Below are 56727 nucleotides of genomic sequence, written 5' to 3'. Positions count from 1 at the left end.
GTCGGTGTCATGGTCCCATTCGCGTACCCAAACGCAGGCCCGCTATCCGCTGCTGAACCTGATCCCGTCCGACTACCGGCAGCGCGCCAGCGAACTGACGGAGCAGGGCAGCAGCAGCCAGGGATTCGGTTACACCGCCAGAGCGCTGGTGGAGCGGCGGGTGACCAGCAACTGGTTCGTTGGCGCCGCGGTCGATATTCAGCAGGCGAAGGATTATACCCCAAGCCATGCGCTGCTTTACGTCCGCTACTCGGCGGCAGGCTGGCAGGGGGATCTGGATATGCCGCCCCAGCCGCTGGTGCCTTACGCCGACTGGTAGCAGAATAGGCTGAATTACGTCACAGAGCGCCACTCCACGGCGCGCTTCGCGTATACTCGTGAGGCGTTGCCCACCGTCGGCCGCCGGGGAGGTCTCTCCGGCGTCTGCGTCACCGCGCGGAAATATCCCGTCACTTCATCCCTCGCGGGCGTGGGCGAAGGATTTGAGTATATAATCAGCCTGAAACGACCGGGATTGAAGGATTGATACCGGGTATGCATTCAGTATCAGTGGAGAACACCGTTGCGCGTCAGCCGTTCACTTACAATCAAACAGATGGCGATGGTCGCGAGCGTGTCCATGGCCTTTGTATTGGTTTTTTGCACTATTTTGCTGTTTCACTTTGTGCAACAGAGTCGCTTTACCACGGCCACGCAGTTAGAAAGTATCGCGCGATCCGTTCGCGAACCGCTGTCGGCGGCTATTCTGAAAGCCGATATTCCGGAAGCGGAAGCTATTTTAAGCCGTATCCAGCCTGCTGGCATCGTCAGCCGGGCGGATGTGGTCTTGCCCAACCAGTTCCAGGCGTTACGGATGCGGTTTATCCCCGAGCGGTCGGTGCCGGTGACCATCACCCGGCTGTTTGAGCTGCCGGTGCAGATTTCGCTGCCCATTTATTCGCTGGAGCGGCCGGCCAACCCGCAGCCGCTGGCCTATCTGGTGCTGCAGGCCGATTCCTATCGCATGTATAAATTCGTCATGAGCGCCCTTGCCACGTTAGTGACTGCTTACTTACTTCTGGTGCTGATGTTGACGGTGGCGCTCACCTGGTGCATCAACCGGCTGATGGTTCGCCCTCTGCGGCGTATCGCCCGCGAGCTGAACGATCTCTCCCAGCAGGAGCGTCTTGGGCATCAGCTGACCCTCCCGCGCCTGCACCATGACGACGAGATCGGCATGCTGGTGCGCAGCTATAACCGCAACCAGCAGAGCCTGGTGCGCCAGCATGATGAGCTGTCCATCCAGTCGACCCGCTTCCCGGTCTCCGAGCTGCCGAATAAAGCCTTTTTGCTGGCGATGCTGGAGCAGACGGTGGCCCGCCCGCAGAGCGCCGCGCTGATCGTCGTCGCCTGTGAAACCCTGCAGGACGCCGCCGGCGTGCTCAAGGAGAGCCAGCGCGAAATGCTGCTCCTGACGCTGGTGGAGAAGCTGCGCGCCGCGATCCCGCCGCAGATGGTGCTGGCTCAGGTGAGCGGCTATGACTTCGCCATTCTCGCCGATGGCCTCGCCGAATCCTGGCAGGCGGTGACGTTAAGTAAGCAAGTGCTCACTATTATTAATGAACGTTTGCCGCTGCATGGTCTGCAGCTGCGACCCTACGCCAGCGTCGGGATCGCTATGTTCCACCCCGGCCTCAGCGCCGAACAGTTTTACCGGCGCGCGGTGTCAGCCGCCGTCACCGCAAGACGCAAAGGTAAAAACCAGATTGAGTTCTTCGATCCCGAGCAGATGGAAAAGGCTCAGCGTCGCTTGATGGAAGAGCACGATATAATGACCGCCCTCGACAACCAGCAGTTCGCTATCTGGCTGCAGCCGCAGGTGGCCTGCGCCAGCGGCGAGATCTGCGGCGCCGAGGTGCTGCTGCGTCAGCGGCAGGCGGATGGCAGCTGGTCGCTACCGCCGGCGCTGATTGAGCGCATTGAGTCCTGCGGGCTGATTATCCCGGTCGGCTACTGGGTGATGGAAGAGGCCTGCCGCCAGCTGGCGGCCTGGCAAAGCCAGGGGATTATGCTGCCGCTGTCGGTCAATGTTTCGCTGCTTCAGCTGCTGGAGCACGATCGCGGCGAGGAGATGCTGAAGCTGATCGCCCGCTACCGCATCGCGCCGGGTACCTTAATCCTCGAGGTGACGGAGAGCTGCCGGATGGACGATCCGCAGGACGTGATGGCGCGGTTGCGGCCTCTGCGCGAGGCCGGGGTACGTATTGCGCTGGATGATTTTGGCATGGGTTACGCCGGGTTGCACCAGCTGCAGCAGATGAAGGCCCTGCCGGTGGATATCCTGAAAATCGATAAGGTATTCATCGATATGCTGCCGGAGGATGTCAGCATGGTGCCGGCGATGATCCAGCTCGCGCGCGGCCTGTCGCTACGTATCGTGGCGGAAGGGGTGGAGAACGAGGCCCAGTACCGCTGGTTGCAAGCCGCCGGCGTCGAGGTGCTCCAGGGCCATCTGTTCGGTTGCGCTTTACCGCAGGAGGCGTTCAGCGCGCGCTATCTCTCCCCGGTCCGGGAGGATGCAAATTTGTAAATGTTTTGTTGACTTGTGCGAGTCAGCTCAAAGATTTTAACAATTGCGTTGCACTTTCGGCGTTAGTTATTTCTGAAATGTTTCCAGGGTGTTATTTTTAAGCCACAGACGTCAAATATCCCTTCTTGCTCTGTGGTTATTCCCAAAGGACACCCTATGAAAACCTCTATCTTTAAAAGCCTCTATGTCCAGGTTCTGACGGCCATAGCGATCGGTATTCTGCTGGGCCATTTTTACCCGGAACTGGGCGCGCAAATGAAACCCTTCGGCGACGCCTTCGTTAAGCTGATTAAAATGGTGATTGCTCCGGTTATCTTCTGTACCGTCGTGACGGGGATCGCCGGGATGGAGAGCATGAAAGCCGTTGGCCGTACCGGGGCGGTAGCGCTACTCTATTTCGAAGTGGTCAGCACCATCGCGCTGATTATCGGTCTGATTATCGTCAACGTGGTGCAGCCGGGGGCCGGGATGAACGTCGACCCGTCGACGCTCGATGCGAAAGCGGTGGCGGTGTACGCTGAGCAGGCGAAAGACCAGGGGGTGGTGGCCTTTTTACTGGATGTGATCCCGGGCAGCGTCATTGGCGCCTTCGCCAGCGGCAACATCCTGCAGGTTCTGCTGTTCGCCGTTCTGTTTGGCTTTGCCCTGCATCGTCTGGGCAGCAAGGGCCAGCTGATTTTCAACGTCATTGAAAGTTTCTCGCAGGTCATCTTCGGCATCATCAATATGATCATGCGCCTGGCGCCGATCGGCGCCTTCGGGGCCATGGCCTTCACCATCGGTAAATATGGCGTCGGCACCCTGGTGCAGCTGGGGCAGCTGATCATCTGCTTCTATATCACCTGTATCCTGTTCGTGGTGCTGGTGCTGGGGAGCATCGCCCGGGCCACCGGCTTCAGCATCTTTAAATTTATCCGCTATATCCGTGAAGAGCTGCTGATCGTGCTGGGGACCTCCTCATCCGAATCGGCGCTGCCGCGCATGCTCGACAAGATGGAGAAGCTCGGCTGTCGTAAGTCGGTGGTGGGCCTGGTGATCCCGACCGGCTATTCGTTTAACCTCGACGGCACCTCTATCTATCTGACGATGGCGGCGGTGTTTATCGCCCAGGCGACCAACAGCCATATGGATATTTTCCATCAAATCACCCTGCTGGTGGTGCTGCTGCTCTCCTCGAAAGGGGCGGCGGGAGTGACCGGGAGCGGCTTCATCGTGCTGGCGGCGACCATCTCGGCGGTTGGGCATTTACCGGTCGCTGGCCTGGCGCTGATCCTCGGTATCGACCGCTTTATGTCCGAAGCCCGCGCTTTGACTAACCTGGTCGGTAACGGCGTCGCCACGGTGGTGGTGGCAAAATGGGTGAAAGAACTCGATGCCAAACAGATGGATGATGTGCTGAATAACCGTGTTCCCGCGAACAAAACGCACGAATTATCCTCTTAAATCCTCCTCTTAGGCCCGTACTCCCTTGCTGGAGTACGGGCTCCTGCGCATAATTAGAGGTCATTTCCGCCCTGCGGGAATGACACGAAATGATTATTTTACGTTGTCATGCGACATTTTCGTCTCCGTGTGGTCTAACCGACGTATTTCACTCTCACTTTTTTCGGCAGCCCGTCAGTGGGATGCTGTTGTAACCAGGAATGTTCATCAGGGGTTCACATGCAGGGCACAACAATTAAACTCTTAACGGGCGGTTTGCTGATGGTAGCGGCGGCCGGTTATGTGCAGGCAGAAGCGCTCCAGCCTGATCCGGCCTGGCAACAAGGGACCTTAGCGAATGGGTTGTCGTGGCAGGTGCTGGCCACGCCGCAGCGTCCCAGCGACCGTATCGAAGTCCGTCTGTCCGTGAATATTGGCTCGCTGAGCGAAAGCACTCAGCAGAGCGGTTTCAGCCGTTTTATTCCCCGTCTGGCGTTGACGCAAAGCGGCAGCCTGCCGACGATGCAGGCGCGCTCGCTGTGGCAGCAGAGTATTGACCCGAAGCGTCCTCTGCCGCCGGCCATCGTCTCCTACGATTACACGATGTTTAATCTCAGCCTGCCGAATAACCGCAACGATCTGCTGAAAGAGGCGCTGAGCTGGCTGGCGGACGCCAGCGGTAAACTGACCATTACGCCTGAATCGATCAATCACGCGCTGCAGGGCAGCGACATGGTGGCGACCTGGCCGCTGGATACCAAAGAGGGCTGGTGGCGCTATCGCCTGAAGGGCTCCACCATGCTGGGCCACGATCCCGCCGCGCCGCTGAAGCAGCCGATCGACGTGGCGCAGCTGAAAGACTTTTATCAAAAATGGTACACCCCCGACGCCATGACGCTGATCGTGGTGGGTAACGTCGACAGCCGCAGCGTCGCTGAGCAAATCAGCAAGACCTTTGGCGATCTGAAGGGTAAGCGGGAAACGCCGGCGGCGGTGCCGACCTTATCGCCGCTGCCCACCGTGCCGGTCAGCATCATGACCAGCGCCGTGCGCCAGGACAAACTGTCCATCATGTGGGACGCCCCCTGGCAGCCGATCCGCGACTCCGCAGCGCTGCAGCGCTACTGGCGCGACGACCTCGCCCGCGAAGCGCTGTTCTGGCACGTGCAGCAGAGCCTGAGCAAAAATAACGTCAAGGATATTGGGCTTGGTTTCGACTGCCGGGTGCTCTATCAGCGCGCGCAGTGCGCCATCAACATCGAATCGCCGGGCGAGCGCCTGAATAACAACCTGAGCGTGGTTTCGCGCGAATTGGCGAAAGTGCGCGACAACGGCCTGCCGCAGGAGGAGTTTGACGCGCTTATCGCCCAGAAAAGCCTCGAGCTGCAGAAGCTGTTTGCCACCTATGCGCGCACCGATACCGACATTCTGATGAGCCAGCGCATGCGCTCCCTGCAAAATCAGGTGGTGGATATCGCGCCGGAGCAGTACCAGAAGCTGCGTCAGGAGTTCCTCAACTCCCTGACGGTGGACATGCTGAACCAGTACCTGCGTCAGCAACTCTCTCAGGATATGGCGCTGGTGTTACAGCAGCCGAAAGGCGAACCGGAATACAACATGAAGGAGCTGCAGGCCACGTGGGAAAAACTGATGGCGCCGAGTCCGGCGAGTCCGGCGGCCGCAGCGACCAGCGGCAGCGCCGATACGGTTGACGCCCACAGCGAGGCCAGCGACATCCCGTCGGGGCAGTAACCTGACGCCTCTCCGGCGCGCCAGCGGCGGCCGGAGAGCGCTTACAGGTGAGGATTATTGCGGCATCGCTTCCCGCGGGATGATCGCCCCGCGATACTGGATCACCGTGCTGGCGGTCAGATGTCCGCGTCTGGCGGCGGATTCAGCATCGCCGCCGGTCAGGCGAACGGCCAGATAGCCGGCGCTGAAGGAGTCGCCGGCGGCGGTGGTATCCACCACCTTCTCTTTGGCCAGCTTGACGGCCGGCACTTCCCGCAGCGGTTGCCCGCTAACCGAGACCAGGCAGGCATCCGCTCCGCGCTTCACCACCACCTCTTCCACGCCGGCGGCGTGGGTGCGGGCGATCACCTCGGCGACCGGTTTTTCCCCCCACAGCGCGTCTTCATCGTCGAGGGTCAGAAACGCGATATCGGTGCAGGCGAGCATCTCCTGATAAACCTGCTGCGTCTCCGCCTGGCTGGCCCACAGGCGCGGGCGATAGTTGTTGTCGAAGATCACCTTGCCGCCGTTGGCGCGGCACTCACGCAGCAGCGTGAACAACGTTGCACGACTGACCGGGCTGAGAATGGCGAGGCTGATACCGCTCAGATAGAGATAGTCGAAAGTGGCCAGCTCTTCGCAAATCGCCGCTGCGCGATCGCTCTCCAGCCAGAATTTTGCCGCCGCCTCGTTGCGCCAGTAGTAGAAGGTGCGCTCGCCGGCGTCATCGGTTTCAATGTAATACAGCCCCGGCAGGCGGTCGGCCATCCGCTGGATAAGATCGATGTTGACGTTTTCCTGCTGCCAGCTGTCGAGCATCTGCTGGCTGAACGCATCGGTTCCCAGCGCGGTGACGTAGTGGACGCTCAGCGCGCTGGCATCTGTCTGCCGCGCGATATAGACCGAAGTGTTTAAGGTATCGCCGCCAAAGCCGCGGTTAACGGCCCCGTTCTTCTCTGACAGCTCAATCATGCATTCGCCAATGACGGCAATTTTTTTAGACATAGCCAGAACCTGCAATGGAATCGATATAAGCGCTAGTGTGCGCTGCGCTGTTTTGCTGGTCAATCATATTAAAACATCGTTCCATTATTTTTTTGACCTGACGCGCGTAATGTGACGAAAAGCGCATTTCCAGGAGAAACGCCGCTTTTTGACTATATTCAGGACTGACGTGATGCAAAAGGAGCGGAGTAGGGATGAGCAGAACCCGTAAAACGTTGGTAATCATCACAGGAACGATACTGTTGCTGATCGTTCTCTTCTTTATCGTGCTGGCCACCTTTGACTGGAACCGGCTGAAGCCGACGATCAATCAGAAAGTGTCTGCCGAGCTGAACCGCCCGTTCGCCATCCGCGGCGATCTCGGCGTGGTCTGGGAGCGTCAGCCGGAGGAGCGCGGCTGGCGCAGCTGGATCCCGTGGCCCCATGTGCACGCGGAGGATATCGTGCTGGGCAATCCGCCGGCCATTCCCCAGGTGACCATGATCCACCTGCCGCGGGTGGAGGCGACCCTCGCCCCGCTGGCGCTGCTGAGCAAAACGGTGTATCTGCCGTGGATCAAGCTGGAACGGCCCGACGTGCGGCTGATCCGCCTGGCGGAAGACAACAATAACTGGACCTTTCAGCTGGCTGGCGATCGGCGTGCCGCGGGGGACAGCGCCCCCTCCAGCTGGTCTTTCCGCCTTGATAATATTCTTTTCGACCGCGGGACTATCGCCATCGATGACAAGGTTACCCGCAGCGATATCACCATCCTCATCGATCCTCTCGGCAAACCGCTGCCGTTCAGCGAAGTCACCGGCACGCAGGATCGGCAGAGCGCGGCGAAACCAGGCGACTATGTCTTTGGTCTTTCGCTGAAGGGCCGCTACAAGGGCCAGCCGGTCACCGGCAACGGTAAAATCGGCGGCATGCTGGCCCTGCGCAGCGCAAGCACGCCTTTCCCGCTGCAGGGCGACTTCCGCTCCGGCAATACGCGGGTGGCGTTTAGCGGCACGGTCAGCGACCCGCTCAACGTCGGTGGCATTGACCTGCGGCTGAAATTCGCCGGCGATTCGCTGCGCGACCTCTACGACCTGACCGGCGTGCTGCTGCCGGAGACGCCGTCGTTCTCCACCGACGGCCACCTGCGCGCCGACTTTAAGCAGAAAAACCGCATGCGCTTTGACTATCAGGATTTTAACGGCCGGATCGGCGATAGCGACATTCATGGCTCCCTGACCTATACCACTGGCAAACCGCGACCGAAGCTCAGCGGCGACATGGAGTCGAAGCAGCTGCGGCTGGCGGATCTCGGGCCGTTAATCGGCGTCGACTCCGGCAAAGGGACGAAGAAAGGCGCTGCGCGCCAGGCGGGCGACCGACCGCAGCCGGCGGGTAAAGTGTTGCCGGCGGACCGCTTTGAAACCGATAAATGGCAGGTGATGGATGCCGATGTGCGCTTTAAGGGCCGGAGAATCGAGCACGGCGGCACGCTGCCGATCAGCGATCTGGCGACCCACGTGATCCTGGAGGATGGCGACCTGCGCCTGCAGCCGGTGCGTTTTGGCCTGGCCAACGGGTCGATTGCCGGTAGCGTGCACCTGCAGGGCGATAAAAAGCCGCTGCAGGGTGAGGCCAATCTGCAGGCGCGGCGCCTGAAGCTGAAGGCGCTGATGCCGAACGTCGAGATGATGCAGAAAACCCTCGGCGAGATGAATGGCGACGTTCAGCTGCGCGGCAGCGGCAACTCGGTGGCGGCCCTGCTCGGCAACAGCAACGGCAACCTGAAGCTGCTGATGAACGACGGCCTGATCAGTCGCAACCTGATGGAAATTCTCGGCCTTAACGTTGGCAACTACCTGATCGGCCAGATTTTTGGCGATGAGGAGGTTCGGGTGAACTGCGCGGCGGCCAATATCGACGTGACCAACGGCGTCGCCCGGCCGCAGATTTTTGCCTTCGATACGGAAAACGCGCTGATCAATGTAACCGGGACCGCCAGCTTCGCCTCCGAGCAGCTGGACCTGACCATCGATCCGGAAAGCAAAGGCTTCCGGGTGATCACCCTGCGTTCCCCGCTGTATGTTCGCGGCACCTTTAAATCGCCGCAGGCGGGGGTGAAGGCCGGGCCGCTGATTGTCCGCGGCGCGGTAGCGGCGGCGCTGGCCACCCTGGTGACCCCGGCTGCCGCGCTGCTGGCGCTGGTTTCTCCGGCGGAGGGCGATAGCAACCAGTGCCGGACCATTTTGTCGCAGATGAAAAAGTAGGAGAGCGCCCTGACGCCAGCGGCGTCAGGGCGAAGGATCATAACGACTGGTGGCGGGTCTCGTGGGTCAGCAGCAGGGCGATCAGCGTCAGCGCCGCCATCGCCGCCAGATAGGTGCCGACCGCCGCGAGGCCATAGTTGCCCTGCAGCCAGGCGGCAATGTACGGCGCCACCGAGGCGCCGAGGATCGACGACACGTTATAGGAGAACGATGCCCCGGTGTAACGCACTTCCGTCGGGAACAGCTCCGGCAGCAGCGCGCCCATCGGGCCAAAGGTCAGTCCCATCAGGCTTAAGCCCAGCAGCAGGAAGGCGAAGACCAGCAGCGGATTGCCGGAGCCCAGCAGCGGTTTAAAGGCGAACAGGGCGAACAAAATAATCATCGTGGTGATGATAATCATGCTCTTACGACGACCAAAGGCATCCGCCAGCAGGCCGGCGATCGGCACCATCACGCCAAAGCCAATCACTGCCATCATCAGCATCCACAGCACTTCGTTACGCGGCAGGCCCAGGCCATTCGGCGCCGCGCCGGTGCTGAAGGTCATCGAGTAGACGGTCATGATGTAGAACAGGGTATAGGTTGCCAGCATGATGAAGGTGCCCAGCACCGTCACGCGAACGTGTTTGGTCAACAGGGTACCCAGCGGGATTTTGACCTGTTTTTTTGCCGCCGCCACTTTGGCGAAGACCGGGGTCTCATGCAGCGAAACGCGAACATAAAGACCGATGATCACCAGCACCGCGGAGAAGATAAACGGCACACGCCAGCCCCACTCCATAAACTGCTGATCGGTTAACAGCCAGGAGAGCAGCAGGAAGGTGCCGTTGGCGAAGAAGAAGCCGATCGGCGCGCCCAGCTGCGGGAAGGAGCCGTACAGGGCGCGCTTGCGCGCCGGGGCGTTTTCCGTAGCCAGCAGCGCCGCGCCGCCCCATTCCCCTCCGAGGCCAAGTCCCTGACCGAAGCGCGCCAGCGCCAGCAGCATCGGCGCGACAATGCCAATGCTTTCATAGCCGGGCAGCAGGCCGATCACCACGGTGGAGATCCCCATGGTTAACAGCGAAGCCACCAGGGTAACCTTGCGGCCGACGCGATCGCCGAAGTGGCCAAACAGCGCGGAGCCGATTGGCCGGGCGACGAAGGCGATGGCGAAGGTGGCCAGCGATTGCAGGGTGGCCGCGGCGGCATCGCCCTGCGGGAAGAAGATATGCGGGAAGACGATGACCGCGGCAGTGGCATAAATGTAGAAGTCGAAAAACTCAATGGCGGTGCCAATGAGCGAGGCGACAACGACTTTATTGCGTGAGTTGACCGGGGCGGTTTCCTGCGTGTTTTCGAGTGTGGTGGCTGTGGCTTGCATAGATCTTTCTTATTTTTGCGCGAACGAAAAGCCATATAGCCACAGCCACAGGGACATTTCAATCTGTAACAAACGAAGAGAATGAGCAAAAAAGCGGCAAAAAGCGGATAATTTTTACGCCAGAAAAAATAGTTCTATGAAATGCTTCACACAATTAAAAGGATAGAGAATAAAACCAGTTTTTCGTTAAATAAAAGTTACGCGCTGGATTTATCTGCTGAAATCAAGCGCGAGGATGAATTTTGCCTCTTTTATTCATCCTCGCAATACGTCAGCGGTGGGTTTTGCCCGGCATCCGTCGGTCGTCTTTATACTCCGCGGTGGCGATCCACGCGGCGCAGAACAGCGTCAGGCGGGCAAAGAAATAGAAAAAGGCCATCAGCCCGAGCACCGATCCGAACGCCGCCCCGGAGGGGGATTTCACCAGCGCCGGCAGCGTCCAGGTCATGACGATTTTGATGATTTCAAAGCCAATCGCCGCGATAAGCGTGCCGCGAAACAGGGCCTTGCGCCGCGGACGATGGCGCGGCAGCCGCCAGAAGATCCAGAAAAAGAGCAGATAGTTGGCAAAAATAGAGATGGCGAGACCGATCAGCCGCCAGGCGGGTTTCAGCCATTCAATATTGTCCAGATACAGCGCGGAGATAATCAACTGCTGGGCGGAACCGGCGACAGAGGTGATCGACAGCGTAATAATCAGCGCCACCAGCAGACCGATCAGCGAGATAAGATCGCGGAAGTATTTTATCCAGATTTTCTCCTCGTCCTGCGGCCGGCGCTCCCAGACGTCGCGTGACTGAGCGCGGATCGCTTCGCGCAGGTTGCCCATCCAGTTAATACCGGAATAGAGCGCCACCAGCAGGCCGACCACACCGACGGCGGTGCGCTGCTGCACCGCGGTGTTGATGGTGTTTTTCAGCGTCGCCGCCAGCGTCGGGTCGCTGACGTTTTGCAGAATTTTGTCGAAAATGTCCTGCAGCAGGGTCGGATGCCAGGCCAGCACGAAGCCGGCGGCGGCAAATGAGACCATCAGGATCGGGATCATCGACAGGAACGAGAAATAGGTGATGGCCGCGCCGAACTGATTGCCCAGCCGGTCGTTGAAGCGCTCTGCGGCGCGTAGCAGGTGGGCGATCACCGGGTTGCGCTGCACTTTAGCCGCCGTTCCGGTGACGGTCTTCAGCGCCTGGCTGGCTTTTTGGCCGACGGCCGTGTCATTGAGGGCGTCGAGGGGGCTTTTGCTTTTCTCCGGCTGCGTGTCCGGTTCCTGTGGTGGGCGTCGATCGTCGTTTTCCGGCGTCATACGTAATTTCTTCCTTTTTTACCGCGAGATTCAGCAAAAAGTATACCTTAAATGCCGTATCCTGCAGGAACGCATCTGCCCGCCCCCCGTTCACCCTCCGCGCGGATCAATCGACGTAATCTTTCATCAGCCCGCCCAGCCACTCCATAAACAGATGCACGCGGCGGGAGAGATTGCGCCGGTGCGGGTAGATAAGCGAGACCGGCAGCGGCTCAGCGCGGTACTGGGGCAGGATCTCGATCAGTTCGCCGGCGCGTAACGCCTCGCGCACGCCGGTGCGCGGCACCTGAATAATTCCCAGCCCGGCGATACAGGCCGCCTGATAGGTTTCCGTGCTGTTGACCGTCAATATGCCGCCGCTTTTTACCCAGCGCATGGCGCCGTCGATCACCACCTCGAAGCCGGAAGGACGGACCCCGAGAGTGCTGGCGTAGTGGATCAGGGCATGATCCGCCAGATCCTCCAGGGATTGCGGGTAGCCAAAACGGGCCAGGTAGTCCGGACTGGCGCAGTTAATTTGCGTCAGCTTGCCCAGCGGGCGGGCGATAAGCCCGGAGTCTTTGAGCGCGCCGACGCGCACCACGCAGTCAAACCCCTCGCGGATCACGTCCACCAGCCGGTCGCTGCTGCTCAGCTCCAGTTCGATGCCCGGATACTGCTGCAAAAAAGTCGGCAGATGCGGGATAACCAGCTTTTTGGCAAAACCGACCGGCATATCCACCCGCAGCCGGCCGCTGATGCTCGCCGGATCGTGCTGGAACATCCCGTCCAGTTCGTCGAGGTTGCTCAGCAGATCCTTTGCCCGCTCGTAGTAGACCATCCCATCCTGGGTGAGTTGAACCCGACGGGTGGTACGGTGCAGGAGCCGCACGCCAAGATGGCTTTCCAGGGCCTGAATCTGCCGCGAGACGCTGCCTTTCGGCAGCGCCAGGGTCTCGGCGGCGCGGGAGAAGCTCTCCAGATCCGCTACGCGAATGAATAACTGCATTGCATGAATTTTATCCATGCTCATGGCCTATTGTTGTTGTGAATGAAACAGTAAAACGTAATGTAGCGTATTTATTGTTTTACTGGCAGTTAATAAGCTAGAACACAATCACAACGCAACCTGAAAGGGGTCTTCTGATGACACAACGTATCGCTTTAGTGACCGGCGGCAGCCGTGGCCTGGGTAAAAACGCCGCGTTGAAGCTGGCGGCAAAGGGAACCGACATTCTTCTGACCTATCACAGCAACCGCCAGGCGGCTCTCGATGTGGTGGCGGAGATTGAGCAAAAAGGGGGTAAGGCGGCAGCATTGGCGCTGAACGTCGGCGATTCCTCAACATTCGACGCCTTTGCCAGCGAGGTGGCGCAGGTGCTGGCGCAGAAGTGGGGACGCACTACCTTTGATTATTTACTGAACAACGCTGGGATCGGCCTCAACGTCCCCTTCGCCGAGACCAGTGAAGCGCAGTTTGACGAGCTGATGAACATCCAGTTCAAAGGGCCGTTTTTTCTGACCCAGCGGCTGCTGCCCCTCCTGCAGGACGGGGGGCGGATCCTTAATGTCTCCAGCGGCCTGGCGCGCTTTGCCCTGCCGGGCTATGCGGCCTACGCCGCGATGAAGGGGGCGATGGAGGTCCTGACCCGCTATCAGGCGAAAGAGCTGGGCGGACGGGGGATATCGGTGAACATCATCGCGCCGGGGGCCATTGAGACCGATTTTGGCGGCGGGGAGGTGCGTGATAACGCCGAGGTGAATCGGCATATCGCCGCCCAGACCGCGCTGGGGCGCGTCGGGCTACCGGATGATATCGGCGACGCCATCGCCGCCCTGCTCAGCGATGAGCTGGCGTGGATGAACGCGCAGCGTGTGGAAGTCTCGGGAGGGATGTTCCTCTGAACCCCGCTGTCGTCAGACCGTGAGCGGCGGCGCGCTAGGGCGCATCGCCCTCCGCGCGCAGCCGACCGAACAGCCAGTCGTTGTGCCAGCGTCCGTTGAGCCAGTAGTTCTCCCGCAGCTCCCCCTCCAGCCGGAACCCGGCTTTGAGCAGTAACTGCTTAGACGCCTCGTTGCCGGCGGTGACGGTGGCGGTCAGGCGGCGGACGCCGCCGGTGGTGAAGGCGTAGTCGCACAGCGCGCGCAGCGATTCGTAGCCGTAGCCCCGGCCCTGCGCCGTCGGGGCGAAGAGAAAGCCGACCTCGGCTATGTCGCGCTGATGATGTAGGTAACCGGTGAGGCCGAGCGGGGTATGGGTCAGCCTGTCGCGCACCACCAGGCACAGCCAGTGTGCATCCCCGGGCGTCCACGGCGGCAGCCGCGAATCGAACGCCTCGCGGATGGCCGCCTGCGGCCGGGGGTCGGCCACATAGAGCATGACCTGCGGATCCTGCTGCAGGGAAAGAAAAAACGACCAGTCGTCCAGCTGCAGCGGTGAGCAGCGCAGGCGCGGCGTCAGAAGTTCAGGCATAAGCGTCATTCCGGGCAGGGCGAATCCCCTGAACATAGCAGGAGAAGGCCGCCGGGAACAGCCCGACTAGGTTGGCTCACCGTACAGGCCAATCAGCCGGCGCACCACGCCGTTGGTCCAGCCGAAGCCATCCTGCAGGGGATACTCCCCGCCGCCGCCCTCATGCGGCACGCCGGTGGCGATGTGGTATTTCTCAATCAGCTTGTGGTGCTGCTTGTAGAAGTGGTTGACCGTCTGCAGCCAGCTCCAGGCGATCTCATCTCCCAACGGATCCTGACCGTAGCGTTTAAATCCCTGCACCGCCATCCACTGCAGCGGCGCCCAGCCGTTGGGTTTATCCCACTGCTCGCCGCTTTCGTATTCGGTGGCCATGATCCCTCCGGGGGTGAGCAGGCGGGCCCGCACCGCATCGGCAAGGCGTTCCGCCTGTTCGTGGGTCGCCAGGCCGACGTAAAGGGTGACAATGCTGGCGGCGGAAAACAGCGCCAGCTGTTCGCGGCGCCAGTCATAATCGCGAAAACAGCCGTTCTCATCGTCCCACAGGTAGCGGTTAACCGCCGCCCGCCGATCCTGAGCCTTCTGGCGGAAGGCTGCTTCCGTCTCGCGATCGCCCTTCAGCCCGGAGAGGTTGGCGATGGTCGTCTCCAGCTTGAACAGGAAGGCGTTCAGGTCGATGGGGATAAACTGCGTGGTACGGATACTGGCCAGCCGCGTGATATCCCGCAGCCAGCGGCTGGAGTAGTCCCAGCCGGACGCGGCGCCCGCCCGCAGATCGCGGTAGACTTCATTAGCCGGCCGTCCCGAGTGGCGGGCGGTCTCCACGTCCTCGCGCCACGATTCATCCCGCGGCGTGTCCCGATCGTCCCAGTAGCGATTGAGCAGGGAGCCATCCGGCATGCGCACCACGTGCCGATACGCCTGATGCGGGATCAGCGACTCGGCGCCGTCCATCCAGAAGGCGTGCTCCATCTTCAGATGATCCAGATAGCGCTTCGCGCCGCGCACGCCGTCCTCTTCAAAAAGTTCGACCATCAGGGCGAACACCGGTGGCTGCGAGCGGCTGAGGTAGTAGGTGCGGTTGCCGTTCGGAATATGACCGTAGGTTTCAATCAGCCAGGCGAAGTTATCGGCCATGCATTTCAGCAGATCTTCCCGGCCGCTCTCCGCCAGCCCCAGCATGGTGAAATAAGAGTCCCAGTAATAGGTTTCGCTAAAGCGGCCGCCGGGGACGATATAGGCCTGCGGCAGCGCCAGCAGCGACGACCAGGGGATATGATCCTGAGGCTCGCGGGTCAGCACCGGCCACAGCTTATCGATGTGCTCTTTCAGCGTCAGGTTGGGGTCGGAGGTGTAAACGTCGGTCTGGCTCTCCGGCAGCCAGAAGTTGTCCTCAACGAACTGCCGTAGATCGAAATCGGGCTGACGTTTGACCTTCCGGTAGTTCCGCAGGATGTCCAGCGGGTCGTGCTTCGGCGCGCAGTCGGGAAACGTTTTGCTGTCGGCAAAAATGCGTGATTTCTGCACGTTGGTAAACAGCTCAAGATAGCGATCCGCCGGGGTGAGGGCGTCAGACGCCGGAAGCCCCTCGATCACCTCAGGCTCCGGTTCAGCGTCAATCATCTCATCCAGCTTTAATTCGTACGGATCGGCTTCGTAGCAGGGATCGATGTCGATCCTTAACTCGTCGTCTTCAACGTGGCGTAATTTCTGGCTGAACATAGCGATACGGACCTCCGGATAGCGTGAGTTCGCGGCCGGGCGTACCCGGCCTTGTCTTTTAAGCGTAGACAGTCGCTTCGGTGAGTGTGAAGCAAACTGTGCGTTAGATCACGCTTTTTCGCCTGCAGGGGACGCCGTGATTTTTAAGTAACGCCTTGATAAATCATTAATAAGTCCGCGCTTGGGCGAAGATAAAATTCGGAGCATTCATTATGCAACAAAATTTTATCCCGGGGCGCTCACTCCCACGCCGCCTCCAGCATCTCCAGCAGCTGTTCGCTGCTCAGGCTGACCGGATTGGCCTTCATCGATGAGGAGGTGCTGGCGGCCAGCGCCGCCGGCTCCAGCGCGTCGCGCGCCACGCCGAGGTCGCGTAGGGTGCCGAGACCGGCGCGAAGGCTCCATTCCCGCAGACTGTCCCAGACCCGATCCGCCGGAACCTCCAGCCCGTCGGCCAGCCAGCGGCGAACGTCGTTGAAGCGCTGGCGCAGGGCGGGGTCGTTTATCTGCGACTCGTTCAGCGCCAGCCCAAACGGCAGCAGGCTGCCGCACAGGGCACCATGCGAGGCGCGGCTCAGGCCGCCCAGCGGGCCGGCGAGGCCGTGGATCACCCCCAGCCCGGCGTTGGCCAGCGCCAGTCCGCCGCACAGGCTGACCCAGGCCATCTCGTCGCGGCTGGCCGGGCACTCTTTTTCCATCAGAACCTTCAGCGCGCGGATACCCCGCGGGATCGCCTGTTGACAGAGGGCGTCGGTGAAAGGGGTAGCCCGGCTGCAGAGCCACGGCTCTATCACCTGGGTCAGGGCGTCAAGGCCGGAGCTCAGGGTGATACTCCGCGGCGCGTTGTCGGTTAGCGCCGGGTCGACAATCGCCAGGTCAGGCAGCATCCGGTCGTCGCGCAGGCTCACCTTCCGCTGCTGTTCCGGAACGTTGATCACCGCATTTTTGGTAACCTCCGCGCCCGTCCCGGCGGTGGTGGGGATCGCCACGAACGGCAGGGGACTGGCTTCCAGCTGACGGCCCGTTCCCACCACCTCCAGATAGTCGATCACCGGGCCGGTGGCGGGGACCAGCGCCGCAATCGCCTTACCGGCGTCAATCACCGCGCCGCCGCCGAGGCTGACCACCGCCCTGATCCCTTTTTCGCGCGCCAGCTGGACGCCCTGCTCAATATCGCTAAGCCAGGGTTCGCGACTTATCGCCAGCGTCGTGACTGCAAGCTGCAGCGCCTCCAGCTGCTGGCGGAGAAACGCCGCCCGCTGCGGGCTGGCGCCATGCACCAGCAGAATGGGACCACCCTGCTGCGCCAGCCAGGGGGCGGCGCTCTGGGCCTGACCGCGACCAAAACGAATATTGGCGGGCATCAAAACGGTAAAAGGGGTCAACATGTCGGGTTCCTTTTCGGCAAACAGGCTGGAATCAACTATACACATTATCCAGCGCTCTGCCTTGTTGCTGGCTGGCAATAGAGTAGAGTGAATGAACTGTCTTTTATGGCTGAGGAATCGCTGACGATGCTAACAATTCTGGGCAAACGCTCTTCAATCAATGTACGGAAAGTGCTGTGGACCTGCGAGGAGATCGGGCTGGCGTACCAGCAGGAGGATTACGGCAGCGGGTTTAAGCCCCTGGACACCCCTGAATTTCAGCGCCTGAATCCTAACAGCCTGGTGCCGGTGCTGCTGGACGATGACTTTGTGCTCTGGGAGTCGAACAGCATCTGCCGCTATCTGGCGCGGAAAGCGGAGCGCTGGGATCTGCTGCCCGCTGAGCCGCAGCCCGCCGCCGAGGTGGAGCACTGGATGGACTGGCAGGCGACCGAGTTCAATAATGCCTGGCGCCATGCCTTTATGGGGCTGGTGCGTAAAGATCCTCGCTTTCAGGATCCGGCGGCGATTAAAGAGAGCATTGCCACCTGGACCCACTGTGTGCGCATTGTCGAGGCGCAGTTGCAGCGTACCGGGGCGTGGATAGCCGGCGAGCGCTTCACCCTGGCCGATATCGTGCTGGGGCTGTCGGTGCATCGCTGGAAGATGACGCCCTTTGCGCATCCGGAAATGCCGGCCGTGGAGCGCTGGTATATGGCGCTCAATCAGCGCCCGGCGTTTATGCGCCATGGCAATAACGGCGTGGCCTGAGCATAAAAAAAGAAGCCCCTCAGGGCTTCTTTTTATCATCCGGCGCTCGCGTGTTAGCGCATGGTGACGAACTCTTCTGCCGCCGTCGGGTGAATAGCGACGGTATTGTCGAAGTCTTTTTTGGTAGCGCCCATCTTCAACGCCACCGCAAAGCCCTGCAGCATCTCATCCATTCCGAAGCCGATGCCGTGGATGCCGACAATCTTCTCTTCCGGGCCAACGCACACCAGCTTCATGCGGCACGGCTGGCGGTGCGAGGTGACGGCGGTGTACATCGCGGTGAAGGAGGATTTGTAGACCTTCACCGCGTCGTCGCCATACTGCTCGCGCGCCTGCGGCTCGGTTAAGCCGACGGTGCCGATAGGCGGGTGGCTGAAGACCACGGTCGGAATATTGTTGTAGTCCAGATGCTCTTCCGGCTTGTTGTTAAACAAGCGTTCGGAGAGGCGACGGCCTGCGGCCACGGCCACCGGGGTCAGTTCGACGGCGCCAGTGTTATCGCCCACGGCGTAGATGCCCGGCACGTTGGTGTTCTGGAATTTATCAACGATGATGTACCCTTTATCGTTGGTTTTAACGCCCGTTGCCGCCAGATTGAAGTTGTCGGTCGCCGGTTCGCGGCCAATCGCCCAGATCAGGCAGTCAACGGTCTGGCTGCGGCCATCTTCCAGCTCGAGGGTCAGGCTACCGTCGGCATGCTTCACCACCGCTTTCGGGATGGCGTTGGTATGCAGCTGCGGACCTTCGGCGTTCATCACTTCCACCAGCGTTTCGACGATCAGCGGATCGAAGCTGCGCAGCGGCGCGTGCTTACGCACGAACAGGTGGGTCTCAGCGCCGAGGCCGTTAATCACCCCCGCCAGTTCAACGGCGATGTAGCCCGCGCCGACCACCGCCACGCGCTTCGGCAGCGCCGGCAGTTCGAAGAAACCGTCGGAATCAATACCGTATTCCACGCCCGGAATGTTCGGGTGGCTCGGACGGCCGCCGGTGGCGATCAGGATATGATCGGCGGTAATGGTCTCGCCGTTCACTTCCACGGTGTGGGCATCGACAAAGCGCGCAAACCCTTTGATCACGTCGACGTTATTCTTACCCAGCACGTTGTCGTAGGAGGTATGAATGCGGTCGATATAGGCGCTGCGGCTGGCGACCAGCTTCTCCCAGTCGAAATGGTTGATGGTGGTATCGAAACCGTAGTCCGGGCCGTAAAGATGAATGGCTTCGCGGATCTGCGCCGCATGCCACATCACTTTTTTCGGCACGCAGCCGACGTTGACGCAGGTGCCGCCCAGCGCTTTGGCTTCAATCAGCGCGCACTTCTGGCCGTACATGGCCGCACGGTTAATCGAGGCGATACCGCCGCTACCGCCGCCGATGGCGAGGTAATCATAATGTTTGCTCATGCCCATATGTCCTTAATCGTTGATTGCCGCGATTGTAGCGCGAGGCGTAAAAGGTTCCACCGATGGTTGCGATTACTCCGGCACGATCCAGCTGACGGTCGTGTGACCGGTACCGGCCGGCACCAGCTTGCTGTGTAGCCACGGCAGCACATTGTTCATCTGCTGCTCCAGCTTCCACGGCGGGTTGATGACGATCATCCCGGAGGCGGTCATGCCGCGCTGGTCGCTGTCCGGACGCACCGCCAGCTCGATTTGCAGAATTTTGCGGATACCTGTGGCTTCTAAATCTTTGATCATGCGTTTTATTTGCGCGCGCAGCACCACCGGATACCACAGCGCGTAGGTGCCGGTGGCGAAGCGTTTATAGCCTTCGTTAATCCCGGTCACCACCGCCTGATAGTCGGTTTTAATTTCGTACGGCGGGTCGATCAGAATCAGACCGCGGCGCGAGACCGGCGGCAGCTTAGCTTTCAGCTGCTGGTAGCCATCGGCTTTATCGACGCGCGCGCGGCTGTCTTTCTGGAACTCGGCGCGCAGCAGCGGGAAGTCGCTCGGGTGCAGCTCGGTCATCTGCAGGCTGTCCTGCTCGCGGAGCAGCTGGCGGGCGATCAGCGGGGAGCCCGGGTAGTAGCGCAGCTGGCCGTTACGGTTGAAGTGTTCGACCACCGAAATATAGGGCTCAAGCTCTGCCGGCAGGTCGTCCTGCTGCCAGATCCGGGCGATGCCTTCGAGATACTCGCCGGTACGCTCGGCGTGCTCGCCGCTCAGCTGATAGCGGCCCGCGCCGGCGTGGGTGTCCAGGTAGAGAAACGGTTTTTCTTTCTCTTTCAGCGCTTCGATGATCAGGCTCTGAACGGTGTGTTTGAGGACGTCGGCGTGGTTGCCTGCGTGAAAGCTGTGGCGATAACTGAGCATGGATGCAGAGATTCCGGGAAATAAACAAGTTAACCGATAGTTTACCGCAGATCGGCCGAGATTACCGCTGCGCCGCCGCGCTGTTTCATTTCTGCCAAAAGCGTTGCAAAACATAACGCTGTCATAAAAGCGTCAAACGGCCGCGCTAGCGTCGGATACAGGCAAGGTAATTGTTTGAATAAAAGGAAAAATAATGAAAAATCAACTCTCGCTGCTGGCCGTGGCGCTGCTGCTGGCGCAACCGGTTCTGGCTAAAGACATCCCGCTGAACAGGGCGGCGGCCCTCGCCAATAGCGTGACGCCGGCTGCCTCCAGCCAGGCGTATGACGATCTTGAGCAACAGGCACTGGCGCAGCTGCGCCACGCTCTGCAGGGGGATGCCGCCGCGCTGACACGCGATCGGCTGGCGCACGCGAAACAAAACAAAACCCAGGCCGATACCGCCTGGCTGAAGGCCAGCGGCTATGACTTCCAGACCCGGGCCAATCAGCAGGCGGGCATTGCGCTGCTGTCGGCGTTCAGCAGCCTGCCGGAGACCGTCGTGCAGCAGAATCTGGCGACGGTCACCGCCATTAACCGCGACGCCGTACAGACCACCCGCCGTCAGGCGCTGGCCGATGCGGAAGGGATTAGCTACCTCTACTTCCTCAGCGACGCGCTGGGGCCGCGGCTGGGTAACGCGTTTCTGACCGCCTATGACCAGGGCGCGCTAGGGAAAGCGGCGGCGCTGATCAAAGCCTCGGAGGTCAGCACCGGCGAGGCGAAAAAGCACTACAACAATCCGCGGCCGTTTCTGGTGCAGGGCAACACCATTCACCTGGTGCCGGACGACGTGGTGGTGAAGGATAACCAGCCCTATACCGCCGACGGCGGCTCGTTCCCCAGCGGTCACACCAACACTGGCTATACTGATGCGCTGCTGCTGGCGGCGATGATCCCGGAGCGCTACGACGCGCTGGTGGCGCGCGGCGCACGCTATGGCTATTCGCGCATCGTGCTGGGTGTCCACTATCCCCTGGATGTGATCGGCTCGCGGATGGTGGCCGAGCGCAACGTGGCCCATTATCTTAACGATCCGCGCTACCGGGTATTATTTAACGAAGCCCGCGATCAGCTGCGCGCCGCGCTGGCGAAAGCCTGCGGCACATCGCTTGCCGAGTGCGCGAAGAGCAGCGTGAAAGACGATCCCTGGCGCGATCCGGCGATGCGTGATTTCACTCGTTTCACCATGACCTACGACCTGCCGCGGCAGACGGGGCCGCAGCCGCGCCTGCAGGTGCCGGAGGGGGCGGAAGTGCTGCTGGAGGCTGCCCTGCCGCAGCTGTCTGCGGCCCAGCGCCGGGCGCTGATGGTCAATACCGCGCTGCCGGCGGGCTACCCGCTGTCCGGCGCCACCCCCGAGCAGCAGTTCTGGCAGCGGGTAAATCTGTCGGCGGCCTGGGAAATGGCGCAAAAAGGGCATTAATGCGGTTTCCGGCACGCTGCACCGCGTGCCGCGTTTTTCCGGCAACGGGCGGACTTATCGCAGCAATACCCAGGCTGACGCACCGCCCGTCATTGAAATTCCCCCAACTATCCCCCATTCTAGATCTCATGCATAAGCGCCGGACGCGCGCTTCATTCACCCCTTTCAACAGGACAGCGCATATGACCAATCCATTACTGACGCCTTTTTCCCTGCCGCCTTTTTCTGCGATCAAACCAGAGCACGTGGTCCCCGCGGTCACCAAAGCGCTGGAGGATTGCCGGGCCGCAGTGGAAAGCGCGGTGGCGCACGGCGCGCCGTATAGCTGGGAAAATCTTTGCCAGCCGCTGGCGGAAGTGGACGATGTGCTGGGACGCATCTTCTCGCCTGTCAGCCATCTCAATTCGGTAAAAAACAGCCCGGAACTGCGCGAGGCCTACGAACAGACGCTGCCGCTGCTCTCCGAGTACAGCACCTGGGTCGGCCAGCATGAAGGCCTGTATAAAGCCTACCGCGACCTGCGCGATGGCGATAACTACGCCACGCTGAATACCGCGCAGAAAAAAGCGGTTGATAACGCGCTGCGCGATTTCGAATTATCCGGTATTGGCCTGCCGCCGGAGGCACAGAAACGCTACGGTGAAATCGCCGCGCGCCTCTCTGAGCTGGGCAACCAGTACAGCAACAACGTTCTTGACGCCACCATGGGCTGGAACAAGCTGGTGACCGACGTCGCCGATCTGGCCGGTATGCCGGAAAGCGCGCTGGCCGCCGCTCAGGCGCAGGCCCAGGCCAAAGAGCAGGAAGGGTATCTACTGACGCTGGATATCCCGAGCTACCTGCCGGTGATGACCTACTGCGACAATCAGGCGCTGCGCGAAGAGATGTACCGCGCCTATTCCACCCGCGCCTCCGATCAGGGGCCGAACGCCGGGAAATGGGATAACAGCCCGGTGATGGCGGAGATCCTCGCTCTGCGCCACGAGCTGGCGCAGCTGCTGGGCTTTGACAGCTACGCCTTTAAATCCCTCGCCACCAAAATGGCGGAGGATCCGCAGCAGGTGCTCGACTTCCTCACCGACCTGGCAAAACGCGCCCGTCCACAGGGCGAAAAAGAGCTGGCCCAGCTGCGCGCTTTCGCTAAAACCGAGTTCGGCGTCGAAGAGCTGCAGCCGTGGGACATCGCTTACTACAGCGAAAAACAGAAACAGCATCTCTACAGCATCAGCGATGAGCAGCTGCGCCCCTATTTCCCGGAAAACAAAGCCGTTAACGGTCTGTTCGAAGTGGTGAAGCGCATTTACGGCATTACCGCCAAAGAGCGTACCGATGTCGATGTGTGGCATCCGGAAGTGCGCTTCTTCGAGCTGTATGACGAACACAACGAGCTGCGCGGCAGCTTCTATCTCGACCTGTATGCCCGCGAGCACAAGCGCGGCGGGGCGTGGATGGACGACTGCGTCGGCCAGATGCGTAAGCTGGATGGCTCCCTGCAGAAGCCGGTCGCCTACCTGACCTGTAACTTCAACCGTCCGGTCAACGGCAAACCGGCGCTGTTCACCCACGACGAAGTGATCACCCTGTTCCACGAGTTCGGCCACGGTCTGCATCATATGCTGACCCGCATCGATACCGCCGGGGTTTCCGGCATCAGCGGGGTGCCGTGGGACGCGGTCGAGCTGCCGAGCCAGTTTATGGAAAACTGGTGCTGGGAGCCGGAAGCGCTGGCCTTTATCTCCGGTCATTATGAAACCGGTGAACCGCTGCCGCAGGCGCTGCTGGAGAAAATGCTGGCGGCGAAAAACTACCAGGCGGCGATGTTTATTCTGCGCCAGCTGGAGTTCGGCCTGTTCGATTTCCGCCTGCATGCGGAGTACAAACCGGAGCAGGGAGCGAAAATCCTTGAGACCCTGGCCGAGATTAAAAAGCAGGTCGCCGTGGTGCCGGGGCCGACCTGGGGCCGCTTCCCGCACGCCTTCAGCCACATCTTCGCTGGCGGCTATGCGGCAGGTTACTACAGCTACCTGTGGGCCGACGTGCTGGCGGCAGACGCCTTCTCACGCTTCGAAGAAGAGGGGATTTTCAACCGTGAAACCGGTCAGTCGTTCCTCGACAATATCCTGAGCCGCGGCGGTTCCGAAGAGCCGATGGAGCTGTTCAAACGCTTCCGCGGGCGCGAGCCGCAGCTGGATGCGATGCTTGAGCATTACGGGATCAAAGGCTGATTGCTACGTGAAGATCTGCTTAATTGATGAAACGGGCGCCGGAGACGGCGCCTTATCTGTTTTAGCCGCCCGCTGGGGGCTGGAGCAGGATGACGATAACCTAATGGCGCTGGTGTTGACCGCTGAGCATCTGGAGCTGCGTAAGCGCGATGAGCCTAAGCTTGGCGGTATCTTCGTCGATTTCGTCGGCGGGGCGATGGCCCACCGGCGCAAGTTTGGCGGCGGCCGCGGTGAAGCGGTAGCCAAAGCGGTGGGCATTAAAGGCGATTATCTGCCGGATGTGGTTGACGCCACCGCCGGCCTGGGGCGCGATGCCTTCGTGCTGGCGTCGGTCGGCTGCCGCGTGCGGATGCTGGAGCGCAATCCGGTGGTCGCCGCGCTGCTCGACGATGGTCTGGCCCGCGGCTATGCCGATGCGGAAATCGGCGGCTGGCTGCAGGAGCGGCTGCAGCTGATCCACGCCTCCAGCCTGACGGCGCTGACCGATATCACCCCGCGTCCGCAGGTGGTCTACCTCGACCCGATGTTCCCGCATAAGCAGAAAAGCGCGCTGGTGAAGAAAGAGATGCGCGTTTTTCAGTCGCTGGTGGGGCCTGATTTAGACGCCGATGGCCTGCTGGCCCCGGCGCGCCAGCTGGCGACCAAACGGGTGGTGGTAAAGCGCCCGGATTACGCGCCGCCGCTGGCGGAAGTCGCCACGCCGAACGCGGTGGTGACCAAAGGGCATCGGTTTGATATCTACGCCGGCACACCGGAGTAATATTACGCCGTGGTGGTATCTCCCGGATAGCGGCGCAACGCGCCTTATCCGGGCTACCGCATTGTAGCCCGGCTCAGCGTAGCGCAAGCCGGGAACCGTAATATTTGAACAAACGGCGCCAGTGCGGATCGGCCATCTTAAACGGTTACTCGGCGCTGGCCGGGGTATTAATCATCCGGTTCAGCCAAGGCACCATCAGCGCCATCACCACCGTGACCCCCAGGGTCACCAGGCCAATTTTACTGAACACGCTGGTGTAAACCGGCAGCGTCTGCAGCGGGTCGGTGATATTTTCCGGCACCGCGGTGAAGGTCGCCACATAGCCGCCGAGCAGGAACGCGGCGGCCTGGGTCAGGAACCACATCCCCAGAATAAAGCCCATCAGATGCTGCGGCACCAGCGCGGCGACCATCGCCAGCCCCAGGGCGCTGATCAGCAGCTCGCCCAGGCTCTGGAACAGATAAACCAGCACAATAAACCACGGCGAGGTTAATCCCTGGGCGTCGGCGAACCACATCCCGGCGGCCGCGGCGGTCAGGAAGCCCAGCGCGCAGAGGAACATCCCGAGGGTAAATTTCACCGGCATGGTCAGGTCTTTACCCTTATGACCGAGATGGGTGTAAATCGCCGCCAGCACCGGGCTGGCCACCACCACCCAGAAGGGGTTCAGCGCCTGGAAGCTGACCGGGTTGATGGTAAAACCCAGGATCTGATGATGGACGTTGTTGATGGCGAAGAAGTTCAGCGAGGTCGGCATCTGGGCGTAGAGAATGTAAAACAGCACCGCCTCGATCATCAGGATAAAGGCGACGAACATTTTGTTGCGCCCGGTTTTATCAAGGCGAAACGCCTCGCGGAAAAAGAACGCAATGACCACGACCGACAGGACAATCAGCACCAGGTTGGCGATCATCACGTTATGCATCAGCCAGGCGCAGAGAAAAATCATTACCACCGTACCGGCCAGCACCAGCGCCAGATTGCGCAGGCTGAGGGGGCGATGATCGGGCTCGGAGCCAATATCTTTTACCATCCCGCGGCAGGCGAAGTAGACCAGCAGCGCGATAATCAGCCCCGCGCCGCACAGGTTATAGGTCACCGCGTAGCCAAACTTTTCCGCGATCACCGGCGCCAGCGACAGCGACAACAGCGAACCGATGTTTATCGACATATAAAACAGGGTGAACGCCCCGTCGAGACGGGCATCCTTCGGCGGATAGCATTTTGACAGCAGGCTCGCCGGGTTGGCTTTAAACAAACCGTTGCCGACGGCGATGGTGCCGAGGGCGATAAAGATCAGCTGCGGTTTCAGCAGCGACATCCCGGTCATAAAGTAGCCGATTGCCAGCACAACCGCGCCGAGCACCAGGGTACGTTTGGTCCCCAGCAGATGGTCGCCCACGTAGCCGCCGATCGAGATCAGCCCGTAAACCAGCGCCGCGAAGGCGCCGAAGGTGATAAAGGCCTGTTCCTGAGAGAAGCCCAACTGTTTAACAAAGAAGACCGCCAGGATCCCCTGAACGCCGTAATAGCCAAAACGTTCCCAGAGCTCCACAAAGAAGATCATGAAGAACGGACGAGGTTGCTGCAGCAAGCCCGTAGTTGCAGTTGTATTCATATTCCTTCGCCTTGTATTACTTTCCCAAAAAGTATGAACGCGTATGCCAGAACGAGCCGAAAATGTCTGATAACTCGCCATGCTGCGGTTATTGGCTTAATGAGTAGATTATTATATAGATGTTTTAGTGAATAACTGGCTGATCACACTAATGGAATGGCTTTTTTATGGATTTAAGCTCTGTTGTCTGGCGGGGCGGAAGCGAAAATAAAAACGCCCGCAGCGGCGGGCGTCTGGCATGACACAACGGGAGGGTTATTCGTCTTCTTCGTCGCGCAGCGGGACGATCAGCATGTCGACATGGACGGTGTTGATCAGCTGACGGGCAGAGGACATCAGCTTGCTCCAGAAGTCCTGATGGTGGCCGCAGACCACCAGGTCCATATCGTATTTTTTAATCGCATCGACCAGCACCTGACCCAGGTCGCCGCTGCCGCTCAGGGTCTCGGTGATCGGGTAGCCGGCGTTGGTCGAGAGCTCGGTCAGCGCGTGATGGGTCTCTTCGGAGATGCGTTTTTGCATATCGCCGAGGTTCACGTCAATCAGCCCGGTGTAGAGGTCGGAGTAATTTACATCCACGTGGATCAGGGAGACTTTTGCGTTATAAGGGCGGGCCATAGAAACGGCTTTTTCAACCAGTACTTTACTCTCCGGGGACAGGTCTACTGCAATCAGAATATGTTTGTAAGCCATAGTGTTACTCCTTCCATAAGTTTGTCGATGACCATTGGACCTGACAGCTGGCGCTGCCGTTTCGCCCGCGTCCTGCGTGCTACATTCGCGGGAGGGTAGCCTTTAAGGACTTCATTGTAGAAGATATTTCTTACCTTATAGCGCCCCCCGCACTCCGTCAATGCACTGGGTTCACCTAAAAGCTAAACAAATTTATCCGTCTTACGTATTGATAACGAATAACCTTGTGGTAAAAAAATTAATGGATCTCCTACACTATTTAATGAGCCGGTCGGAAAAATAAATGTGATCGGAATCGCACTCTTTACGGTATTGTCGTCGGTTATTTGGGGAGCGGTAGCCGCGGAGGATTTCTCCGTGGGCGGGTCGCCGGGGAGGAGGTATGATCAGCACTATTGCGCTGTTTTGGGCCCTGTGTGTCGTTTGTGTGGTGAATATGGCACGCTACTTCTCATCGTTGCGTGCATTATTGGTTGTGCTACGTGGTTGCGATCCCTTGCTCTATCAGTACGTCGATGGCGGCGGCTTTTTTACCTCGCACGGGCAGCCCAGCAAACAGATGCGGCTGGTCTGGTATATCTATGCCCAGCGCTACCGTGACCATCATGACGATGAATTTATTCGTCGCTGCGAACGTGTTCGTCGCCAGTTTATTCTGACCAGCGCCCTGTGCGGCCTGGTGGTGGTGAGCCTGATTGCGCTGATGATCTGGCACTAACGATATTTTCAGAATAAAAAAAGGGCCAGCAAGCTGGCCCGTTTTGAACGAATAACGCTTAAATCAGCTTCAGGGAGAGCCAGTAAAGGACGCCTGAAAGGATAATCGCTGCCGGCAGGGTCAGTACCCAGGCCATCAGAATGCTGGTTACCGTCTTTTTCTGCAGACCACCGCCATCCACCAGCATCGTCCCCGCTACCGAGGAGGAGAGCACGTGGGTGGTGGAAACTGGCATCCCGGTGTAGCTCGCCAGACCGATTGAGACCGCTGCGGTCATCTGCGCCGACATCCCCTGGGCGTAGGTCATGCCCTTCTTACCGATCTTCTCACCGATGGTGGTCGCCACGCGGCGCCAGCCGATCATGGTGCCAATACCCAGCGCCAGCGCGACCGCCATGATAATCCAGATTGGCGCGTACTCGATGGTGCTCAGCATATCGGTTTTCAGTTTCTTCAGCAGACGCTGGTCGTCAGCGCTCACGTCCGGCAGTTTCGCCACTTTGTCGGTAGTGTCGGAGATGCAGAGCATGATGCGACGCAGCTGGCCCCGCTGCTCCGGTTTTAGCGACTCGTAGTTCTCAACGCCGGTCAGCATGGTCTTCACGCGGTCAAGGGCGTTGATGGTGTTCGCCGGATGGCAATGAAACTCGCCGTTGGCCGCGGTATTGGTGTCCGGAGAGGGAACCAGCTGGTCAACGCCGGTGGCTTTCTTCAGCAGGTCAGGGCGCTGCTGGAAGAAGGTTTCCACGTTGTTGACCGCATCGCGGGTACGGGTGATTTCGTAACCGGAGGCGTTCATATTCACCACGAAGCCCGCCGGGGCGACGCCGATCAGGACCAGCATCACCAGACCAATGCCTTTCTGTCCATCGTTAGCGCCGTGAGAGAACGACACGCCGATAGCGGACAGGATCAGGGCGATACGGGTCCAGAACGGCGGCTTTTTCTTGCCGTCTTTCTTTTCACGCTCCGCCGGAGTCAGGTGGATACGCGCCCGTTTTTTGGTGCCGCTCCAGTAGCGGCGCAGCAGGAAAATCAGGCCGCCCGCAATCACCAGACCAACGATAGGCGAGATGATAAGCGAACCAAAAATGCCGATGACTTTCGGGATATTCAACGCATCAACCACGGAGGTGCCTGTCATCAGCGCATTGGTTAAACCAATACCGATGATGGCGCCAATCAGGGTATGAGAACTGGATGCCGGAAGACCGAAGTACCAGGTCCCGAGGTTCCAGATGATCGCCGCCAGCAGCATAGAGAACACCATGGCGAGGCCATGCGCGGAACCCATGTTAAGCAGCAGATCGGTCGGCAGCATATGCACGATGGCATAGGCTACGCTGAGACCGCCCAGCAGAACGCCGAAGAAGTTGAAGAGCGCCGCCATCGCCACAGCGAGCTGTGAGCGCATAGCGCGAGTGTAGATAACCGTAGCCACCGCGTTTGCGGTATCATGGAAACCGTTAATCGCTTCGTAAAACAGTACAAAAGCTAAAGCAAGCAATAATAATAGTCCGGTATGTAAATCCAGACCGGCAAATAAATGTAGCATAGGACGTTACGCCATTTTGAGGACATGAACGCGGCGCATTATCAGTGACTTTAGCTGCGCGGGCAAAGTGAAATATAGACTTTTTTTGATTTTCTTCCTGTTTAGGTTTTACCCTGTTGGGAGTAATCCTATATCTTTCAATGATGTATCTAATGCGGGATTTTTCCCGCTGGTGTGACCAGAGTGAAATATTTACAAAACCCGACAATTGGGGAACGAGGAATGCGGTGTGGAAAGGTTTGATGCCATTGTCGTTGGCGCCGGAGCGGCGGGAATGTTTTGCGCAGCGCAGGCGGGGCAGCTTGGCTGTCGCGTCCTGCTGCTCGACAACGGCAAAAAGCCGGGGCGAAAAATTCTGATGTCCGGCGGCGGCCGCTGCAACTTTACCAATATGTATGTCGAGCCGGCGGCCTATTTGAGCCAAAACCCGCATTTTTGCAAATCAGCCCTGGCGCGCTACACCCAGTGGGACTTTATCGAGCTGGTCGGCAAATATGGCATCGCCTGGCATGAGAAAACCCTCGGTCAGCTGTTTTGCGATGATTCGGCGGAACAGATCGTCACTCTGTTGCTGGCGGAATGCGAAAAGGGCGGCGTGCAGATCCGCCTGCGCAGCGAAATTCTCAGCGTGGAGCGCGACGAGCAAGGCTATCGGCTTCAGGTGAACGGCGAAACGCTGGCGACCAAAAAGCTGGTGATCGCCTCCGGCGGCTTGTCGATGCCGGGCCTCGGCGCCTCGCCGTTTGGCTATAAAATCGCCGAACAGTTCGGCCTGAAGGTGCTGCCGACCCGTGCGGGTCTGGTGCCGTTTACCCTGCACAAGCCGCTGCTTGAGCAGCTCCAGGTTCTCTCCGGCGTCTCGGTGCCGTCGACCATCACCGCCGAGAACGGCACCCTGTTCCGCGAAAATCTGCTGTTCACCCATCGCGGCCTTTCCGGACCGGCGGTGCTGCAAATTTCCAGCTACTGGCAGCCCGGCGAGTTCGTCACCGTGAATCTGCTGCCGGACTGCAATCTTGAGGAATTCCTTAACGAGCAGCGCGGCGCGCATCCCAACCAGAGCCTGAAAAACACCCTCGCGATGCAGTTGCCGAAGCGGCTGGTGGAGTGTCTGCAGCAGCTGGGGCAAATTCCTGATGTCACGCTGAAGCAGCTGAACGTTCGCGATCAGCAAGCGCTGGTGGAGACGCTGACCGCCTGGCGCGTGCAGCCGAACGGTACCGAAGGCTACCGGACGGCGGAAGTGACCCTCGGCGGCGTGGACACCAATGAGCTCTCGTCGCGTACCATGGAGGCGCGTAAGGCGCCGGGCCTCTACTTTATCGGCGAAGTGATGGACGTCACCGGCTGGCTCGGCGGCTATAACTTCCAGTGGGCGTGGTCAAGCGCCTGGGCCTGCGCGCAGGCGCTGGTGGAAGGGTAATCTAAGCGTTCGGGCGCCCTGGCGCCCGAACGTATATGATCAGTTCAACCCAAGAAAATACTGGGCGATTTTGAAATAGATAATCAGTCCGGTGCCATCGATCAGCGTGGCGATAAACGGCGCGGAAACCACCGCCGGGTCGATGCCGATCCGTTTAAGCACCATCGGAATGACCGACGAGACAACTGCGCTCCACAGGGTAATGCATACCAGTGTCAGGCTGACGATCAGCGTGATTTCCATGCCGATGCCCATCATCCAGGCGCGCAGGCAGCCCGCCAGCCCCAGCGTTAAGGCAATCAGAAACGAGGTCGACACCTCTTTGCGGATCACCCGCCCCATATCGCGCAGCCGTACTTCTCCCAGCGCCATCGAGCGCACCAGCGTCGAAGTGATCTGCGTTCCGCTGTTGCCGCCGGTGCCGATGAGCAACGGAATAAAGAAGGCCAGCGCAATGGCCGACTCCAGGGCTTCTTCGAAATGCTGCAGCACGCTGCTGGTGTAGGCTTCGGCCACGAACAGCAGCAGCAGCCACACCGAGCGTTTCTTCCACAGCGTCCAGGGGCTGATCTCGAGGTACGGTTTTTCCAGCGGCAGCGTCGCCCCCTGCAGCTGAGCGTCCTCGGTGACGTCATCCTCCAGCAGATGGGCGATCTCCTTTTCCATCAGGCAGCCGACCAGCTCGCCTTTATCGACGACGGGAACCAGCTCGAGGCCGCGCTCGTTGAGCTCGGCAATGACCTGCGGGCGTTCATCGTCAGGTTTGACGCGGAACAGGCAGCTGTCCATCAGGTAGCGGATAGACTGCCCGACATCCCCTTCCTGCAGTAGCTTTTTGACCGACAGGCTGCCGCGCAGCTTTTTACCGGCGACAACAAACACCTGGCCGGGAATATCATCGCTGGTGAGCTGCGAGATAAAGTGCTCCCGCGCCTCATGGACGCTGAGATGTTCCTGCAGCGTAATAAAGTCGGTACGCATGTACTGGGCGATGGCATCGCCGTTGAAGCCAGAGGTCGCCTGATGGGCGGCGCAGAGTTGAATGGAAGACATGATTAAAATCCCTATAAAAAATCACTCATAGGGGCGAACAAGACAGGGTTAGCGCAGGCAGATCCCTACGTCCTGGTTTTAGCACTGCATAACGTATCTGAACGGTCATGACCGACAGAAGTTACCTTGGCAACACCTTGATTCGATGGAAGCCTGTATTTCCCTGAGTGGTCTCTCTCGATACCAACAGGGCGGTAACTTGTATTTATGCAGGAGCCTCGCCATAACGAGATCGTTAAATGAAGCGCCATTATTGGCGAAGCGGGATAATTAACAAAGCGTATAATTTATGTGGTTTATCAACTGTTGATAAACCACCCAAGAATTTTCAAATCGTTAATCATCCGCTAAACACTGCAAATGCCCATGGCGCACGCCGCGCTGGGCAATCACGTCGTCGGCAAAATGCTGTATCTCGACCATGTCTCCCTTCAGCACCGCAATCTCCAGGCAGTCGTCATGACTGATATGCACATGCAGCGTGGCGACGGAGAGATCGTGATGATGATGCTGGGTGGCCACCAGCCGGCTCGCCAGTTCGCGTTTTTCATGCTCGTACACATATGACAGGACGGCATAACCGCGCCGCGGCTCCGACGGCGCGGGATCCTGGTTGAGGGCGTCTCGCAGAATATCGCGTACCGCCTCCGAACGATTGTGGTAGCCGCGGCGGGCGCTGAGCGCATCGAGAGCGGCCAGCAGGTCATCATCAAGAGTCAGGGTTACGCGCTGCATGGCATGGCCTCGTTAAGCAGAGTGGCAGGAAAAGGTGGCAGCACCGCCTGCTGGAGCGCCTGTCCGGCAGGGGAGCGCAGGCGCAGCGGTAGACTGACCGTTGCGGTTTCGACGATGCGTCCGTGCTCCATCACCAGCACCCGCTGGCAAAAGCGCTCCACCAGCCGCAGGTCGTGAGTGATGAACAGGCAGGCGGTGCCAAACTGGGCCTGCAGACGCTTCAGCAGGGCGATAATCTCCGCCTGCAGCAGCAGATCGAGATTCGAGACCGCTTCATCCAGAATCAACAGCTGCGGCCGTACCGCGAGGGCGCGAGCCAGGCAGACGCGCTGCAGCTGTCCGCCGCTGAGCTGCGCCGGGCGTTTATCGAGCAGCGTCGTGGAAAGGTCGACCGCCTGCAGCATCTCTTCCACCTGACGCGCACGTTCCTCGCGCGACAAGCGCAACAGATGGCGCAGCGGCTCGCTGACGATCTCGCGCACCGTTTTGCGCGGATTCACCGCGCTGAAGGCGTCCTGAAACACCAGCTGAATATCGCGGCGGAAGGCGCCGACGGCCTCGCCCTTCAGGGCGGTCAGCGGTGTGCCGCGCCAGACAATATCGCCGTGCTGCGGCGTTTCCAGGCCCACCAGCATCCGCGCCAGGGTGCTCTTGCCGCAGCCGCTGCGCCCGAGCAGGGCCACCGTTTCGCCAGAGGCGATGGCGAGTTGGATCTCGTGCAGGACCCTGCCGTGGTGCGGGTAATCGTGGCTCACCCCGGTGACGCTGAGTAAATTCATGCTGTTTTCTCCAGTCCGTACAGCGCCAGATGCGCCGCCAACAGGCGTTGGCTCAGCGGGTGCTGTGGGGCGCTGAACAGCGTATTTACATCGCACTGTTCAACGAGGCGACCGTTCTCCATGACCGCTACGTAATCCGCCAGCCGCGCCACAACGCCCATGTCATGGGTCACCAGCAGCAGCCCCAGACCGCGGCTGGCGACGATATCCGCCAGGAGATCGAGGATCCGCGCCTGGGCGATGGCATCGAGGTCGGTGGTCGGTTCGTCGGCGATGATAAAGGGCGCGCGGCTGAGCAGGGCGAGGGCGACCATCATCCGTTGCAGCATGCCGCCGCTCATCTCAAAGGGGTAGCGTTTCAGCAGCGCCCGCGGATTATCCAGACCCACCTCTTCCATTGCCGCCAGCAGGGCGGCGTCACTTGCTTCGCGGCCCGCCGCCCGGCAGGTTTCCCGGGCGTGGGCGGCCATGGTATGCAGCGGATTAAAGGCGCTGCGTGGGTTCTGCATGATAGTGGCGATAGTCGCGCCGCGCAGCTGTTCGCCGTGCACCGGCATGCCGTCAAGCAACACCCGGCCGGCGGTCTGGTTGACGCCGGGCGGCAGCAGGCCCAGCGCGGCGGCGCAGGTGAGCGATTTCCCGCTGCCGCTGCTGCCGAGCAGCGCCAGTACCTGGCCGCGGCGCAGGGTAAGCGAGACGTCGCTGACCAGCGGGCGGTCGGCGGCAAGGGCGATCTGTTGCAGTTGGATCTTCTGCGGCATCAGTGGCTATGCTCCGCGATCAGGTGAGGATCGAGGCGATCGCGCAGCGCGTCGCCCAGCAGGTTAAAGGCCATCACGCTGATGAACAGCGCCAGCCCCGGCCAGACCATCTGCAGCGGCTGGGTCCAGATATACTGCCGGGCGTCGTTGATCATCACCCCCCATTCCGCCGTCGGCGCGCTGACGCCGAGGCCAAGGAACGACATGCCGGCCACGTGAAGCATCATATGGCCGATATCCAGTGAGGCGAGCACCAGCAGCGAGGGGATCACCGCCCCTGCCAGATGGTCGCTGAACAGCCGCCACTGGCTGGCGCCGCTCAGGCGGGCGGCGAGGATAAATTCGCGCTGGCGCAGGGAGACCACCAGATTACGCACCATTCTGGCGTACCAGGCCCAGTGCGACAGCGCAATGGCGAGGATCACGTTGGTCAGCCCGGTACCCAACACCCCCACCATAAAGAACGACAGGATCGAGGTCGGAAAGGTCATAAACAGTTCGGCGAGGCGCATCAGGCCGCGGTCGGCGCGGCCGCCCAGCAGCCCGGCGCTGCCGCCAACCGCCAAACCGATCAGCAGCACCAGCAGCAGGCAGGCCATTACCGCCCCCAGCGAGACGCGGGTGGCGGCCAGCAGGCGCGAGAAAATATCCCGTCCAAGATGATCGGTTCCCAGCCAGTGCGCCCCCCCTGGCGGCAGCAGCCGCTGCTGCAGGTTAATCGCCGCCGGATCCCAGGGCAGCCACCAGCCGCTGCCGAGGGCGATGACCGCCAGCAGCGCGATAACCAGCAGGGCCAGTTTCACCGGCCAGCGGAAGTTTCGCAGCCATCTCATACGCTCACCTCCTCATGGCGGCGCAGGCGCGGGTCGAGCGCCGCGTTAAGCACATCCACCGCCAGGTTAGCCAGTACGAACACCGTGACCATCATCAGGGTAAAGCACTGAATCACTGGATAATCGCGATTGAAGATCGCGGAAACCGCGTAGCGGCCAACCCCCGGCCAGGCAAAGATATTTTCGATAATCATCGTGCCGCCGATCAGCTCGCCAATGTGCATGCCCATGGCGGTCACCACCGGCAGGGTGGCGTTGCGCAGGATATGCCGCCGCTCCACCTGGCGCGCGCTCAACCCGCGCAGCCGCGCCCATACCACGTGACGCTGGCCGGAGACCTCCAGCATGCTGGCGCGCAGCAGCCGGGCGTTAATCGCCAGCGACATAAAGGCGATGGAGACGGCGGGCAATATCAGGTGCTGCCAGTCGCCGTATCCCATCGCCGGGAGCCACTGCAGATGCACGGAAAAGAGCATCACCAGCAGAAAGGCTAGCCAGAAGTTCGGCATCGACACGCCGAGGAAGGCAATCAGCCGTACAGCAAAATCCGGCAGGCGATCGCGATGGCGCGCCGCCCAGATCCCCAGCGGCAGCGAGGTGACGAGGATCAGCGCCAGCGCCGCGCCGGTAAGCAGCAGGGTGGCCGGCAGGAAGTGCAGCAGGTCGTCCAGCACCGGCCGCCGGGTGGCATAAGAGAGGCCGAAGTCCAGGTGCAGCGCCCGCCACAGCCAGTGCAGATACTGCATCGCCAGCGGCTGGTTGAGACCCAGCAGTTCGCGGGTCGAGGCGACCATCTCTTCCGTGGGAGGCAAGTTCGACAGGCGCAGATAATCCAGCGCCGGGTCGCCGGTGCCGAGCCGCAGCAGCAGAAAGATGATGGCGGAGGCGGCGAGCAACAGCGGGATCAGCAGCAGCAGGCGGCGTAAAATATAGCGTAGCATTATGGTGTTACCGGTTTAATCTGGTCGAACGGGATCTCGGTGGTCACCGGCGCGAACGGGATCTCGCCGACCTCCTGGCGCGCAACCGACATCAGCGAGACATAGCTGATGGGTAGGTACACCGCGTCCTGATGCAGACGGGTCAGCACATCGTGGTACAGCCGTTTCCGCTGCGCCTCGTCGCTGGTGGTCAGCACCTCGCTAATCTCTTTATCAATCAGCGCTTTGTCGGGCAGGCCGCGCTGGGCCTGATAATCGGCATGCGAGGGCACGCGCATCGAGCTTAAAAAGGCATGCGGATCGTAGGGGGCGCCCCAGGTGCGATTGAAGATCATGCCGAACCGGCCTTCGCGCTGGCGCGCATAGATGCTGCTCTCCTCCTCGCCCACCAGGGTGACGCGGACGCCGACCTCCCGCAGATTGGCCTGAATAATTTCGGCCATCGATTTAGCCAGCGCGTCGGTGCCGATAAACGCCAGCTCAATCGCCAGCGCTTGCCCGGCTTTTTGTCGCCAGGGCTGGCCTTCCGGCTGCTGCCAGCCGGCCTGCGCCAGCAGGGCGCGGGCTTTTGCCGGATCGTAACGGCGCGGCGTCAGATCCTGCGGGGCGTAGGGGACCGAGGGCGCAAACAGGGTGTCGGCAACCTGCTGGGTGCCGTAGAGCACGCTATCGACGAGGGTCTGCTTGTCGACGGCGTAGTTGAGCGCCTCGCGAACCGCCTGCTCGCGGGTCGGGCCCTGGCTGGCGTTCAGCGCCAGCATCACCGTCTCCGTCGGGGCGGAGAGTCGAGCCACGTAGCCGGGGTGATGACGAAAGCGTTCGAAGGTATCCAGCGGTAGCAGCCCTTCGTCGCCGTAGAGCATGTCAATTTCCCCGGTTTCGAACGCCACCGCGCGGCTGGTGGCGTCAGGGATCACTTTGATGGTGATTTGCTGCAGCGCGGGTTTATTACCCCAGTACTGTTCGTTGCGTACCAGCACGTCGCGCTGATTGAGCTGCGAGCTCGCCAGTCGCCACGGCCCGGTGCCGATCGGGGCTTTGATGCCGTTGGCGGTGCCGCCATCGATAAACTGCGAGGGGGCGATAAAGCGGAACGGGCGGGGCAGGGCCAGCTCTTGTAGCAAGGGGGCGTAGGCGCTTTTCAGGGTGATCTGCAGCTCGCTGGCGCTGAGCGCCCGCACGTCGGTTATCTGATTGGCGAGCTCAAGCCAGGCGTGGCGTTGACGGTTGGCGAGCACCGCCTGGAAATTCGCCGCTGCGGCCTGGGCGTTAAAGGGTTCGCCGTTGGAGAAGGTCACATCCTCGCGCAGGGTGAACCACCAGGTTTTACCATCGTCGGAGTGACGCCAGCGGGTCGCCAGCCAGGGCTGCACGCTGCCGTCAGCCTGATACTTCACCAGCGGCTCATAGACCATGCTTTGGGCAAACATCTGGTTGGGGGTATAAAGATGCGGATTCAGCGGGCCGACGTTCACCGGCCAGGCGGTGGTGAGCGAGTGCTGCGCGGCCTGAGCCAGCAGAGGGACGCAGGCGATCAGCGCCAGCAGAGTGAGGCGGAAAATAGACAAGACGGCAATCTCAACGACAGGAAAGTATGACGATTTTAGTGATTCATCATACTTTCGGAGTAACCTGGATCAATATTGCGCCGAAAAGTATAAGTAATCCGTATGATTATGCGCAGGGGCAGGCGCCGCTTTACCCCTCAGGGCGCCCGGAACAACCCCAGCAGCGTGGCCACCTGTTCGTCGATCGGCGCCAGATCCCGCTTGACGATCAGATGCAGCGGCGTCGCGCGGCGCGCGCCATGGCTGAGGGGCAGCCGCTTCAGCACGCCCTGATCGAGATGGGAACGAATGCGCTCTTCCGGCAGCCAGCCGAAGCCGACCTGATACATCACCGCATCAATGGCGGCGTCAATGGTGGAGAAAGTCCAGGCGTCACGCGTCGCCTGGCCATCGCCGGTCTGGTCGGCAATGCGCACCAGCGGCCATGGCGCCAGCGCGCTATCCTCCAGCGGACCGTCGAGCGCGGCGAGAGGATGGTCGCGGTGGGCGACGGCGATAAAATCAATATTCATCAGCCACTCTCCGCGGCCGGTAATATCCTGGCGGCGGGTCAGAACCATGACATCGGCTTCCGTTCGCGCCGCGCCCTCGTCATCCATATTTTCCAGCACTTCGGTGAGTCTGACCTGCGTCTGCGGATAACGCTGCTGAAACTGGCGCAAAATGGCTAACAGCCGTTGGCGCGGGAAAATGCTGTCGACCACCAGATCCAGACGGGTGCGCGCCCCATTGCGCAGAGTAGCGGCATGCGTCTCAACGTAGGCGAAGGCCTGTAGCAGCGGTTTGACCTGATTCAGCAGCAGTTCGCCGGCCGGGGTCAGCACCGCCCGCCGCCCGGACGGCGCCAGCAGCGCCACCCCTAAACGCTCCTGCAGCAGCGCGAGGTTATAGCTCACCGAAGACTGGCTGCGATTGGTCTCCTCCGCCGCTCTGGCAAAGCTCCCCAATTCCACTACCTTTTCGAGTAACGCCCACTGCTCCAGGGTTGTCTTGTGCATAATTAATCTAAAATTTGGATGTATTTAATCCAAACATAGCGTTATTCATTCAATTTTTAAAGACGTATGCTGTCCTCAACAACACAGAGGAGAATAAATGATGAGCACTTTCGACAAACATGACCTCAGCGGCTTTATCGGTAAACATCTGGTCTACACCTACGACAACGGCTGGAACTACGAAATTTACGTCAAAAACGGCCACACCCTCGACTACCGTATTCACAGCGGCATCGTCGGCAATCGCTGGGTGAAAGATCAGGAAGCGTACATCGTGCGGGTGGGGGAAAGTATCTACAAAATCTCATGGACCGAACCGACCGGTACCGACGTCAGCCTGATCGTCAACCTGGGCGATAAACTGTTCCACGGCACCATTTTCTTCCCGCGCTGGATCATGAATAACCCGGAAAAAACCGTCTGCTTCCAGAACGATCACATTCCTCTGATGAATTCGTACCGCGATGCCGGCCCGGCCTACCCGACGGAAGTGATTGACGAGTTTGCTACTATCACCTTCATTCGCGACTGTGGCGCGGATAATGACGAGGTTATTAATTGCCCGGCAAGTGAATTGCCAGCTGATTTTCCTGCAAATTTGTAATTAAGCAGAAATAACTTTGTGATCTGCGCTAACTTTTTGTCATCAAGCGTGACAAAGACAGCGTCATTAATTGTTATCTGGTTTAACCCCCGTTTACTTTCCGCGATAGCGTTCCTGTTTTCTTTTCCAGACAGGAACGCTTTTTTGTCAAAATTCTGCCATAAATAAAACCTATCATTCTGTTTCTTAATGATTTATTTGGCTATGCTGAGAAAAGATTAATTTCTTAATATTATCCTAAGCAAGGTCGACTACATTAATAGTGGTCGAAATACCCTGAAATGGAATGCCGCGCTGAACTCACTTCATTTTAATTTCGTTTAAGTCCGCAGGCGCAGGATATTTTATTCTAACGACCCAGGTTTGTGCGTGGGTCATCTACAGAACAGGATGATGATGAGCGATTTTTTGCCTTTTTCGCGCCCGTCGATGGGCGACGCAGAGCTGGCAGCCCTGCGTGAAGTTTTAACGTCGGGCTGGATCACCACCGGACCGAAGAATCAGGCACTTGAAGCGGCATTTTGCCAGTTGACCGGCAACCGCCACGCGATTGCCGTCAGTTCAGCGACCGGCGGGATGCATGTGACCCTGATGGCGCTGGGTATTGGCCCTGGCGATGAAGTCATTACACCGTCCCAGACCTGGGTCTCCACTCTCAATATGATCTGCCTGCTGGGCGCCACGCCGGTAATGATCGATGTCGATAACGACAATCTGATGATCACCCCTGAGGCGGTGGCAGCGGCGATCACCTCGCGTACCAAAGCGATTATTCCTGTGCACTACGCGGGGGCGCCAGCCGATATCGACGCCATTCGCGCGGTGGGCGAGCGCCATGGCATTCCGGTGATCGAAGACGCCGCCCATGCGGCGGGGACCCACTATAAGGGCCGCCACGTAGGCTGGCAGGGGACCGCGATTTTCTCGTTCCACGCGATCAAAAACATGACCTGCGCTGAAGGCGGCCTGATTGTCACCGACGACGACGAGCTGGCCTCCCGTATCCGCAGCCTGAAATTCCATGGCCTTGGCGTGGACGCCTATGACCGCCAGACCCATGGCCGCGCGCCGCAGGCGGAGGTGATCGCTCCGGGCTTTAAATACAATCTTGCCGACATCAACGCCGCGCTGGCGCTGGTCCAGCTGGAAAAACTGCCTCACGCCAACCAGCGGCGGGCGGAAATTGCCCAGCGCTATCTGCGCGAACTGGCGGACACGCCGTTTACGCCCCTGACCGTCCCGGCCTGGGATCACCAGCACGCCTGGCATCTGTTTATCATCCGCGTCGATGAGGCTGCCTGCGGCATCAGCCGCGACGCGTTGATGGAAAAGCTAAAGGCGATGGGTATCGGCACCGGTCTGCACTTCCGTGCGGCCCATACGCAAAAATATTACCGCGAGCGCTTCCCGGAGGTTTCCCTGCCGAATACCGAATGGAACAGCGCCCGCATCTGTTCTCTCCCGTTGTTCCCGGACATGACCGATGACGATGTCACTCGCGTCATTTCCGCACTGCGCCAGCTGTCAGGACGTTGATATGCTTACTTACCCTCCCGTGAAGAAGGTCTCGGTGGTTATTCCGGTTTATAACGAACAGGATAGCCTGCCGGAGCTGCTTCGTCGTACGGATACCGCCTGCGCCACGCTGGGGCGGCAATATGAAATTCTGCTGATCGACGATGGCAGCAGCGACGATTCCGCGCGCATGCTCACCGAAGCTGCCGAGGCGGAAGGCAGTCACGTCGTCGCCGTGCTGTTAAACCGTAACTACGGGCAGCACTCGGCGATCATGGCCGGTTTCAGCCATGTAACCGGCGATTTAATCATTACGCTTGACGCCGACCTGCAAAACCCGCCGGAAGAGATCCCGCGGTTGGTAGAGAAGGCGGATGAAGGCTACGACGTGGTGGGCACCGTTCGCCAGAACCGTCAGGACAGCATCTTCCGCAAAACCGCGTCGAAGATGATCAACCGCCTGATCCAGCGCACCACCGGCAAAGCGATGGGCGACTACGGCTGCATGCTGCGCGCTTACCGCCGCCATATCATCGACGCCATGCTCAACTGCCATGAGCGCAGCACCTTTATCCCGATCCTGGCGAATACCTTCGCCCGGCGCGCGGTGGAGATCCCGGTGATGCACGCCGAGCGCGAATTCGGCGACTCCAAATACAGCTTTATGCGCCTGATCAACCTGATGTACGACCTGGTGACCTGTCTGACCACCACGCCGCTGCGTCTGCTCAGCATTTTCGGCAGCGTGATAGCCCTGCTGGGCTTCGCCTTTGGCCTGATGCTGGTGGTGCTGCGTCTGGCCTTTGGCCCGCAGTGGGCGGCGGAAGGGGTATTTATGCTCTTCGCCGTGCTGTTTATGTTCATCGGCGCTCAGTTTATCGGGATGGGCCTGCTCGGGGAGTATATCGGACGCATCTATAACGACGTGCGTGCGCGTCCCCGCTACTTTATTCAACGTGTTGTTCGCCAGCCGGAAACGGCATCTAAAGAGGAAGATCGTTCATGAAAGCCGTAGTCTTCGCTTATCACGATATGGGCTGCACCGGTATCCAGGCTCTGCTGGACGCTGGATATGATATCGCTGCTATTTTCACCCACCCGGATAACCCTGGCGAAAACCATTTCTTTGGCTCCGTGGCGCGCCTTGCCGCCGAGCAGGGCATTCCGGTGTGGGCGCCGGAAGACGTGAACCATCCGCTGTGGATTGAGCGTATCCGCGAGATGAAGCCGGACGTGCTGTTCTCCTTCTACTACCGCAACCTGCTGGGCGATGAGATCCTCAGTCTTGCGCCGAAAGGGGCGTTTAACCTACACGGTTCGCTGCTGCCGAAATATCGCGGCCGCGCGCCGCTGAACTGGGTACTGGTCAATGGCGAAAGCGAAACCGGCGTGACGCTGCACCGGATGGTGAACCGCGCGGATGCCGGCGATATCGTCGCTCAGCAAACCGTGGCGATTGGCCCGGATGACGCCGCCCTGACGCTGCACCGCAAGCTGTGCGCTGCCGCCACTGAGCTGCTGAGCCAGGCGTTGCCGGCGATCCTCGCCGGAACCACCGATGAACGTCCGCAGGATCACAGCCAGGCGACCTATGTGGGACGGCGCACCCCGGAAGATGGCCGCCTCGACTGGGAGCAGCCGGCGCAGACGCTGCACAATCTGGTGCGCGCGGTCTCCGATCCGTGGCCGGGGGCCTTCGGCTACGCTGGCGCGAACAAATTTATTGTCTGGAAATCCCGTGTACGCAGTGATCTACCTGCAGCCAAACCGGGCACCGTTATCTCCGTTGCACCGCTGATCGTGGCGTGCCAGGAAGGGGCGCTGGAGATTGTCACCGGCCAGACCGAACGCGGCGTGTACATGCAGGGCGCCCAGCTGGCGCAGGCGCTGGGCCTGGTGTCCGGGGCGGTGATCAGCAGCAAACCGGTGGTGGCGGTTAAGCGTCGTACCCGGGTGCTGATCCTCGGCGTCAATGGCTTTATCGGTAACCATCTGACCGAACGCCTGCTGCAGGACGACAACTATGAGATTTACGGCCTGGATATCGGCTCCGACGCCATCAACCGTTTCCTCGACTGCCCGCGTTTTCACTTCGTGGAAGGCGATATCAGCATTCACTCCGAGTGGATCGAATATCACATTAAGAAATGCGACGTGGTGCTGCCGCTGGTAGCTATCGCCACCCCTATCGAGTACACCCGCAACCCGCTGCGCGTGTTCGAGCTGGATTTCGAAGAGAACCTGAAGATCATCCGCGATTGCGTGAAATACAATAAGCGCATCATCTTCCCGTCGACCTCTGAAGTGTACGGCATGTGCACCGACAAAAACTTCGACGAAGATACTTCCAACCTGGTGGTCGGGCCGATCAACAAACAGCGCTGGATCTACTCGGTCTCCAAGCAGCTGCTGGACCGCGTGATCTGGGCCTACGGCGATAAGAATGGCCTGAAGTTCACCCTGTTCCGTCCGTTCAACTGGATGGGGCCGCGTCTGGATAACCTCAACGCCGCGCGTATCGGCAGCTCCCGCGCCATCACCCAGCTGATCCTCAACCTGGTGGAAGGCTCGCCGATCAAGCTCATCGAAGGCGGTAAGCAGAAGCGCTGCTTCACCGACATCAGCGACGGTATCGAAGCGCTGTTCCGCATCATCGAGAACAAAGACGGCCGCTGCGACGGGCAGATCATCAACATCGGTAACCCGGATAACGAAGCGAGCATCAAAGAGCTGGCGGAGATGCTGCTGGCCTGCTTCGAACGCCATCCGCTGCGCGATCGCTTCCCGCCGTTTGCCGGCTTCCGCGAAGTGGAAAGCAGCGACTACTACGGCAAGGGCTATCAGGACGTTGAGCATCGCAAACCGAGCATCCGCAACGCCAAACGCTGCCTGAACTGGGAGCCGAAGGTGGAGATGGAAGAGACCGTTGAGCATACGCTGGACTTCTTCCTGCGCACGGTAGAACTGGTGGACGCTAAACATCCATGAAACAGGTCGGCTTACGCATAGATGTCGATACTTTTCGCGGGACGCGGGACGGTGTTCCGCGGCTGCTGGACCTGCTAGGCCAGCACGGGATTCAGGCAAGCTTCTTCTTCAGCGTCGGGCCGGACAATATGGGGCGTCACCTGTGGCGCCTGGTAAAACCGAAGTTTCTGTGGAAGATGCTGCGTTCCAGAGCGGCTTCGCTGTACGGCTGGGATATTCTGCTGGCCGGCACCGCGTGGCCGGGACGCCGCATCGGCGCGGGGAACGAGGCGGTGATCCGTGCGACCGCCGAGTCTCATGAAGTGGGCCTGCACGCCTGGGACCACTACAGCTGGCAGGCGTGGAGCGGCGTCTGGCCGCAGGAACGGCTGACGCTGGAGGTCGAGCGTGGCCTGCTGGAGCTCGAGCGCATCATCGGCCGCCCGGTCACCTGTTCGGCCGTTGCCGGCTGGCGCGCCGATCAGCGGGTGGTGAAAGCCAAAGAATCCTTCGATTTTCTCTACAACAGCGACTGTCGCGGCACGCGGCCGTTTCTGCCCCAGCTCGGCAGCGGCGTCTCTGGTACGGTGCAGATCCCGGTCACGTTGCCGACCTGGGACGAGGCGGTGGGCACGGCGGTGGATATCGCCGGCTTTAACCGCTATCTCCTCGACTGCATCCATCGCGACCCTGGCGTGCCGGTCTATACCATTCACGCCGAAGTGGAAGGTATTGCCTATGCCGATCAGTTCGATGAACTGCTGACCATGGCGGCGGAAGAAGAAATTCAGTTTTGCCCACTGAGCCAGCTGCTGCCCGCTGACTTTAGCGAGCTGCCGTCCGGCAAAGTGGTTCGGGGTGAACTGGCTGGCCGGGAAGGCTGGCTCGGACGTGAACAATTACTGACTTCGGGTGTTTGATGAAAAGCATTCGCTATGGCGTCTCTCTGATTGCGCTGTTTGCGCTGTATTACCTGCTGCCGCTCAATTTCCGTTTGCTCTGGCAACCCGATGAAACACGCTATGCGGAGATCAGCCGTGAAATGCTGGCCACCGGCGACTGGGTGGTGCCGCATTTTCTCGGGCTGCGCTACTTCGAAAAGCCGATTGCCGGTTACTGGATCAACAGTGTCGGCCAGTGGCTGTTTGGCCATAATAACTTCGGCGTACGCTTCGGGTCGGTCTTCGCCATCACCATGACCGCCGTGCTGGTGGCCTGGCTGGCGTGGCGCATCTTTCGCGATAAGCGGGTAGCCGTCCTGTCGCCAGTGATTTTTCTCACCGCGATGCTGGTGTATGCGATTGGTACCTATGCGGTGCTGGACCCGATGATCACCCTGTGGCTGGCGCTGGCGATGTGCAGCTTCTGGGGCGCGACGCAGGCGCAGAGCCGCGGCGGCAAAATACTGGGTTACGTGCTGTTGGGCGTCGCCTGCGGTATGGGGGTGATGACCAAAGGTTTCCTTGCGCTGGCGGTGCCGGTGGTGGGCGTTTTGCCGTGGGTGATCGCCCGTAAACGCTGGCGTGAAGTGCTGACCTACGGTTGGCTGGCGGTGGTCGTCTGTACGCTGGTGGTGCTGCCCTGGGGGCTGGCTATCGCCCAGCGCGAGCCGGACTTCTGGCGCTATTTCTTCTGGGTCGAGCATATTCAGCGTTTCGCCGAAAAAGACGCCCAGCATAAAGCGCCATTCTGGTACTACATCCCATTCCTGATCGCCGGCAGCTTGCCGTGGCTGGCCCTGCTGCCAGGGGCGCTGAAGCGCGGCTGGCGTGAGCGCGATGAGGCCCGCGGCGCGCTGTATCTGCTCGGTTGGGTGGCGATGCCGTTCCTGTTCTTCAGTATTGCTAAAGGCAAACTGCCGACCTATATCCTGCCGTGCTTTGCGCCGCTGTCGATCCTGATGGCCCGCTACGCGCTGGAGGCGGCGAAGACCGGCGCGAAAGCGCTGCGCATCAATGGGATGATCAACCTGGGCTTTGGCCTGCTGGGGCTGATCGCCGTGCTGGTGGTCTCGCCCTGGGGCGTGATGCACAAGCCGGTGTGGACCAAGATTGAGCTGTATAAATGTCTGCTGGCGGCCATCGCCTTCGCCGTCTGGGCGCTGATGGGCTGGTTGGCGATGAAAGACGCTGGCCGCCGTTGGAGCCTGGCGGCGCTTTGCCCGCTTGGCCTGGCGCTGCTGGTGGGCTTCGCCATTCCGGACCGGGTTATCGACAGCAAACAGCCGCAGTTCCTCGTGGATATCGTCAGCGAATCCCTGCAGCCCAGCCGTTACGTCCTGACGAACAACGTCGGGATCGCCGGCGGCCTGGCCTGGGAGCTGAAGCGAAGCGATATTATTATGTTCGACAAACAGGGTGAGCTGAAGTACGGTCTCGACTGGCCGGACGCTCAGGGAAGCTTTGTCAGCCAGGCCGGGTTTGCCGACTGGTTGGCCACGCACCGTCAGCAGGGGCCGGTCTCGCTGGTGCTGTTGATGGATAAAGGAGAGAGTATGGTCGACTTACCGTTACCGAAACCCGATAACGCCTATGAGCTGGGTCGGGTGGTCTTCCTTCAGTACCTGCCGCAATGAGCGTCTGGATCTGTCTGGTTTTCGCCAGCCTGCTGAGCTGCGCCGGACAGCTGTGCCAGAAACAGGCGACCCGCCCGTCCCGTCGCGGACGGCGGAGTCGCCATATACTCTTCTGGCTGGGGATGGCGCTGCTATGCCTCGGCTGCGGCATGCTGCTGTGGCTGAGCGTCCTGCAGTCTATTCCGGTGAGCATCGCCTATCCGATGCTGAGCCTGAACTTCGTCTGGGTCACCCTCGCGGGCTGGGGCATCTGGCATGAGCCGGTCGCTCGCCGCCACTGGTTTGGCGTCGGGTTGATCGTCGTGGGCATTGTCATTCTGGGGACCAGCGTTTGATGGGCTTTCTCTGGGCATTATTCAGCGTCGGCCTTGTCAGCGCCGCGCAGCTGCTGCTGCGCAGCGCCATGGTGGCCTTGCCGCCGCTGACCGATATTCTGGCCTTTCTCCAGCATCTGCTGCATTTCGAGCCTGGTACCTTCGGCCTGTTTTTCGGCCTGCTGGGCTACCTGTTGTCAATGGTCTGCTGGTACTTTGCCCTCCACCGTCTACCGTTATCAAAAGCGTATGCGCTGTTGAGCCTGAGCTATATCCTGGTGTGGGCTGCCGCCATCTGGCTGCCCGGCTGGCATGAGCCGTTCTACTGGCAATCGCTGCTGGGCGTGGCGATTATCGTCGCCGGCGTATTGACCATCTTCTGGCCGGTGAAACGCCGCTAGCCGGGGAGCCGGCTTTTGGGACGCCCCGGGCCGAGCAGGATCGCCAGCTTGCTGCCCCCGACGGTGGTCTCCATCCAGATTTTACAGACGCTGGTTAACGGCACCGAGAGCAGCATTCCCACCGGCCCCAGCAGCCAGCCCCAGACCAGCAGCGACAGGAACACCACCAGGGTCGACATCCCCAGCCGGTGGCCCATCATGCGCGGCTCCACCATGTTGCCCAGCACCATATGCACCACCAGAAACAGCGCCCCGACCAGCAGGCACTCATAGATGCCGCTGAACAGCAGCGCCTGCAGCATGGGTGGGATGGCGGAGATGGCGGAGCCGATATTCGGCACATAGTTCAGCAGGAATGCCAGCACCCCCCACATCAGCGCGAACTGCACCCCCATCGCCAGCAGCCCCAGCCAGACAATCAGCCCGGTCCACAGGCTGATCAGCGTTTTCAAAGCCAGATAGTGGGTAACGCCTTTCAGCGCCCGGTGCAGCCCGGCGATATGCAGGCGAGGGTTATTGAGGGCAAAACGCAGTTTGTAGGGCAGGTGGCGAACCTCAAAAAGCATAAAGATCACCGTCATCACCAGCAGCACAATGCTGGCCATCGCCCCGGAAAGCTGGGTCATCAGCGTTGTGGCCCAGGTCATCAGCCGTTCTGAATCCATACGCCGCAGCATGCGCTCCGGATTGATATGCAGGTTGAGAAAGGGGAGATACTCCTGGAGCTGGACGATCTTACGCGTCAGGGCGCGGTTGAAATCGGGCAGCATGGCGACAAAGTCATTGAGCGACGCCGCCAGCACGCCAAGCAGCGCGGTGAGCATCACCAGCATTGCCGTCACCACCAGGGTAATGGCGAACGGGCGCCGCACCCCGCGGCGAATGAACCAGGTGACCAGCGGGTTGAGGACGATAGCGAAAAACAGCGCCAGCAGGAGCTGCACCAGAATATCGGCGGCGGCGTGGATCCCTGCGAGGATAATCACCAGCGCCGCCAGCTTAAGTAAAATATGGAGCCCGGCTTTATCAGCCTGCGGAGGGGACATAGGTATTCCTTTTGTGAGTCGCGCCTGATAAGTGTAGCGGTTCGCCGACTGCCAATATTCTGAAAGGCGAGCTGCTTTTCCGCCGCCAGCGTGGTAATAGTGAAAGCTGGTTGTCGAAATCTGGTGGAACCTGATGCCCGAACCCGTCGCCGAACCGGCGCTCACTGGACTGCGCCTCAATCTGCGGATTGTCTCCGTCGTCATCTTTAACTTTGCCAGCTATCTCACCATCGGCTTGCCGCTGGCGGTGCTTCCCGGCTATGTGCATGATGTAATGGGCTTTAGCGCTTTCTGGGCCGGTCTGGTGATTAGTCTGCAATATTTCGCCACGCTGCTCAGCCGCCCGCACGCCGGGCGCTATGCTGACCTGCTGGGGCCCAAAAAGATCGTTGTCTTCGGCCTCTGCGGCTGCTTTTTAAGCGGCCTGAGCTACCTGCTTGCCGCCTGGAGCAGCGGCTGGCCGCTGGTTAGCCTGCTGCTGCTATGCCTGGGGCGGGTCATTCTCGGCATCGGCCAGAGCTTTGCCGGCACCGGCTCGACGCTGTGGGGCGTCGGCGTTGTTGGGTCGCTGCATATCGGGCGGGTGATCTCGTGGAACGGCATTGTGACCTACGGGGCGATGGCGATGGGCGCCCCGCTCGGCGTGCTGTGCTATTCGTACATTGGCCTCAGCGGCCTGGCCGGGGTCATTATGGCGGTTGCGCTGGCGGCTATCCTCTGCGCGCTGCCCCGCGCAGCGGTGAAGGCGGCGAAAGGCAAAGCAATGTCGTTTCGCGCGGTACTCGGGCGGGTGTGGCCCTACGGCATGGCGCTGGCCCTGGGCTCCGCCGGTTTCGGGGTTATCGCCACCTTTATCACGCTGTTTTATGACGCCAAAGGCTGGGACGGGGCGGCCTTCGCCCTGACGCTGTTCAGCTGCGCGTTCGTTGGCGCGCGGCTGCTGTTTCCCAATGCCATTAACCGCCTCGGCGGGCTGAACGTGGCGATGCTCTGCTTTAGCGTGGAGATCATCGGCCTGCTGCTGGTCGGCTTTGCCGATACGCCGCTGCTGGCGAAAATCGGCACCTTTCTTACCGGGGCCGGGTTCTCACTGGTCTTTCCGGCGCTGGGCGTGGTGGCGGTGAAAGCGGTGCCGCAGCATAACCAGGGGTCGGCGCTGGCCACCTATACCGTGTTTATGGATTTGTCGTTAGGCGTCACCGGGCCGCTGGCCGGCTTGCTGATGGCGTGGACCGGGATCCCGGTGATATATCTGGCGGCGGCAGGTCTGGTGATGGCGGCGCTGCTGCTGGGCTGGCGGTTAAAAAAACGGCCCCCGGGTGGCGAACCGGAGGCCGTCGCACCAGGCCAGTAATTACTGGATGGTGAGGGTGCTGATGATGCTTTCCGCTTCGGTCTGCGCCTGCTGCTGGTTGTCCGCCGGCAGGGTGACCTGCAGGGTCAGCAGTTTGTCATCCACTTTGCCGAGCAGTACGGAAGACCACGCGGTCTGCCCCTTGGCGGAGATGATGCTGTCCAGCTGCTGCAGGGTATGACCTTTGATCTCCAGCGACTTATTGCTCACCACCTGCAGCTGCGGGTCGCGGCTACGCTGCTGATCTTCCAGGCGTTTCGCCAGCACCGCCAGGTCTTCATTGGTGCTGTCGCCGACGATGACGATGACTGCTTTCTGGCCGGTGGCGTCAGAATAGACGTGCATGTTGTTCGCCTGAGTACCCAGTTTGCCGCTCTGGTCGGCCATGCCCGCAGGCAGGGTGAAGCTCAGCTTGCCATCCAGCAGGCTGATTGCCTGGCCGCTGGCATTGCTCTCCGCTGCTGCGCCAACGGTTGGCGCTTTTGAATCGCTGTTATCGCAGGCGGCAAGCCCCATCACCAGCAGGCCAATACCGACATATTTAACCAAATTGCGCATTGACATCTTCCTTTCGATAAACGGCCACTAATGGCTCATCCGGCTATCTTAACACATCAGCCCGCGAGTACCTTTAACTCGGCTGCAATGCCGACAAATCAGATTTATCCGCCAGCCTTTTCAACAGCATATTTAACAGAACGCCGTACATCGGCAGGAAGAAAATGATGCTGATAAGCACTTTAAAGCTGTAGTCGACGAGGGCGATCTCCCCCCAGTGAGCGGCCATAAACGGATCCGGGCTGCGCCAGAAGGCGATGAAGAAGAACGCTACGGTATCGCTGATGTTGCCGAACAGCGTCGAGGCGGTGGGGGCCAGCCACCAGTGACGGCTCTGCCGCAGGCGGTTGAAGACGTGGACGTCAAGGATCTGCCCCAGCGCATAGGCCATAAAGCTGGCGATGGCGATGCGCGCGACGAAAAGATTAAAGGTGCCCAGCGCGGCGAAGCCCTGCCACTCGCCCATGTAAAACAGGGCGGAGATGGCGTAGGAGATGACCAGCGCCGGGACCATCACCGCAAAAATAATACGTCGCGCCAGCGGTGCGCCAAAAATTCGCACCGTCAGATCGGTGGCGAGGAAGATAAACGGAAAACTGAACGCGCCCCAGGTGGTATGGAAACCAAAGATGGAGATCGGCAGCTGAACCAGATAGTTGCTGGAGGTAATCACCAGCAGATGAAATAGCGAAAGCCAGACGAGCGCTTTTTTGCGCTGTACGGTAGTAAACGGATTCATATTGTGACCTTTTTATGCCCGTCATGCTTCAGGTAAATGAGCAATCGGCAGCGGAACGTTGGGGTGAGGGAACCCAATTAAAAACGGCTGCATGATACTGCGTTGCCGGCGTAATGCAATGGTTGTTTTTCGCGCAAACGTTAACCTGGCTTGCGTACTGGCGAGCAGGGGGTAAACTAGGGCCGTTTTGTTGACGTGAGACTAAAATGAGCGAACTTTTCTCCACTCCTGACCACACTCTGGATGCCCTGGGACTCCGCTGCCCGGAGCCGGTCATGATGGTGCGTAAAACCGTGCGGACGATGCCGGTGGGCGAGACGCTGCTGATTATTGCTGACGATCCGGCCACCACCCGCGATATCCCGGGATTCTGCCGCTTTATGGAGCATGAGCTGGTGGCCCAGGAAACCGAAGCCCTGCCGTACCGCTACCTGATCCGCAAAAGCCACTGAGCCTCTCCCGGATGGCGGCGCGCAGCGCCTTATCCGGGCTACCCGACGGTCCGGAACCGTAGCCCTGCTAAGCGTAGCGCGAGCAGGGAATACCCCGGATGGCGGCGCGTAGCGCCTTATCCGGGCTACCCGACGGTCTGGAACCGTAGCCCTGCTAAGCGTAGCGCGAGCAGGGAAGCCGGTATCTATGCTACAACTTCTTACGCAATAACCGCAGCGCGTTAGCCGTTACCAGCACGGTGGCGCCGGTATCCGCCAGCACCGCCAGCCACAGACCGGTCAGGCCGAGCAGGGTGGTGACAAGGAAAATCCCCTTCAGCCCTAAGGCAATCGCGATGTTCTGGCGGATATTGGCGTGAGTCGCCCGCGCCAGGGAAATCATCTGCGCCAGGCCGGTCAGACGGTTGTGGGTCAGCGCGGCGTCGGCAGTCTCCAGCGCCACGTCGGTACCGCTGCCCATGGCGATGCCGATGGTCGCCGCTTTCATCGCCGGGGCGTCGTTGATGCCGTCGCCGACCATCGCCAGCGGCGCATCGGCATTCAACGCCATCACCGCTTCGACTTTGTCCGCCGGCAGCAGGCCGGCGCGGAATTCCAGCCCCAGTTCGCTGGCGATGGCCGCCGCGGCGCGCGGGTTATCCCCGGTGAGGATCACCCCCTGCACCCCCAGCTGGTGTAAGGCATCCACTGCCTGACGCGCGTCGTCGCGCAGGGTGTCGCGCAGCGCCAGGATGCCGAGAAGCGTCTCGCCGCGCATGACCAGCACCACCGTTTGCCCGGCGCTCTCCAGCTGCTGGATCTGCGCCTCATGCTCTGCCGGGGCGGCTTTGCTGGCCGCGCAGATTAAAATCCGGCTGCCGTTGACCTCGGCTTCGATACCGGAACCTGCCAGCGCCCGCTGGCCGCTGGCCAGCGGAATGCTCAGCTGGCGCCGCTGCGCTTCGCGGACGATGGCCTGCGCCAACGGATGGCTGGAGCCTTGCTCCACCGCCGCCGCCAGCGCCAGCAGCGCGTTGTCGTCATTCTCAGCCGTGGTGATGACCGAGGTCACCTGCGGCTGCCCGACGGTCAGGGTGCCGGTTTTATCGAACGCCACCTGGCGCACCTGGCCCAGCTGTTCCAGCGCCGCGCCGCCTTTGATCAGCGCCCCGCGTCGGGCGGCGACCGCCAGGCCGGAGGTGATGGCCGCCGGGGTGGAGATGACCAGCGCGCACGGGCAGCCGATCAACAGCAGCGTTAAGCCTTTATAGATCCATGGCAGCCAGGCGCTGGCGAAGAACAGCGGCGGGACAATGGCCACCAACAGGGCCACCACCATAATGGCCGGAGTGTAGATCCGGCTGAAGCGGTCGATAAAACGCTCGATCGGCGCCCGACGTTCCTCCGCCTCTTCAATCAGCTTCAGGATGCGGTCGATGGCGCTGTCGCCCGGTTCGGAGATCACGGTCAGCTGCACCAGGCGGTCGACGCTGGTGGCGCCCGCCGCTACCCGTTCTCCGGCCTGGCGCTCCACCGGCACCGACTCGCCGGTCAGGGCGCTTTCATCAAAGCTGGCAAACGGCGACAGCAGTTGTCCATCCGCCGGCAGACGCCCGCCGGCAGCCACTTCAATCACATCTCCGGGGCGCAGGTCACGCTGGGCGACGGTTTCCCGCACGCCGTTGCGCAGACGGATGGCGGTGTCGGGCTTCAGCGCCATCAGCGCGCTCACGCCCTGCCGCGCGCGGCTGGCGGCCCAGCCTTCGAGACGCTCGCCGATCAGGAACAGTAGCAGGACCATCGCCGCTTCCGCGGTGGCGCCGATAAACAGCGCCCCGATGGCGGCGACGCTCATCAGCGTTTCAATGGCGAACCAGCTCCCGCTTTTGATCAGGCGCAGCGCCTGACGGGCAACCGGCCACAGGCCGACCAGGGTGGTGGCAACAAAGGCTAACTGACCGGCGGGGTGGTTGGCCTGCTCCAGCCCCCAGCTCAGGGCCATCATAATGACCAGCGTCAGCAACGGTAAATTGTCGCGCAGCCGCGAGCCCTGCGTTTTCTCTGACGCGGAGGCATCGGCATCGCGCAGCGTATAGCCTGCCTGACGTACCGCCTGCTCAACCTGAGCGCGAACGTCGCCTTCGGCGTTAACCAATAATTTTTCCGTGGCGAACAGCACCTGAACCTGACTGACGCCGGGCACCTGACGAACCGCCGTTTCCACCTTGCGGGCGCAGGCGGCGCAGTCCATGCCGGCAACCTGCCAGCTGTAGCGGGCGTCGCTAAGCGCTTCGGCGGCTGGTGCGGTCTCTGCGGCGCAGGCGTGGTCTGTGCAGCAGCTCTCCGCCGGGGCGGGCGCTGGCCGCATGGTGAATGACGAGAATTGTGGGACTTTTTTATCCTGCGCGTCTGGAGTCGACATGGCACCCTCCGGTAAATGATAATTTTCTCATTAGCCGTAGGATACACTCTGGAGTCGACTCCAGAGTCAAGGACTAAATTACAGGTACAGTGCGCGCACGATGAGGAAGTGGCCGGCAAAGTAAAACGCGGCGGCAATGGCGTTATCGGCGCGGAAACGGCGACGATAGTGACTTACCAGCCACACGGCATTGCTCAGCAGCAGCAGAGCGGCGCCGGCGAAACCGGACAGCGCGGTGTCGGTAGGGCGGGCAAACCATAGCTCACCGGCCAGCCAGACCATCACCAGCGTCATGCCGATAAAGGTCAGCACCGGCATTTTCATCTCTTCCAGGCGGCTCCAGATCACCGCCATCAGCAGGGCGCCGAATACCAGCAGCACCAGCGGCAGCGGCCAGAAGAACGACAGCGTCAGCTGGCTGGCAAACCAGATGGTATACAGCAGATGCGACAGGAAGAAGGCGCCCACCGCGTACATCACCCGCTGACGCGGCAGCAGGGTGAGGGCGTCGCCGAGCAGCGAGGCGCACAGGCCAGCCAGCACCAGGTAGCTGATGGCATTGAACATCGGCGCCTGCCAGGCCAGCAACAGCAACAGAATCAGGGTGACAGGTTTAAATACCCAGCGTCGCCAGGCCGGCCCGCGATAGGATGCATCGACATAAAGCCATGCGGAGAAACAGACAGCAATAAATGACCAAAGCATAGTAAGTCCCTGTATCTGTTATCATAAAGAAAGTTACGGATGCGTGAAGCTACCACTCAGTGTAGTGGTTTGGCGCAGCAGATGACAATGTTATTCCAGTCGCAGTATGCTGATTCCTGATATTTTTTATGGGTAACCTTAATGAGTAAAATGCCGCTCTTTTTTGTTCTGGTCGTCGCGGTGATTGTGGTGGCGGCTTCGTTTCGCTATGTGCAGCAGCGCCGCGAAAAACTGGCGAACGACGCCGCGCCGGTGTTGCAAAAGCGGGTGATCGTCAGCAATAAGCGGGAAAAAGTGATTAACGATCGGCGTTCGCGCCAGCAGACGGTGACGCCTGCGGGCAGCGAGATGCGCTATGAAGCGAGCTTTCGCCCTGAGAGCGGCGGGCTGGAGGTGGTGTTTCGCCTTGACGCGCCGCAGTATCATGCGCTGAGCGTCGGCGATCGCGGGATGTTGAGTTATAAGGGCACAGCGTTCGTGGCGTTTACGCCCGATCCCTGAGCCCTTGTCAGGACTATTTCTTCAGCGTCGCCTTCAGTTTTTTCTGCCAGGCGACGAGCTCAAACACGCCGAAGATAAAAATGCGGATTTGCTCAAAGCGGCCCAGCGGCGGGGCATCTTTCGGCTGCGTCGCCTTGAGCAGCGTCAGCTGCAGGCCATGCATCAGGATCATAAAAATCAGCGCGACGTTGACGAAGATATTCAGCGGCTTCGGGAAGGGCTGAAACAGATTCAATAACAGAAAGGCCCAGACGCACAGCATCAGCAGGCGGCCTAAATTAATCAGCATGGTGCTCTCCTTGGGCCTCACGTTGGTAAAGACGGTACGCGACCTGTCCGGCCACTTTTTCACGATACAGATGCCAGTTTGCCGGTACCGGCGGTAAACCGTTTTCGACTTCGCTTTCGACGTACACCAGGGCCTCATCGGCCAGCCAGCCCTGCGTTTCCAGCAGGCGCAGCGTCTCCTCCAGCAGCCCCTGACGGAACGGTGGGTCGACGAATACGATCTCATGCGGCGTGCCCGGTTGGCTCAGGAAGCTGAGGGTGTTGGTCGCGATCACCTTGCCGCGATCCGCTTTCAGGGTGGCCAGGTTTTTTTGCAACTGCTGAGCGACGCCGCGCTCCATCTCCAGTAGCGTAGTGCTGGCCGCATAGCGGGACAGCGCCTCAAGCCCCAGCGCGCCGCTGCCGGCAAAGCAGTCGAGGCAGTGCGCGTCAACGATGGACGGCGCCAGCCAGTTAAAAAGGGTTTCGCGAACCCGGTCGGTGGTCGGCCGCAGGCCCGGGCTCTCCGGCACCGGTAATTTACGGCCGCGCCATTGCCCGCCGATGATGCGGATCTGACCGCTGCCCGCGTGGTTTGGTTTTTTCATCTCTCTGCTCAAGTCTCAACTTCCGGCCTGCTATTCTAGCGATCGACGGCGGTTGACGAAACCTTAATCCGGGGGCGGTGCTGCGAGTTAAGTTAAGTGATAGACTATCCAACTAATTTCATCATTTTTTCAGCTTCTGATGAAGCTGCGCCATGAATAAACAGCGAGGAGTGTGGTCGCAAATGGCAAAAGAGAAAAAACGTGGCTTCTTTTCCTGGCTGGGCTTTGGACAGAAAGAACAGGCACAGGAAACCGAGACTGAACAAAAAATAGAAGAACAACAAGCGGTTGCCGATGAGACACCGGCGGCGGAAACCCCTGCCGAGCCGAGCGCGCCGAAAGCGGACCCGGAGGCGTTTGCCGAAGAGGTCGTCGACGTCACCGAGACGGTGGTCGAAAACGAAAAGGCCCACCTTGCGGAGCCTGCCAGCGCGCAGGAAGAAGAGTGGGTGGAAGCGCCTGCTCTGACCGAAGAAGCGCCTGTTGTTGAACCGGAGCCCGCGGTCAGCGAACCGGTTGAACAGCCTGCGGTGGTTGAGTCGCTGGCGGAAGAGGTTATCGCCGAACCGGTGGCGGCGGAGGTCGTGGCTGAGCAGCCTGTAGAGGATGCTGTTGCCCAGCCGCAGGAGACGGAAGCGCCGGAAGAGGACGCGCCGTTAAGCGATGAAGAGCTGGAAGCGCAGGCGCTGGCGGCCGAGGCGGCAGAAGAGGCGGCGGTGGTGGTGCCGGCGCCAGAAGACGAGGCGCCGGTGGAAGAACTGGCCCAGGAGCAGGAAAAACCGACGAAAGAAGGCTTTTTTGCCCGCCTAAAACGTAGTCTTCTGAAAACAAAAGAAAATCTCGGTTCCGGATTTATCAGCCTGTTCCGCGGTAAGAAGATCGACGACGATCTGTTTGAAGAGCTGGAAGAGCAGCTGCTGATCGCTGATGTCGGGGTGGAGACCACCCGCAAGATCATTACTAACCTCACTGAGGGCGCCAGCCGTAAGCAGCTGCGCGATGCGGAGGCGCTGTACGGCCTGCTGAAAGAAGAGATGGGTGAGATTCTCGCCAAAGTGGATGCGCCGCTGAACGTTGAAGGCAAAACGCCATTTGTTATTCTGATGGTCGGCGTGAACGGGGTGGGGAAAACCACCACCATCGGCAAGCTGGCGCGTCAGTTTGAGCAGCAGGGCAAAACGGTGATGCTGGCGGCGGGGGATACCTTCCGTGCGGCGGCGGTAGAACAGTTGCAGGTCTGGGGGCAGCGTAACAATATCCCGGTGATCGCCCAGCACACCGGCGCCGATTCCGCTTCGGTGATTTTCGACGCCATTCAGGCGGCGAAGG

The 56727-nt window shown here is 60.3% G+C and carries 51 protein-coding genes and 1 riboswitch (2 of these 52 running past the window's edge); of the genes, 24 read left to right on the top strand and 27 right to left on the bottom strand.

The genetic code is table 11. The annotated features are described in order from the left end of the window. The 4 genes from bcsC to ACQUTI_RS19745 form a co-directional block, all read left to right on the top strand. Nucleotides 1-319, top strand: partial view of a cellulose synthase complex outer membrane protein BcsC gene (gene bcsC / locus ACQUTI_RS19760; protein ID WP_254465591.1) — the final stretch only. Its footprint begins 3161 nt before the window's first position; the window shows 319 of its 3480 coding nt (coding positions 3162-3480); the start codon falls outside the window, past its left edge; its stop codon occupies nt 317-319. Between the two features lie 243 nt (nt 320-562). Further along, nucleotides 563-2569, top strand: coding sequence for a biofilm formation regulator HmsP (gene hmsP / locus ACQUTI_RS19755; protein ID WP_017900004.1), 2007 nt, complete (start codon nt 563-565; stop codon nt 2567-2569). Nucleotides 2570-2725: 156 nt separating this feature from the next. Beyond that, complete coding sequence (locus tag ACQUTI_RS19750) at nt 2726-4012, top strand: dicarboxylate/amino acid:cation symporter (protein WP_004204966.1); 1287 nt, start codon at nt 2726-2728, stop codon at nt 4010-4012. A gap of 219 nt (nt 4013-4231) precedes the next feature. Further along, the gene (locus tag ACQUTI_RS19745) at nt 4232-5743 is read left to right on the top strand and encodes a M16 family metallopeptidase (protein WP_004204964.1); all 1512 of its coding nucleotides are present in this window, start codon (nt 4232-4234) and stop codon (nt 5741-5743) included. Between the two features lie 54 nt (nt 5744-5797). Here ACQUTI_RS19745 and ACQUTI_RS19740 read toward each other — a convergent pair whose 3' ends face one another. After that, on the bottom strand, nt 5798-6727 hold the full coding sequence (locus ACQUTI_RS19740) for a sugar kinase (protein WP_004204963.1): 930 nt from the start codon (nt 6725-6727) through the stop codon (nt 5798-5800). A 194-nt stretch (nt 6728-6921) separates the two neighbouring features. Here ACQUTI_RS19740 and ACQUTI_RS19735 point away from each other — a divergent pair, with 194 nt between their 5' ends. Continuing rightward, complete coding sequence (locus ACQUTI_RS19735) at nt 6922-8973, top strand: AsmA family protein (protein WP_065878846.1); 2052 nt, start codon at nt 6922-6924, stop codon at nt 8971-8973. Between the two features lie 37 nt (nt 8974-9010). On the opposite strand, the gene ACQUTI_RS19730 is transcribed toward ACQUTI_RS19735, so the two are convergent. The 3 genes from ACQUTI_RS19730 to ACQUTI_RS19720 all read right to left on the bottom strand — a co-directional run bounded on the left by ACQUTI_RS19730 (nt 9011) and on the right by ACQUTI_RS19720 (nt 12642). Further along, entirely contained in the window at nt 9011-10333 is a 1323-nt protein-coding gene (locus tag ACQUTI_RS19730) for an MFS transporter (RefSeq protein ID WP_017900001.1), read from the bottom strand. Between the two features lie 271 nt (nt 10334-10604). Continuing rightward, nucleotides 10605-11636, bottom strand: coding sequence for an inner membrane protein YhjD (yhjD, locus tag ACQUTI_RS19725; protein WP_004204960.1), 1032 nt, complete (start codon nt 11634-11636; stop codon nt 10605-10607). A gap of 106 nt (nt 11637-11742) precedes the next feature. Continuing rightward, nucleotides 11743-12642, bottom strand: coding sequence for a LysR family transcriptional regulator (locus ACQUTI_RS19720; protein ID WP_428923346.1), 900 nt, complete (start codon nt 12640-12642; stop codon nt 11743-11745). 119 nt (nt 12643-12761) lie between these two features. Between ACQUTI_RS19720 and ACQUTI_RS19715 the strand changes: the two genes are divergently transcribed. Beyond that, on the top strand, nt 12762-13520 hold the full coding sequence (locus tag ACQUTI_RS19715) for an SDR family NAD(P)-dependent oxidoreductase (protein ID WP_049093088.1): 759 nt from the start codon (nt 12762-12764) through the stop codon (nt 13518-13520). 34 nt (nt 13521-13554) lie between these two features. On the opposite strand, the gene ACQUTI_RS19710 is transcribed toward ACQUTI_RS19715, so the two are convergent. The 3 genes from ACQUTI_RS19710 to ACQUTI_RS19700 all read right to left on the bottom strand — a co-directional run bounded on the left by ACQUTI_RS19710 (nt 13555) and on the right by ACQUTI_RS19700 (nt 17195). Continuing rightward, nucleotides 13555-14088 carry a GNAT family N-acetyltransferase gene (locus tag ACQUTI_RS19710; protein ID WP_049093087.1) on the bottom strand — a complete coding sequence of 178 codons (534 nt, stop codon included), beginning with the start codon at nt 14086-14088 and terminating at the stop codon, nt 13555-13557. Nucleotides 14089-14154: 66 nt separating this feature from the next. Further along, nucleotides 14155-15807 carry an alpha,alpha-trehalase gene (locus ACQUTI_RS19705; RefSeq protein WP_017899998.1) on the bottom strand — a complete coding sequence of 551 codons (1653 nt, stop codon included), beginning with the start codon at nt 15805-15807 and terminating at the stop codon, nt 14155-14157. Nucleotides 15808-16046: 239 nt separating this feature from the next. Continuing rightward, a complete protein-coding gene (locus ACQUTI_RS19700) occupies nt 16047-17195 on the bottom strand; it encodes an iron-containing alcohol dehydrogenase (protein WP_114506304.1) in 1149 nt (382 codons plus the stop codon). 126 nt (nt 17196-17321) lie between these two features. Between ACQUTI_RS19700 and ACQUTI_RS19695 the strand changes: the two genes are divergently transcribed. Further along, nucleotides 17322-17945 carry a glutathione S-transferase family protein gene (locus tag ACQUTI_RS19695; RefSeq protein ID WP_023319290.1) on the top strand — a complete coding sequence of 208 codons (624 nt, stop codon included), beginning with the start codon at nt 17322-17324 and terminating at the stop codon, nt 17943-17945. 53 nt (nt 17946-17998) lie between these two features. Here ACQUTI_RS19695 and gorA read toward each other — a convergent pair whose 3' ends face one another. Next, nucleotides 17999-19351, bottom strand: coding sequence for a glutathione-disulfide reductase (gene gorA, locus ACQUTI_RS19690; RefSeq protein ID WP_122542129.1), 1353 nt, complete (start codon nt 19349-19351; stop codon nt 17999-18001). 72 nt (nt 19352-19423) lie between these two features. After that, nucleotides 19424-20266 carry a 23S rRNA (adenine(2030)-N(6))-methyltransferase RlmJ gene (locus tag ACQUTI_RS19685; protein WP_004204945.1) on the bottom strand — a complete coding sequence of 281 codons (843 nt, stop codon included), beginning with the start codon at nt 20264-20266 and terminating at the stop codon, nt 19424-19426. A 193-nt stretch (nt 20267-20459) separates the two neighbouring features. Between ACQUTI_RS19685 and ACQUTI_RS19680 the strand changes: the two genes are divergently transcribed. The 3 genes from ACQUTI_RS19680 to rsmJ all read left to right on the top strand — a co-directional run bounded on the left by ACQUTI_RS19680 (nt 20460) and on the right by rsmJ (nt 24716). Beyond that, entirely contained in the window at nt 20460-21731 is a 1272-nt protein-coding gene (locus ACQUTI_RS19680; RefSeq protein WP_043522527.1) for an acid phosphatase, read from the top strand. A gap of 182 nt (nt 21732-21913) precedes the next feature. After that, on the top strand, nt 21914-23956 hold the full coding sequence (gene prlC / locus ACQUTI_RS19675; RefSeq protein ID WP_004204943.1) for an oligopeptidase A: 2043 nt from the start codon (nt 21914-21916) through the stop codon (nt 23954-23956). A 7-nt stretch (nt 23957-23963) separates the two neighbouring features. Further along, nucleotides 23964-24716, top strand: coding sequence for a 16S rRNA (guanine(1516)-N(2))-methyltransferase RsmJ (gene rsmJ / locus ACQUTI_RS19670; RefSeq protein ID WP_004204942.1), 753 nt, complete (start codon nt 23964-23966; stop codon nt 24714-24716). Between the two features lie 145 nt (nt 24717-24861). Here the strand turns inward: rsmJ and dtpB are convergent, their stop codons facing one another. Further along, a complete protein-coding gene (gene dtpB, locus ACQUTI_RS19665) occupies nt 24862-26334 on the bottom strand; it encodes a dipeptide/tripeptide permease DtpB (protein ID WP_122542131.1) in 1473 nt (490 codons plus the stop codon). 255 nt (nt 26335-26589) lie between these two features. Further along, nucleotides 26590-27027 (bottom strand): universal stress protein UspA, encoded by a 438-nt coding sequence (uspA, locus tag ACQUTI_RS19660; protein ID WP_004145166.1) that lies wholly within the window; start codon nt 27025-27027, stop codon nt 26590-26592. A 382-nt stretch (nt 27028-27409) separates the two neighbouring features. Between uspA and uspB the strand changes: the two genes are divergently transcribed. Next, nucleotides 27410-27745, top strand: a complete 336-nt coding sequence (gene uspB, locus ACQUTI_RS19655; protein WP_002921203.1) for a universal stress protein UspB — start codon at nt 27410-27412, stop codon at nt 27743-27745. 58 nt (nt 27746-27803) lie between these two features. Here the strand turns inward: uspB and pitA are convergent, their stop codons facing one another. Then, nucleotides 27804-29300: an inorganic phosphate transporter PitA gene (gene pitA, locus ACQUTI_RS19650; RefSeq protein ID WP_004204940.1), complete on the bottom strand. Its 1497-nt coding sequence runs from the start codon at nt 29298-29300 to the stop codon at nt 27804-27806. A 229-nt stretch (nt 29301-29529) separates the two neighbouring features. On the opposite strand from pitA, the gene ACQUTI_RS19645 reads away from it, so the two are divergent. Further along, entirely contained in the window at nt 29530-30723 is a 1194-nt protein-coding gene (locus tag ACQUTI_RS19645; protein ID WP_004204939.1) for an NAD(P)/FAD-dependent oxidoreductase, read from the top strand. Between the two features lie 39 nt (nt 30724-30762). Here the strand turns inward: ACQUTI_RS19645 and ACQUTI_RS19640 are convergent, their stop codons facing one another. The 8 genes from ACQUTI_RS19640 to ACQUTI_RS19605 all read right to left on the bottom strand — a co-directional run bounded on the left by ACQUTI_RS19640 (nt 30763) and on the right by ACQUTI_RS19605 (nt 38391). Further along, nucleotides 30763-31776, bottom strand: a complete 1014-nt coding sequence (locus ACQUTI_RS19640) for a magnesium transporter (RefSeq protein ID WP_017899992.1) — start codon at nt 31774-31776, stop codon at nt 30763-30765. Nucleotides 31777-31832: 56 nt separating this feature from the next. Next, nucleotides 31833-32014: riboswitch (M-box (ykoK) riboswitch) on the bottom strand. A 98-nt stretch (nt 32015-32112) separates the two neighbouring features. Further along, nucleotides 32113-32511, bottom strand: a complete 399-nt coding sequence (gene nikR, locus ACQUTI_RS19635) for a nickel-responsive transcriptional regulator NikR (RefSeq protein WP_004202063.1) — start codon at nt 32509-32511, stop codon at nt 32113-32115. Continuing rightward, the gene (nikE, locus tag ACQUTI_RS19630; RefSeq protein WP_053809895.1) at nt 32499-33290 is read right to left on the bottom strand and encodes a nickel import ATP-binding protein NikE; all 792 of its coding nucleotides are present in this window, start codon (nt 33288-33290) and stop codon (nt 32499-32501) included. The genes nikR and nikE overlap by 13 nt, the downstream gene beginning before the upstream one ends. Then, nucleotides 33287-34051, bottom strand: a complete 765-nt coding sequence (nikD, locus tag ACQUTI_RS19625) for a nickel import ATP-binding protein NikD (protein ID WP_064178579.1) — start codon at nt 34049-34051, stop codon at nt 33287-33289. The genes nikE and nikD overlap by 4 nt, the downstream gene beginning before the upstream one ends. Further along, nucleotides 34051-34884, bottom strand: a complete 834-nt coding sequence (gene nikC / locus ACQUTI_RS19620; protein ID WP_004202068.1) for a nickel ABC transporter permease subunit NikC — start codon at nt 34882-34884, stop codon at nt 34051-34053. Before nikC ends, nikD begins: the two co-directional genes overlap by 1 nt. Further along, nucleotides 34881-35825 carry a nickel ABC transporter permease subunit NikB gene (gene nikB, locus ACQUTI_RS19615; protein ID WP_017899990.1) on the bottom strand — a complete coding sequence of 315 codons (945 nt, stop codon included), beginning with the start codon at nt 35823-35825 and terminating at the stop codon, nt 34881-34883. Before nikB ends, nikC begins: the two co-directional genes overlap by 4 nt. Further along, a complete protein-coding gene (nikA, locus tag ACQUTI_RS19610; RefSeq protein ID WP_032456700.1) occupies nt 35825-37393 on the bottom strand; it encodes a nickel ABC transporter substrate-binding protein in 1569 nt (522 codons plus the stop codon). The genes nikB and nikA overlap by 1 nt, the downstream gene beginning before the upstream one ends. Before the next feature lie 137 nt (nt 37394-37530). Beyond that, on the bottom strand, nt 37531-38391 hold the full coding sequence (locus ACQUTI_RS19605) for a LysR family transcriptional regulator (protein ID WP_428923345.1): 861 nt from the start codon (nt 38389-38391) through the stop codon (nt 37531-37533). Between the two features lie 97 nt (nt 38392-38488). On the opposite strand from ACQUTI_RS19605, the gene ACQUTI_RS19600 reads away from it, so the two are divergent. From ACQUTI_RS19600 to arnF, 8 genes are all read left to right on the top strand, one after another. Continuing rightward, on the top strand, nt 38489-38995 hold the full coding sequence (locus ACQUTI_RS19600; RefSeq protein WP_012540376.1) for a phenolic acid decarboxylase: 507 nt from the start codon (nt 38489-38491) through the stop codon (nt 38993-38995). Nucleotides 38996-39391: 396 nt separating this feature from the next. Then, on the top strand, nt 39392-40531 hold the full coding sequence (arnB, locus tag ACQUTI_RS19595) for a UDP-4-amino-4-deoxy-L-arabinose aminotransferase (RefSeq protein ID WP_004202075.1): 1140 nt from the start codon (nt 39392-39394) through the stop codon (nt 40529-40531). Nucleotide 40532: 1 nt separating this feature from the next. After that, nucleotides 40533-41516, top strand: coding sequence for an undecaprenyl-phosphate 4-deoxy-4-formamido-L-arabinose transferase (arnC, locus tag ACQUTI_RS19590; RefSeq protein ID WP_004202077.1), 984 nt, complete (start codon nt 40533-40535; stop codon nt 41514-41516). Further along, a complete protein-coding gene (arnA, locus tag ACQUTI_RS19585; RefSeq protein WP_428923344.1) occupies nt 41513-43498 on the top strand; it encodes a bifunctional UDP-4-amino-4-deoxy-L-arabinose formyltransferase/UDP-glucuronic acid oxidase ArnA in 1986 nt (661 codons plus the stop codon). Before arnC ends, arnA begins: the two co-directional genes overlap by 4 nt. Continuing rightward, nucleotides 43495-44397 (top strand): 4-deoxy-4-formamido-L-arabinose-phosphoundecaprenol deformylase, encoded by a 903-nt coding sequence (arnD, locus tag ACQUTI_RS19580; RefSeq protein WP_004202080.1) that lies wholly within the window; start codon nt 43495-43497, stop codon nt 44395-44397. The genes arnA and arnD overlap by 4 nt, the downstream gene beginning before the upstream one ends. Continuing rightward, nucleotides 44397-46052: a lipid IV(A) 4-amino-4-deoxy-L-arabinosyltransferase gene (gene arnT, locus ACQUTI_RS19575; RefSeq protein WP_004202082.1), complete on the top strand. Its 1656-nt coding sequence runs from the start codon at nt 44397-44399 to the stop codon at nt 46050-46052. Before arnD ends, arnT begins: the two co-directional genes overlap by 1 nt. After that, the gene (arnE, locus tag ACQUTI_RS19570; RefSeq protein ID WP_004202083.1) at nt 46049-46387 is read left to right on the top strand and encodes a 4-amino-4-deoxy-L-arabinose-phosphoundecaprenol flippase subunit ArnE; all 339 of its coding nucleotides are present in this window, start codon (nt 46049-46051) and stop codon (nt 46385-46387) included. The genes arnT and arnE overlap by 4 nt, the downstream gene beginning before the upstream one ends. Beyond that, complete coding sequence (arnF, locus tag ACQUTI_RS19565) at nt 46387-46767, top strand: 4-amino-4-deoxy-L-arabinose-phosphoundecaprenol flippase subunit ArnF (RefSeq protein WP_023319275.1); 381 nt, start codon at nt 46387-46389, stop codon at nt 46765-46767. Before arnE ends, arnF begins: the two co-directional genes overlap by 1 nt. On the opposite strand, the gene ACQUTI_RS19560 is transcribed toward arnF, so the two are convergent. Further along, complete coding sequence (locus tag ACQUTI_RS19560; RefSeq protein WP_004202085.1) at nt 46764-47813, bottom strand: AI-2E family transporter; 1050 nt, start codon at nt 47811-47813, stop codon at nt 46764-46766. The genes arnF and ACQUTI_RS19560 overlap by 4 nt on opposite strands. 133 nt (nt 47814-47946) lie before the next feature. Here ACQUTI_RS19560 and ACQUTI_RS19555 point away from each other — a divergent pair, with 133 nt between their 5' ends. Next, nucleotides 47947-49167, top strand: coding sequence for an MFS transporter (locus ACQUTI_RS19555; protein WP_122542139.1), 1221 nt, complete (start codon nt 47947-47949; stop codon nt 49165-49167). On the opposite strand, the gene ACQUTI_RS19550 is transcribed toward ACQUTI_RS19555, so the two are convergent. Both ACQUTI_RS19550 and ACQUTI_RS19545 read right to left on the bottom strand, forming a co-directional pair. Next, nucleotides 49168-49725, bottom strand: a complete 558-nt coding sequence (locus ACQUTI_RS19550) for a DcrB family lipoprotein (RefSeq protein ID WP_017899984.1) — start codon at nt 49723-49725, stop codon at nt 49168-49170. A gap of 73 nt (nt 49726-49798) precedes the next feature. Continuing rightward, nucleotides 49799-50464 (bottom strand): 7-cyano-7-deazaguanine/7-aminomethyl-7-deazaguanine transporter, encoded by a 666-nt coding sequence (locus ACQUTI_RS19545; protein ID WP_004202088.1) that lies wholly within the window; start codon nt 50462-50464, stop codon nt 49799-49801. A gap of 206 nt (nt 50465-50670) precedes the next feature. Between ACQUTI_RS19545 and tusA the strand changes: the two genes are divergently transcribed. Further along, nucleotides 50671-50916, top strand: a complete 246-nt coding sequence (gene tusA / locus ACQUTI_RS19540) for a sulfurtransferase TusA (protein ID WP_002920858.1) — start codon at nt 50671-50673, stop codon at nt 50914-50916. 190 nt (nt 50917-51106) lie between these two features. On the opposite strand, the gene zntA is transcribed toward tusA, so the two are convergent. Then, nucleotides 51107-53317: a Zn(II)/Cd(II)/Pb(II) translocating P-type ATPase ZntA gene (gene zntA, locus ACQUTI_RS19535; protein WP_062914634.1), complete on the bottom strand. Its 2211-nt coding sequence runs from the start codon at nt 53315-53317 to the stop codon at nt 51107-51109. 78 nt (nt 53318-53395) lie between these two features. Beyond that, nucleotides 53396-54022 (bottom strand): lysoplasmalogenase, encoded by a 627-nt coding sequence (locus tag ACQUTI_RS19530; protein ID WP_004202090.1) that lies wholly within the window; start codon nt 54020-54022, stop codon nt 53396-53398. Nucleotides 54023-54172: 150 nt separating this feature from the next. Between ACQUTI_RS19530 and ACQUTI_RS19525 the strand changes: the two genes are divergently transcribed. Next, nucleotides 54173-54523: a DUF2500 domain-containing protein gene (locus ACQUTI_RS19525; RefSeq protein ID WP_025999214.1), complete on the top strand. Its 351-nt coding sequence runs from the start codon at nt 54173-54175 to the stop codon at nt 54521-54523. A gap of 13 nt (nt 54524-54536) precedes the next feature. On the opposite strand, the gene ACQUTI_RS19520 is transcribed toward ACQUTI_RS19525, so the two are convergent. Beyond that, entirely contained in the window at nt 54537-54812 is a 276-nt protein-coding gene (locus ACQUTI_RS19520; protein ID WP_004202092.1) for a DUF1145 family protein, read from the bottom strand. After that, the gene (gene rsmD / locus ACQUTI_RS19515) at nt 54802-55398 is read right to left on the bottom strand and encodes a 16S rRNA (guanine(966)-N(2))-methyltransferase (RefSeq protein WP_017899982.1); all 597 of its coding nucleotides are present in this window, start codon (nt 55396-55398) and stop codon (nt 54802-54804) included. The genes ACQUTI_RS19520 and rsmD overlap by 11 nt, the downstream gene beginning before the upstream one ends. A 182-nt stretch (nt 55399-55580) precedes the next feature. On the opposite strand from rsmD, the gene ftsY reads away from it, so the two are divergent. Beyond that, nucleotides 55581-56727: the 5' portion of a signal recognition particle-docking protein FtsY gene (ftsY, locus tag ACQUTI_RS19510; protein ID WP_122542142.1), read on the top strand. The gene runs 377 nt beyond the window's last position; 1147 of the gene's 1524 nt are visible here — the first part of the coding sequence; it begins with the start codon at nt 55581-55583; its stop codon lies beyond the right edge, outside the window.

The sequence above is a fragment of the Klebsiella sp. 7-CIP_Kleb. genome (genome assembly GCF_050378655.1).
Lineage (GTDB): Bacteria > Pseudomonadota > Gammaproteobacteria > Enterobacterales > Enterobacteriaceae > Klebsiella > Klebsiella quasipneumoniae.
This window is presented reverse-complemented; position numbering and strand designations above follow the sequence as displayed.

Excerpts from the sequence above, each read along its gene's own strand:
- nikR (WP_004202063.1), bottom strand. The coding sequence starts at position 32,511 with ATGCAGCGCGTAACCCTGACTCTTGATGATGACCTGCTGGCCGCTCTC.
- ACQUTI_RS19735 (WP_065878846.1), top strand. The coding sequence starts at position 6,922 with ATGAGCAGAACCCGTAAAACGTTGGTAATCATCACAGGAACGATACTG.
- ACQUTI_RS19710 (WP_049093087.1), bottom strand. The coding sequence starts at position 14,088 with ATGCCTGAACTTCTGACGCCGCGCCTGCGCTGCTCACCGCTGCAGCTG.
- arnT (WP_004202082.1), top strand. The coding sequence starts at position 44,397 with ATGAAAAGCATTCGCTATGGCGTCTCTCTGATTGCGCTGTTTGCGCTG.
- ACQUTI_RS19730 (WP_017900001.1), bottom strand. The coding sequence starts at position 10,333 with ATGCAAGCCACAGCCACCACACTCGAAAACACGCAGGAAACCGCCCCG.
- ACQUTI_RS19600 (WP_012540376.1), top strand. The coding sequence starts at position 38,489 with ATGATGAGCACTTTCGACAAACATGACCTCAGCGGCTTTATCGGTAAA.
- ACQUTI_RS19695 (WP_023319290.1), top strand. The coding sequence starts at position 17,322 with ATGCTAACAATTCTGGGCAAACGCTCTTCAATCAATGTACGGAAAGTG.
- uspB (WP_002921203.1), top strand. The coding sequence starts at position 27,410 with ATGATCAGCACTATTGCGCTGTTTTGGGCCCTGTGTGTCGTTTGTGTG.
- arnD (WP_004202080.1), top strand. The coding sequence starts at position 43,495 with ATGAAACAGGTCGGCTTACGCATAGATGTCGATACTTTTCGCGGGACG.
- nikD (WP_064178579.1), bottom strand. The coding sequence starts at position 34,051 with ATGCCGCAGAAGATCCAACTGCAACAGATCGCCCTTGCCGCCGACCGC.
- ACQUTI_RS19685 (WP_004204945.1), bottom strand. The coding sequence starts at position 20,266 with ATGCTCAGTTATCGCCACAGCTTTCACGCAGGCAACCACGCCGACGTC.
- uspA (WP_004145166.1), bottom strand. The coding sequence starts at position 27,027 with ATGGCTTACAAACATATTCTGATTGCAGTAGACCTGTCCCCGGAGAGT.
- arnC (WP_004202077.1), top strand. The coding sequence starts at position 40,533 with ATGCTTACTTACCCTCCCGTGAAGAAGGTCTCGGTGGTTATTCCGGTT.
- ACQUTI_RS19720 (WP_428923346.1), bottom strand. The coding sequence starts at position 12,642 with ATGGATAAAATTCATGCAATGCAGTTATTCATTCGCGTAGCGGATCTG.
- ACQUTI_RS19640 (WP_017899992.1), bottom strand. The coding sequence starts at position 31,776 with ATGTCTTCCATTCAACTCTGCGCCGCCCATCAGGCGACCTCTGGCTTC.
- ACQUTI_RS19745 (WP_004204964.1), top strand. The coding sequence starts at position 4,232 with ATGCAGGGCACAACAATTAAACTCTTAACGGGCGGTTTGCTGATGGTA.
- ACQUTI_RS19700 (WP_114506304.1), bottom strand. The coding sequence starts at position 17,195 with ATGTTGACCCCTTTTACCGTTTTGATGCCCGCCAATATTCGTTTTGGT.
- arnF (WP_023319275.1), top strand. The coding sequence starts at position 46,387 with ATGGGCTTTCTCTGGGCATTATTCAGCGTCGGCCTTGTCAGCGCCGCG.
- ACQUTI_RS19530 (WP_004202090.1), bottom strand. The coding sequence starts at position 54,022 with ATGCTTTGGTCATTTATTGCTGTCTGTTTCTCCGCATGGCTTTATGTC.
- ACQUTI_RS19740 (WP_004204963.1), bottom strand. The coding sequence starts at position 6,727 with ATGTCTAAAAAAATTGCCGTCATTGGCGAATGCATGATTGAGCTGTCA.
- ACQUTI_RS19555 (WP_122542139.1), top strand. The coding sequence starts at position 47,947 with ATGCCCGAACCCGTCGCCGAACCGGCGCTCACTGGACTGCGCCTCAAT.
- nikE (WP_053809895.1), bottom strand. The coding sequence starts at position 33,290 with ATGAATTTACTCAGCGTCACCGGGGTGAGCCACGATTACCCGCACCAC.
- ACQUTI_RS19520 (WP_004202092.1), bottom strand. The coding sequence starts at position 54,812 with ATGCTGATTAATTTAGGCCGCCTGCTGATGCTGTGCGTCTGGGCCTTT.
- gorA (WP_122542129.1), bottom strand. The coding sequence starts at position 19,351 with ATGAGCAAACATTATGATTACCTCGCCATCGGCGGCGGTAGCGGCGGT.
- yhjD (WP_004204960.1), bottom strand. The coding sequence starts at position 11,636 with ATGACGCCGGAAAACGACGATCGACGCCCACCACAGGAACCGGACACG.
- arnE (WP_004202083.1), top strand. The coding sequence starts at position 46,049 with ATGAGCGTCTGGATCTGTCTGGTTTTCGCCAGCCTGCTGAGCTGCGCC.
- zntA (WP_062914634.1), bottom strand. The coding sequence starts at position 53,317 with ATGTCGACTCCAGACGCGCAGGATAAAAAAGTCCCACAATTCTCGTCA.
- nikC (WP_004202068.1), bottom strand. The coding sequence starts at position 34,884 with ATGAGATGGCTGCGAAACTTCCGCTGGCCGGTGAAACTGGCCCTGCTG.
- nikB (WP_017899990.1), bottom strand. The coding sequence starts at position 35,825 with ATGCTACGCTATATTTTACGCCGCCTGCTGCTGCTGATCCCGCTGTTG.
- tusA (WP_002920858.1), top strand. The coding sequence starts at position 50,671 with ATGAGCGAACTTTTCTCCACTCCTGACCACACTCTGGATGCCCTGGGA.
- ACQUTI_RS19545 (WP_004202088.1), bottom strand. The coding sequence starts at position 50,464 with ATGAATCCGTTTACTACCGTACAGCGCAAAAAAGCGCTCGTCTGGCTT.
- ACQUTI_RS19705 (WP_017899998.1), bottom strand. The coding sequence starts at position 15,807 with ATGTTCAGCCAGAAATTACGCCACGTTGAAGACGACGAGTTAAGGATC.
- arnA (WP_428923344.1), top strand. The coding sequence starts at position 41,513 with ATGAAAGCCGTAGTCTTCGCTTATCACGATATGGGCTGCACCGGTATC.
- arnB (WP_004202075.1), top strand. The coding sequence starts at position 39,392 with ATGAGCGATTTTTTGCCTTTTTCGCGCCCGTCGATGGGCGACGCAGAG.
- prlC (WP_004204943.1), top strand. The coding sequence starts at position 21,914 with ATGACCAATCCATTACTGACGCCTTTTTCCCTGCCGCCTTTTTCTGCG.
- ACQUTI_RS19525 (WP_025999214.1), top strand. The coding sequence starts at position 54,173 with ATGCCGCTCTTTTTTGTTCTGGTCGTCGCGGTGATTGTGGTGGCGGCT.
- ACQUTI_RS19605 (WP_428923345.1), bottom strand. The coding sequence starts at position 38,391 with ATGCACAAGACAACCCTGGAGCAGTGGGCGTTACTCGAAAAGGTAGTG.
- ACQUTI_RS19560 (WP_004202085.1), bottom strand. The coding sequence starts at position 47,813 with ATGTCCCCTCCGCAGGCTGATAAAGCCGGGCTCCATATTTTACTTAAG.
- pitA (WP_004204940.1), bottom strand. The coding sequence starts at position 29,300 with ATGCTACATTTATTTGCCGGTCTGGATTTACATACCGGACTATTATTA.
- ACQUTI_RS19550 (WP_017899984.1), bottom strand. The coding sequence starts at position 49,725 with ATGCGCAATTTGGTTAAATATGTCGGTATTGGCCTGCTGGTGATGGGG.
- ACQUTI_RS19715 (WP_049093088.1), top strand. The coding sequence starts at position 12,762 with ATGACACAACGTATCGCTTTAGTGACCGGCGGCAGCCGTGGCCTGGGT.
- dtpB (WP_122542131.1), bottom strand. The coding sequence starts at position 26,334 with ATGAATACAACTGCAACTACGGGCTTGCTGCAGCAACCTCGTCCGTTC.
- rsmD (WP_017899982.1), bottom strand. The coding sequence starts at position 55,398 with ATGAAAAAACCAAACCACGCGGGCAGCGGTCAGATCCGCATCATCGGC.
- ACQUTI_RS19680 (WP_043522527.1), top strand. The coding sequence starts at position 20,460 with ATGAAAAATCAACTCTCGCTGCTGGCCGTGGCGCTGCTGCTGGCGCAA.
- ACQUTI_RS19750 (WP_004204966.1), top strand. The coding sequence starts at position 2,726 with ATGAAAACCTCTATCTTTAAAAGCCTCTATGTCCAGGTTCTGACGGCC.